Origin of the sequence: Gimesia maris, assembly GCF_008298035.1 — a bacterium.
Lineage (GTDB): Bacteria > Planctomycetota > Planctomycetia > Planctomycetales > Planctomycetaceae > Gimesia > Gimesia maris.
Genome location: NZ_CP042910.1, coordinates 3,050,072 through 3,107,742, shown reverse-complemented (window position 1 = coordinate 3,107,742; position 57,671 = coordinate 3,050,072). Strand labels below are relative to the sequence as shown.

Annotated in this window: 43 protein-coding genes and 1 tRNA gene (2 of these 44 running past the window's edge); 25 read left to right on the top strand and 19 right to left on the bottom strand. The window is 50.7% G+C overall.

All coding sequences use genetic code 11. The features are described 5' to 3' along the window. From GmarT_RS11605 to GmarT_RS29960, 3 genes are all read right to left on the bottom strand, one after another. Nucleotides 1–33, bottom strand: partial view of a polyprenol monophosphomannose synthase gene (locus GmarT_RS11605; protein WP_044239498.1) — the 5' portion only. Its footprint begins 729 nt before the window's first position; 33 of the gene's 762 nt are visible here — the first part of the coding sequence; it begins with the start codon at nucleotides 31–33; its stop codon lies off the left edge, out of view. 38 nt (nucleotides 34–71) lie between these two features. Continuing rightward, nucleotides 72–1,424, bottom strand: coding sequence for a tetratricopeptide repeat protein (locus GmarT_RS11600; protein WP_002648344.1), 1,353 nt, complete (start codon nucleotides 1,422–1,424; stop codon nucleotides 72–74). A 1,108-nt stretch (nucleotides 1,425–2,532) separates the two neighbouring features. Then, nucleotides 2,533–2,874: a hypothetical protein gene (locus GmarT_RS29960; protein WP_187782384.1), complete on the bottom strand. Its 342-nt coding sequence runs from the start codon at nucleotides 2,872–2,874 to the stop codon at nucleotides 2,533–2,535. Between the two features lie 70 nt (nucleotides 2,875–2,944). Between GmarT_RS29960 and GmarT_RS29955 the strand changes: the two genes are divergently transcribed. The 6 genes from GmarT_RS29955 to GmarT_RS11570 all read left to right on the top strand — a co-directional run bounded on the left by GmarT_RS29955 (nucleotide 2,945) and on the right by GmarT_RS11570 (nucleotide 10,355). Further along, a complete protein-coding gene (locus tag GmarT_RS29955) occupies nucleotides 2,945–3,454 on the top strand; it encodes a HEAT repeat domain-containing protein (RefSeq protein ID WP_232097397.1) in 510 nt (169 codons plus the stop codon). A gap of 472 nt (nucleotides 3,455–3,926) precedes the next feature. Next, nucleotides 3,927–4,445, top strand: coding sequence for a QcrA and Rieske domain-containing protein (locus GmarT_RS11590; RefSeq protein ID WP_002648347.1), 519 nt, complete (start codon nucleotides 3,927–3,929; stop codon nucleotides 4,443–4,445). Nucleotides 4,446–4,518: 73 nt separating this feature from the next. Then, entirely contained in the window at nucleotides 4,519–6,516 is a 1,998-nt protein-coding gene (locus GmarT_RS11585; RefSeq protein WP_002648348.1) for a cytochrome b N-terminal domain-containing protein, read from the top strand. A 326-nt stretch (nucleotides 6,517–6,842) separates the two neighbouring features. Further along, complete coding sequence (locus GmarT_RS11580) at nucleotides 6,843–7,289, top strand: BlaI/MecI/CopY family transcriptional regulator (protein ID WP_002648349.1); 447 nt, start codon at nucleotides 6,843–6,845, stop codon at nucleotides 7,287–7,289. Beyond that, nucleotides 7,286–8,359: a M56 family metallopeptidase gene (locus tag GmarT_RS11575; RefSeq protein ID WP_002648350.1), complete on the top strand. Its 1,074-nt coding sequence runs from the start codon at nucleotides 7,286–7,288 to the stop codon at nucleotides 8,357–8,359. Before GmarT_RS11580 ends, GmarT_RS11575 begins: the two co-directional genes overlap by 4 nt. Further along, a complete protein-coding gene (locus GmarT_RS11570) occupies nucleotides 8,352–10,355 on the top strand; it encodes a redoxin domain-containing protein (RefSeq protein ID WP_002648351.1) in 2,004 nt (667 codons plus the stop codon). The genes GmarT_RS11575 and GmarT_RS11570 overlap by 8 nt, the downstream gene beginning before the upstream one ends. Nucleotides 10,356–10,408: 53 nt before the next feature. Here the strand turns inward: GmarT_RS11570 and GmarT_RS11565 are convergent, their stop codons facing one another. From GmarT_RS11565 to GmarT_RS11550, 4 genes are all read right to left on the bottom strand, one after another. After that, entirely contained in the window at nucleotides 10,409–12,040 is a 1,632-nt protein-coding gene (locus GmarT_RS11565) for a S41 family peptidase (protein WP_002648352.1), read from the bottom strand. 80 nt (nucleotides 12,041–12,120) lie between these two features. Beyond that, nucleotides 12,121–15,174 carry a PVC-type heme-binding CxxCH protein gene (locus GmarT_RS11560; protein ID WP_149302727.1) on the bottom strand — a complete coding sequence of 1,018 codons (3,054 nt, stop codon included), beginning with the start codon at nucleotides 15,172–15,174 and terminating at the stop codon, nucleotides 12,121–12,123. A gap of 136 nt (nucleotides 15,175–15,310) precedes the next feature. After that, nucleotides 15,311–16,309, bottom strand: coding sequence for a DHH family phosphoesterase (locus GmarT_RS11555; protein ID WP_149302724.1), 999 nt, complete (start codon nucleotides 16,307–16,309; stop codon nucleotides 15,311–15,313). A gap of 75 nt (nucleotides 16,310–16,384) precedes the next feature. Next, nucleotides 16,385–17,317: a bifunctional riboflavin kinase/FAD synthetase gene (locus tag GmarT_RS11550; RefSeq protein ID WP_230682334.1), complete on the bottom strand. Its 933-nt coding sequence runs from the start codon at nucleotides 17,315–17,317 to the stop codon at nucleotides 16,385–16,387. Nucleotides 17,318–17,601: 284 nt separating this feature from the next. On the opposite strand from GmarT_RS11550, the gene GmarT_RS11545 reads away from it, so the two are divergent. The 5 genes from GmarT_RS11545 to GmarT_RS11520 all read left to right on the top strand — a co-directional run bounded on the left by GmarT_RS11545 (nucleotide 17,602) and on the right by GmarT_RS11520 (nucleotide 21,458). Further along, entirely contained in the window at nucleotides 17,602–19,098 is a 1,497-nt protein-coding gene (locus GmarT_RS11545) for a Gfo/Idh/MocA family oxidoreductase (RefSeq protein WP_002649789.1), read from the top strand. A gap of 113 nt (nucleotides 19,099–19,211) precedes the next feature. Beyond that, a complete protein-coding gene (locus GmarT_RS11540; RefSeq protein ID WP_002649790.1) occupies nucleotides 19,212–20,204 on the top strand; it encodes a DUF6807 family protein in 993 nt (330 codons plus the stop codon). A gap of 2 nt (nucleotides 20,205–20,206) precedes the next feature. After that, the gene (locus tag GmarT_RS11535; RefSeq protein WP_002649791.1) at nucleotides 20,207–20,590 is read left to right on the top strand and encodes a CoA-binding protein; all 384 of its coding nucleotides are present in this window, start codon (nucleotides 20,207–20,209) and stop codon (nucleotides 20,588–20,590) included. A gap of 117 nt (nucleotides 20,591–20,707) precedes the next feature. Beyond that, a complete protein-coding gene (locus GmarT_RS11530) occupies nucleotides 20,708–21,235 on the top strand; it encodes a UvrB/UvrC motif-containing protein (RefSeq protein WP_002649792.1) in 528 nt (175 codons plus the stop codon). 141 nt (nucleotides 21,236–21,376) lie between these two features. Then, nucleotides 21,377–21,458: transfer RNA gene (locus GmarT_RS11520), tRNA-Leu, on the top strand. Nucleotides 21,459–21,500: 42 nt separating this feature from the next. Here the strand turns inward: GmarT_RS11520 and GmarT_RS11515 are convergent. Next, nucleotides 21,501–23,552 (bottom strand): PEP/pyruvate-binding domain-containing protein, encoded by a 2,052-nt coding sequence (locus GmarT_RS11515; RefSeq protein ID WP_002649793.1) that lies wholly within the window; start codon nucleotides 23,550–23,552, stop codon nucleotides 21,501–21,503. Nucleotides 23,553–24,090: 538 nt separating this feature from the next. Here GmarT_RS11515 and GmarT_RS11510 point away from each other — a divergent pair. After that, a complete protein-coding gene (locus GmarT_RS11510; protein ID WP_149302719.1) occupies nucleotides 24,091–25,029 on the top strand; it encodes a DUF1559 domain-containing protein in 939 nt (312 codons plus the stop codon). Nucleotides 25,030–25,293: 264 nt separating this feature from the next. Then, the gene (locus GmarT_RS11505) at nucleotides 25,294–25,596 is read left to right on the top strand and encodes a carboxypeptidase-like regulatory domain-containing protein (RefSeq protein ID WP_002647891.1); all 303 of its coding nucleotides are present in this window, start codon (nucleotides 25,294–25,296) and stop codon (nucleotides 25,594–25,596) included. Nucleotides 25,597–25,598: 2 nt separating this feature from the next. Here GmarT_RS11505 and GmarT_RS11500 read toward each other — a convergent pair whose 3' ends face one another. From GmarT_RS11500 to GmarT_RS11485, 4 genes are all read right to left on the bottom strand, one after another. Beyond that, nucleotides 25,599–26,702, bottom strand: coding sequence for an acyltransferase family protein (locus tag GmarT_RS11500; RefSeq protein ID WP_002647892.1), 1,104 nt, complete (start codon nucleotides 26,700–26,702; stop codon nucleotides 25,599–25,601). A gap of 172 nt (nucleotides 26,703–26,874) precedes the next feature. Then, the gene (locus GmarT_RS11495; protein ID WP_002647893.1) at nucleotides 26,875–27,309 is read right to left on the bottom strand and encodes a hypothetical protein; all 435 of its coding nucleotides are present in this window, start codon (nucleotides 27,307–27,309) and stop codon (nucleotides 26,875–26,877) included. A 179-nt stretch (nucleotides 27,310–27,488) separates the two neighbouring features. Continuing rightward, complete coding sequence (locus GmarT_RS11490) at nucleotides 27,489–29,030, bottom strand: sulfatase family protein (protein ID WP_002647894.1); 1,542 nt, start codon at nucleotides 29,028–29,030, stop codon at nucleotides 27,489–27,491. Between the two features lie 97 nt (nucleotides 29,031–29,127). Continuing rightward, complete coding sequence (locus tag GmarT_RS11485) at nucleotides 29,128–29,514, bottom strand: hypothetical protein (protein WP_002647895.1); 387 nt, start codon at nucleotides 29,512–29,514, stop codon at nucleotides 29,128–29,130. A gap of 318 nt (nucleotides 29,515–29,832) precedes the next feature. Here GmarT_RS11485 and GmarT_RS11480 point away from each other — a divergent pair, with 318 nt between their 5' ends. After that, complete coding sequence (locus GmarT_RS11480) at nucleotides 29,833–31,464, top strand: phytoene desaturase family protein (protein ID WP_261337841.1); 1,632 nt, start codon at nucleotides 29,833–29,835, stop codon at nucleotides 31,462–31,464. A gap of 547 nt (nucleotides 31,465–32,011) precedes the next feature. After that, nucleotides 32,012–33,106: a linear amide C-N hydrolase gene (locus GmarT_RS11475; protein WP_002647897.1), complete on the top strand. Its 1,095-nt coding sequence runs from the start codon at nucleotides 32,012–32,014 to the stop codon at nucleotides 33,104–33,106. A gap of 7 nt (nucleotides 33,107–33,113) precedes the next feature. Here the strand turns inward: GmarT_RS11475 and GmarT_RS11470 are convergent, their stop codons facing one another. After that, nucleotides 33,114–34,184 carry a GntR family transcriptional regulator gene (locus GmarT_RS11470; protein ID WP_149302716.1) on the bottom strand — a complete coding sequence of 357 codons (1,071 nt, stop codon included), beginning with the start codon at nucleotides 34,182–34,184 and terminating at the stop codon, nucleotides 33,114–33,116. A 129-nt stretch (nucleotides 34,185–34,313) separates the two neighbouring features. On the opposite strand from GmarT_RS11470, the gene GmarT_RS11465 reads away from it, so the two are divergent. From GmarT_RS11465 to GmarT_RS11435, 7 genes are all read left to right on the top strand, one after another. Then, a complete protein-coding gene (locus GmarT_RS11465; RefSeq protein WP_002647900.1) occupies nucleotides 34,314–35,489 on the top strand; it encodes a sialidase family protein in 1,176 nt (391 codons plus the stop codon). A gap of 69 nt (nucleotides 35,490–35,558) precedes the next feature. Then, on the top strand, nucleotides 35,559–39,671 hold the full coding sequence (locus GmarT_RS11460; RefSeq protein WP_002647901.1) for an FAD-dependent oxidoreductase: 4,113 nt from the start codon (nucleotides 35,559–35,561) through the stop codon (nucleotides 39,669–39,671). 851 nt (nucleotides 39,672–40,522) lie between these two features. Beyond that, nucleotides 40,523–41,020 carry a hypothetical protein gene (locus tag GmarT_RS11455; protein ID WP_002647903.1) on the top strand — a complete coding sequence of 166 codons (498 nt, stop codon included), beginning with the start codon at nucleotides 40,523–40,525 and terminating at the stop codon, nucleotides 41,018–41,020. Between the two features lie 372 nt (nucleotides 41,021–41,392). Next, on the top strand, nucleotides 41,393–42,643 hold the full coding sequence (locus GmarT_RS11450; protein ID WP_002647904.1) for a hypothetical protein: 1,251 nt from the start codon (nucleotides 41,393–41,395) through the stop codon (nucleotides 42,641–42,643). An 11-nt stretch (nucleotides 42,644–42,654) separates the two neighbouring features. Beyond that, nucleotides 42,655–43,515: an HNH endonuclease gene (locus GmarT_RS11445; RefSeq protein ID WP_002647905.1), complete on the top strand. Its 861-nt coding sequence runs from the start codon at nucleotides 42,655–42,657 to the stop codon at nucleotides 43,513–43,515. A 54-nt stretch (nucleotides 43,516–43,569) separates the two neighbouring features. After that, a complete protein-coding gene (locus tag GmarT_RS11440) occupies nucleotides 43,570–44,304 on the top strand; it encodes an MBL fold metallo-hydrolase (RefSeq protein ID WP_002647906.1) in 735 nt (244 codons plus the stop codon). Nucleotides 44,305–44,978: 674 nt separating this feature from the next. Then, nucleotides 44,979–45,335, top strand: a complete 357-nt coding sequence (locus tag GmarT_RS11435) for a hypothetical protein (protein WP_002647908.1) — start codon at nucleotides 44,979–44,981, stop codon at nucleotides 45,333–45,335. 2 nt (nucleotides 45,336–45,337) lie between these two features. Here the strand turns inward: GmarT_RS11435 and GmarT_RS11430 are convergent, their stop codons facing one another. Next, nucleotides 45,338–46,411: an alpha/beta hydrolase gene (locus GmarT_RS11430; protein WP_002647909.1), complete on the bottom strand. Its 1,074-nt coding sequence runs from the start codon at nucleotides 46,409–46,411 to the stop codon at nucleotides 45,338–45,340. Between the two features lie 92 nt (nucleotides 46,412–46,503). Beyond that, nucleotides 46,504–47,226: a hypothetical protein gene (locus GmarT_RS11425; RefSeq protein ID WP_002647910.1), complete on the bottom strand. Its 723-nt coding sequence runs from the start codon at nucleotides 47,224–47,226 to the stop codon at nucleotides 46,504–46,506. Nucleotides 47,227–47,458: 232 nt separating this feature from the next. Between GmarT_RS11425 and GmarT_RS11420 the strand changes: the two genes are divergently transcribed. Beyond that, nucleotides 47,459–48,895: a DUF1598 domain-containing protein gene (locus tag GmarT_RS11420; RefSeq protein WP_002647911.1), complete on the top strand. Its 1,437-nt coding sequence runs from the start codon at nucleotides 47,459–47,461 to the stop codon at nucleotides 48,893–48,895. Nucleotides 48,896–49,033: 138 nt separating this feature from the next. Next, nucleotides 49,034–50,833, top strand: coding sequence for an arylsulfatase (locus GmarT_RS11415; protein ID WP_002647912.1), 1,800 nt, complete (start codon nucleotides 49,034–49,036; stop codon nucleotides 50,831–50,833). On the opposite strand, the gene hemG is transcribed toward GmarT_RS11415, so the two are convergent. From hemG to GmarT_RS11395, 4 genes are all read right to left on the bottom strand, one after another. Then, a complete protein-coding gene (gene hemG / locus GmarT_RS11410; protein WP_002647913.1) occupies nucleotides 50,817–52,277 on the bottom strand; it encodes a protoporphyrinogen oxidase in 1,461 nt (486 codons plus the stop codon). The genes GmarT_RS11415 and hemG overlap by 17 nt on opposite strands. Before the next feature lie 43 nt (nucleotides 52,278–52,320). Further along, nucleotides 52,321–53,379, bottom strand: coding sequence for a uroporphyrinogen decarboxylase (gene hemE, locus GmarT_RS11405; RefSeq protein WP_002647914.1), 1,059 nt, complete (start codon nucleotides 53,377–53,379; stop codon nucleotides 52,321–52,323). 125 nt (nucleotides 53,380–53,504) lie between these two features. Then, entirely contained in the window at nucleotides 53,505–54,335 is an 831-nt protein-coding gene (locus GmarT_RS11400; RefSeq protein ID WP_002647915.1) for a uroporphyrinogen-III synthase, read from the bottom strand. Nucleotides 54,336–54,465: 130 nt separating this feature from the next. Further along, entirely contained in the window at nucleotides 54,466–55,401 is a 936-nt protein-coding gene (locus tag GmarT_RS11395; RefSeq protein ID WP_149302713.1) for a hypothetical protein, read from the bottom strand. 454 nt (nucleotides 55,402–55,855) lie between these two features. On the opposite strand from GmarT_RS11395, the gene glgB reads away from it, so the two are divergent. Further along, nucleotides 55,856–57,671: the 5' portion of a 1,4-alpha-glucan branching protein GlgB gene (gene glgB, locus GmarT_RS11390; protein WP_081459563.1), read on the top strand. The gene runs 185 nt beyond the window's last position; only the first 1,816 of its 2,001 coding nucleotides appear in the window; the start codon lies at nucleotides 55,856–55,858; its stop codon lies off the right edge, out of view.

The following is a 57,671-nucleotide window of genomic DNA, read 5'->3' as shown; positions in this document are numbered from 1 at the left end:
CACTAAGAGTCGGGGTTGTGCAGAATCGGTCATCGGAAAAATCAGGCCCAGTCGATCAGGGATGGTTCAGCTCATTTTGGTGGAATCAACAACGGTGGTTGTTGACTTTTAACAGGCTCCGGCAGAGGAATCAACGGCTCACCTGGTGTATCTGCCTTTTGCGGCAGGGGAGGCAATCCTGAATCGTTGCCTGCAGGTTTTTGGGGGACTCTCTGGGGAGGGGGAGGCAGAGGTTTGGAAAGTGGCTGCGAACGAGCTGGTCCCAGAGGTTTCGCAGGTTCGGCTGGCGTCTGTCTGGATTCGAACGCCGGCGGTCTGGTTTTAGCAGGATCTACCACATATCCTTGCTGATTACCGCTTTTCTGTTTCACGGTCTGCTGATCGACGGGAACCGGTTGAGGATTCAGGAACGCCAGAAAATGATCACCGCGGCCAGCCAGACGGGCAGCAGTTTCTATTACGTCATGTGCCTCTTCAGTCTGACCGTTAAAATGCAGGACCACGCCAAACACAAACAATCGCTCAGGATCACGAATGTCTTTCTTTACCCATTCGGCAACCTGATGCACCATTGAATCCCTGGCAATCGCATGCTCTGCACCGAACAGTTCGTTCAGGCTTTCGCCAGTCGAAGGCCAGGTAGGATCCAGTTCCAGCCCCTGTTTAAACTCGAATGCTGCGCGATCATACTGTCCCAGGGCAACCAGCGAAAATCCTTTCCGGAAATGCGGCGTTGCCAGATCTTTCGTCAACGATGCAGCCAGTTTGTAACGCTCATAAGCCCGGCGGTAATCCAGTTTTTTAAAGTATTCATCTCCCTTGACCTGATTCCGCAGACTCAACTCCCGCGCATGTCGAGTCGAGGGGACAATGTATTTCTGTATCTTGCGAGAAGGTTCCGGCAGATAATTTTTGTCATCCCAGCGTTCCAGGTCATTCTGGAGTGCATTATTGAGGGGGATATTACTGGCAGCAGGAAAACCATTGCCTTGTGGTGAATTCGGGAGCGTAGGCAGAGTTCCGGGAACATTACTGTAAGGATAAACGGCTGGCGGAGAAAATCCCTGTCCCGGCAGAATCGGATAGAAACCGTTCAAAGAATATCCATTGGAAAACAAGACCGGATTTCCGGCAATGAATGCATCCGTACTGTAGTAACCAAACCGGTTATACATGTAAGGTCCCCAGGGATTGCCATAATAAGAACTTCCCGGAAATGAAAAGTTGAAACTGGTATTCCCGGAGAATCCACTGACAGACCAGCCTGGATTAGCCCAGGTCTTACCGTAATAGCGTGGATAAGACCTTCCATGATGGTGGGAGTGGTGCTGATGCCCGTGTGTAGAACGATGCCTTTGAGCAGGAACCTGCTCAGGAGATCCCACAAACAGAAAAACTGTGCTCACGATGAGAAGTGATCGCATTGGTACTCTCCTGTCTGGCCCAGTTCCTGATGAATAACGTTATTATGCAGGGACTGAGAAGGAAATGCAAGAACTGTTCAATCGCTACAACACAAAGCACTGCACACCAGCCACGATGGAAGTTAACGGTCACCAGTCACTCATCATGACTGGTGAATCAGGTATATCTCCAGTTTTTCGCACAATTCCCATTTCTAGAGCAGTCGAACCAGCAGGACTGTTGAAAAGAAATCGTGTGATCGTTTTGAACAGGTCTGATCGGTATAAATTAAATGGCTTTCTGACAGTCTGGCGAAAGTTTATGGCCACATATTGCACGTGACCGGAGAGATCAATGGTGCAAACCTTTCAACAATATTAACTCCCGGGAACGGGTCGCTCCTCACATTAGGAACAGCCGCGAAGCTCCCATCTATCTCACCTTGAGACATACATTCTACCCAGTCTTACACATTTTCTGGTCCCTCAGCAGGTTGATACAGAGGCAAATCTCTCCCAGTTTAACCAACCGTTACGACGCATATAATCATGACAAAAAATGACGTAACCTTTTTATCTGATAATGACTTGAGACATTCAAGCGACGATTACAGCACGCCGATAGATTGTACCAGTCGCAATGAGAATTCATATCTGAATGATCGAAGGAAACAATTCGGATGTGATTTCAGGTGATGCTCCCAGGGAGTATCAACCGCAATCGAAATTACTAGGAAGATTTTTGTAAGAGTGCTGTCGTAGGCAACACTCTGAGATTCAAGCCAGCGCGAGTTGATGATTTCAACTTGGACGAATTAAGCAGTCCCTAAAGGAACAAAACAAGATTCGCGCCGTAACCACTGTGATGTGACAAAAGAGGCACATCTATCTGTCTATGATGGTCAGAAAACGACCCAAGAAGGAGACGCTGTTCTATGAAATGGATTAGTCTGTTAAGTGCATTTGTTGTGGCATTGGGGATGAATGCCGTTGCACAAGCAGATCTTTTTGACCTTTCGCTTAATTGCGGGGCTGCAAAGAGCTGTGAATGTGCCTCGACCTGTCAACCTGAATGTTGTAAACCCACTATTACAAAACCGTGTGAGCCTAACGTTTATACCTATCAACGTCAGTGTTCATCAATTAAACCACCTTGCTGCTGCGAAGCTGCACCAGCATGCTGCAAACCTGCCCGTAAACTGCGTGGCTGGTTCAAGAAACGCTGCTGCTCAGATTCTGGCTGTGCCCAGGATAACTGCTGTGCTCCAGCTCCAAAGAATGACTGCTGCACCCCAGCTCCAAAAGCCTGCTGTGCTCCTGCTCCCAAAGCATGTGCCGCTCCAGCTCCTAAAGCTTGCTGTGCACCAGCCCCTAAAGCCTGCTGTGCTCCTGCTCCTAAAGCATGTGCCGCTCCAGCTCCTAAGGCCTGCTGTGCTCCTGCTCCCAAAGCTTGCTGTGCACCAGCCCCCAAGACCTGTGCTGCTCCTGCTGCAGACAGCTACTGCAACGAACAACCCTGCTGCAACGCAGATCCTTGCGAAATCGCTGAACTGATCTACCAGTCTCAGACTGCCTGCTACGCTAAACACCGTCGCAAAGCAATCCACAAACTGGGTGACAAGTTCAACTGCGAATGCAATCCTGAGATCATGTGTGCTTTCATCTACGCTCTAAACGACGCTGACGAACGCGTTCGTGCTAAAGCTGCTGATGAAATCGGCGACCAGCTTCGCAAGCACTGCTGTGGATGCTCTCCTGAGCTGACAGCTGCTCTGACTTGTGCTCTGGGCGATTGCGACAAGAAAGTTGTTCGTGAAGCAACTCAGGCTCTGGAACTGTGCGGATACGAAGTTGTTGAAGGATGCTGTGACACACCTTGCTGTCACACAAATGGATGTGCTCCTGCTGGATGCTCACCATCTGCAGCTCCTGCTGCTCCTGCTCCTGCTTCAGATCCTAAAGCTTACTTCCCCAGCCGTCTGCAGAACCAGAAGCAGACACGTCGTCTGAGCGGAAACAGCCTGTCAAATCTGTTCGGTCTGATTGACTAGTTCAATTAAGACTTCAGCTTGACTGAATCGAAGTATCGAAACGGCTCTCCTCAACGGGAGAGCCGTTTTTTTTTGGTTACAGCCAAACCAGGATTTCCGGTATTGAAGACCGCCTTTCTGGACACTACAATCCAATTTAATGAATTCTGTTGTCATAAAGATTTGAAAGCACTAGACTTAAAATAAAGATTCGTAAACACTGATTAGATCTGATAACATAACAGGCAATGATTGATACCGTCTTTGATGTTTTTTATATCAGGATACCAGTTACACGATTCCCTCCTCAAATGCGACTGTCCGAAACCAGTTGCAACCTGCCATTGAAAGCTCCACGAAATACTACTGGCCAAGATCGAACAAATTAAACCGTTACCCTTTAAGGCATCAATTGTTTGAATCAGAATGCACTCAGTTCATAGCGGACTGCTGTTTAAACGACTGGCGCTTTTCAGATTTAAAGGTTCTCACCATGCGACGTCGAAAATTTCTCAAACACTGCACCAGTATTCTGGGTTCGCTGTACGTCACAATCCTCGCGGTACCGGCTTTGGGCTTTTTGTTTTCGACTCTCAAAAGAGGCAGGCAGACAGAAAATACGTACCGCCTGGCGCGTCTGAACGACCTGGAACCGGGCGTTCCACAGCGTTTCACCATTAACGACCAGCGCGTAGATGCCTGGACCAAATATCCTTCGGGGCCCATCGGTTCAGTCTGGATCAGCAAATCTCAGGAGGGAGACATCACCGCGTTTTCTTCCACCTGCCCCCACCTGGGCTGCGTGGTTGATTATGTCGCTGGTGACGAAGAATATTTCTGCCCCTGCCATGCAGCGACCTTTCAGACAGACGGTTCGATGGTCAGTGGCCCGCAGCCACGGGGAATGGATGAGCTGAAAACGACTATCGAAACCATCCGGGGAGAACAGTGGGTTATGGTAGAATACCAGAAATTTGAGACAGGCATCTCTGAAAAAGTTCCCATCGGTTAAGATCCCCCGAAGTGCGACTCTCTGACAGACTACACAGACTCATCAATTTGATTTCCCATAGGGAGATACTTCAGTGCTGCCTAAAAAAACCCAACAGTGGATCGATGAACGAACCGGATACAAAAATTTCCTGCACGCGATCTTTCTGTTAAATTTCCCGACCAAAAGACGCTCCCGCTGGCAGTTTATCTGGGGAGGGGCACTCGTGTTGATGATGCTGGTGGAAATGGTGACCGGCGCACTGTTGATGACTGTTTACAGTCCTTCCGAAGCATCTGCCTGGGGCAGTGTGCATTATATCGAAACACAGGTCGATCTGGGCTGGTTCGTACGCGGCTTACATCATTACACCGCACATATGATGATTGTGGCAATCGTCGTGCACATTTTTCTGGTGATTATTTCAGCCGGATATCGCAAACCCAAAGAATTTATCTACTGGACCAGCCTCTTAATTGGAGGCGTGATTATTGGCCTGACTATCACTGGAAATCCACTCCCCTGGGATCAGAAAGGGTACTGGTCCTATCAGATTGAAACAGGGATTGCCGGAACCATGCCGGTCATTGGTTCCACTCTAAGATCCCTGGTCGTGGGGGGGAGTGAATTCGGTAACCTCACTTTGACCCGCCTGTATACGATTCATGTCATTGTACTGCCCCTCATCGCCATGCTGCTGTTTACCTTTCATATGGCGCTCATCCGACGCGAACGTCTGCGGACAGCAAAAATAAAAGAAGCAGCCGACGACCCGGCAGTCGATTTTCAACTGGACGAAGATGACCCGGTCAAAGATGAAATCACTCAACCTTACTGGCCTTACCAGACGACACGCACCCTGGTACTCGCGCTGGTTCTGATCGGCATCGTCATAATCCAGTTGATCGTATATCCCGCCCTCAAAAATCAGCATGTTACCGTCGGGCATGATGACTGGGTGGCCGACCTGCAGGCCAGCGAGATCAAACTGGAAGCACCCGCCGACAGTTCAATTCCTTACGTCGCACGCCCGGAATGGTTCGTCCGCTTTCTGTTTGAACTGCGACACATGGTTCCCAAAGAAATGGAAGTTCTGGTAACAGCCGTATTGCCAGGGGTTATCCTGGCGGTACTGTTCCTCGTCCCTTTTTATGAAAAAGTTCTGGGTGAGAAGTGGGGACAGAGGGTCGCTATTATTGTTTATGTGGGTGGGTTACTCATTATCTCCGGGATCAGTTGGTACGGCATCAAGATGGAACGCAGTGCGCCTGACTATGCGCTCAATCGTTCTCAGGAAATCGCATACGCAGCCCGGGCTTCCTGGCTGGCCAGCCAGAATGGCGTCCCCCCTGAAGGTCCCGCATCCCTGTTGAGAAACGACCCCAAATCAATGGGTCCCCTGATTTTTGCGAGACACTGCGGCATCTGTCATACCTGGAACGGGCATGATGGTACTGGGCATAACATCATGGAAATGAAAGATGGTAAAAAAGTCATCGCCACTCCCCGCGCATCCGATCTGGCAGGCTTCGCTACCACCAAATGGCTGACAGAATTTCTCATGGATCCCAAATCGCCGAAATTTTTCGGTCACCTGGGATCAACTAAAGGAGGGGATGCCATTCTGAATGGGGATATGAGCGACTGGGCTGACAGCTATGTCGGACCGGAAGGCATTCTCACGAAAGCAGATATTGAAGCAGTCGCGGCACTGGTGGCCCGCGAAGCCAACCACAGAGACTTTAAACCACTGAGCGAAGAGACCGTTAAACGCGGAGTTTCGGTTTTCAGCGGGATCGACTTCAAAGACAAGTCCGGCAAAGTGGCAGAATTCTACGGCTACTGTGCTCAATGTCACGCGATGAAAGCCGGCGATCCGGAAGAAGAAGGGGGCGGGGCGGCTCCCGATTTCAACGGTTATGGCTCAGAAAAATGGTTGACCGATTTTATCCGTAAACCAGGAGCAGAACGCTTCTATGGTGAGAAAAACATCATGCCTTCCTTTGAGGAATCAAAACTCTCCAAACACGATCTGAACCTGCTCGTCAAATGGATGCGCGGTGAATGGCAGCGGCCAGAAACGGAAAAATAAGAACAGGTTCCTGCTGAGTATTTCAGTTTCACTTCAGACACCCGCTCAGTTTTGACCTGATCACGCGTTCTTGTCCCCCTTTCGCTGATGTGTGTACTAGAACGCGTCACATTTAACCATAGCGTCTCCCGATCTATTATACTCGGTCAAAATGGTCTTGGAGGCGCTACAGTAAAACCGGACACAGCTTAGCCCGGAATTCCTAACGGCCCAGTATTCTCCAGTCGCAGAATTTTCAAATTCTCCAGGTTTCTGCTTGCACCATTACTACAACTGTGGTAACACTAATCCCAGAGATTACTACACCCGTAGTCACAGGAGCTGACATGAACCAGCGATCGGAATTACAAATTACGGATGCGGAATGGGAAGTGATGCTCAGTGTCTGGGAGGCAGAAGACCAGACTGCCGGTGAAATCATCGCCCGCACTGAAACGCTGCGAGACCGCAGTCATCGCACCATCAGAACCCTGCTGGCGCGCCTGGTAGAGAAAGGGGCCGTCGACGTGCATGTCGAGGGTTCTCGACACCTTTACCGTGCCGCTGTAACACGAAACGAATGTGTCCGCTCGGCTGCCCACTCTTTCTCTGAACGATTCTTCGCCGGAAATCTGCAATCGCTGCTGATGCATTTTGTCGAGAACGAAACGCTTTCCAGCGAGGAACTAGCAGAACTCAAACAAACCCTGGACGAACAACTTGCGAATCAGAGTCAACCCAACAAACCCCAGTCATCCGGGAAATCGGCTTCTCGACGGAGGAAAACACAATGAACTTCGCATCTGATCTGCCCTCGTTCTGGCAACTGATCTGGCGTGCAACCTGGCAGGCAGGAATACTGGCGTGCCTGGTATTCTGTGTTATCTTCCTGCTGCAGCGCTGGATTTCTCCCAAATGGCGTGCGCTGCTGTGGACGGTTCCCCTGGTTCGCCTCGTGCTGTTAATCGTTCCAGCCAGTGGATTGAGCCTGTTTCAGTTCTTCTCTATCGAACCCAATCGCATCCCCCAGGTTACAGATACCTTGATGACGGTGCCCACTGAGACAGTGATAAGCAGTTCGCCTGGTCCTCAACTCTCAACTTCTCACAACTCTGCACAAACCCACACGGCAGACGAACAGAATGTGAATCATGCAGCCACGATCCCCCCAGAGCCTGAATCGAATGTCCGTATTTCGATTTCCGATCTCATCACCGGTCTCTGGTTCCTGGGTTTTTGTGTTCTGCTGATCAGAGAAATCGGCTCACGCTGGATGCTGTCACGCCTCATCGCGAACAGTCAGCCGCTCCAGGACACAGAATTGCTTTTATTAATTGCCGCCAGACAACAACAGGGTTTTCTCAAATTCCCCGTTCGTTGTTGTGTGACGGATGCAGAGTTGGGTCCGTCCTCTTGTGGATTCTGGCGCCCCACTATCTTGCTGCCACGCCAGTTGTGGGATGACTTTGATCAGCAATCCCGACGCGCCATCGTCACTCATGAGCTGGAACACATTCGGCGTCATGATGCTTTGCTGCTGTTTCTCAGCAGGATTGCCATCGCTGTGCACTGGTTCAATCCACTCGTCTACCTGATCACGAGTCGGCTGCGCCGTGAAATCGAACTGGCCGTAGATGCAGCAACAGTAGCTGCTTTTGACGAACAGACCCGTCACCAATACGGTGAACTGTTAATCCAGCTTTCGCAGTATTCACAAAAACCGAGCGCGGCACTTCCCATGGCCGGCAAACGATCGGCACTGCGCACGAATCAGTCAGCTGACAAATCCGATCCGGGAGAGTCGCTGCCGATCCGCTCTTGCGATCTGTGTGTTGTTACTTTTCCTTGTTACAGGTTTGAGTGATGCAGCACAGAAGAAGGAACAGCCTGAGAAGAATCAAAAAAGTCCGGCGGTCTCCACCAGACCAGAACAGCATTCCGAGAGCAAACCAGCAGCACAATATTTCATCACAGGCACCGTTCGCGATGCACAGACAGGTGAACCGGTTTCGGACGCAGAGATCCGGTTGTTTGTCGCCTCCGAACCAGATGTAAACCAGAGAGAAAAAAAGGGGATTACAAATGACGCCGGTCAGTATCGCATTGAAGTCCCCATCGGAAATGTCCAACTCTGGTTCCCGACATTAAAACCGGGATACTGGCTACTGCCTGAAGAATGCACGCGAGCGTTAGTCACGACGGCTGAAAATCCCGTGCTGGTACACAATATCAAAGCTCAAACGGGCCCCACCTGGAATATTCACTGGAAAGGCAAGCTCAACGAGCATCAACTGAAGTTCCTGACCGCGCATCTCAAGGACCAGCCGATCCAATACAGGGTCTCCCTTCAGGAAGTGGAAGACGACGCGAAACGGGCCGCCTGGTTGAAGGGGGAACCAGTCTCGTTCCAGAAAGCGAATGCCAGTTCGATAAGCAATCTGGATCAGACAGGTCGCGGAAAACTGACGCAAGTGGGAACGAGCGGTAAAACTATTTTGACACTCGTCAATATGACTGCCGAACTGATTGTGGAATCTGGCTTCAACAATACACGGGTCATCTCGCTGAAACAGATTCCCGATACCGAAAAAACAGAGATGATCGACTCCTCGGGAAAGAAAGCCATCGTCAGCAAAGCAACCGTCACACTGAGCGACGGCGTTCCTTTACTGACCTTTCAGACCGAAGCTGCGAAACCGACTGGCTATCAGAGGCTGAGCGGTCGTGTCGTCGACAAAGCGGGCAATCCACTCGCTGATGTGCGGGTCGGCGTGATCGAAGGCTTAAAGGGGGGAGGTAGTGGCGAAACGGGCGAAGAAACCCAGACCACTGATGATGGAACATTCTCTGTAAAACTGCCGATATATGATAACCAGGTATTTCAAAATCAGCAGTATTCAGTCACGCTGACAAAAGACGGATTTGCCGGTACGGATTCAGAAATCGTAGAAGCTAATAAGGACTTTGCCCCTATCAACTTTAAAAACCTTACACTTCAGCCGGGACACACCATTCCAGTCCTTGTTCTCGATGAACAGAAACAGCCCCTGCCGGGAGCAATCCTGGAACCCGTTAACGATTACGCTTTGAGACGTCAGATCACCCGAACCGATGCCACAGGAAAAGCCGTCTTAAAAAACCTGCCGAGTGGTGTGATTCGACTCTCTGTCCGCTGGGGTACGAAAATCAAAGAGACCAACCTGGTGATCAGTAAAAACCCGTCTAAAAATAGAGAAGTGACAATTCATGTTAATGAGTTCGTCCCCTCATCTACATCCATGGTAGAAAAACAGAAACCACTGGCGGTTGGCCAGCAGGCTCCGGAATGGGAGATCGTGGCATGGTCTGATGGACGAACCCGCAAACTCTCCGACCTTCGCGGTCAGGTGGTGGTACTTGATTTCTGGGGTCTCCGTTGCAGTGGTTGCGTCGCTTCCATTCCCGCGCAGAAACGACTTGCCAGGAAATACAAAGAGCAGGGTGTCGTCTTCCTGGGAATCCATACTGCAGATGGAGAAATGAGCCAGATCAAAAAGCTGCTCCAGAGCGAGCAGTGGACGACGCCCACGGGAATCGATCGGGGCACTTCCATTCTGGATAATGCGACAGGCAAGAAATATGGAATCCAGGGATATCCGGCACTAATTGTCATTAACCCGGAAGGCCAGATCACATTTCGCAGCGATGTCAATCCCCCGGGGGATCGCGGAGTTTTTATGAAAACCCTGGCAGAAGCAAGTGACGTGAAATGGCCGCCCGCCGAGAATGCAACTCAAACTGAGATGATAGAAATCATGAATCAGCTTCAATTCACATTGATCAGTCGGGAAATTGAACATGTGCTGAATGCGAAACAATAAGAGTGTCTCTGATTGCGGATAGTATGTGCGTTTTTCACATTCCACTTTGAATTTCACTTGCGCGGAATCAGTGTTTCTTCAGAGCCACCCGGCTGATTTTCAGTTGGATTTCTCAGTCTTTGTAATGCAGCGGACAGGACTGGGTCACTGGATTTCGTAAAGTCCGGAGGAGTGGTCTTCACTCTGATATCCGGTTGAACTCCCACGGTATCAAAAGGTTTTCCAGCCGCGTCATAAGCGATCCAGCGGGGAAGATTGACAATGATCCCTGCTCCCGCATCAATCCTCCGTGGATTACCGCTGGATCCTGCAGTCCGGTCTCCCATCGTTGTCACAGTGGGGCATTCTGCCAGCATCAATGCAAATGCTTCTGCAGAACTCATTGTTTTTTCCCCCTGTAACACAATCACCGGTCCCCGGTAATACCAGTCCTGACTGGGAATCAGACGACGCTTTTGCATAGAACCCAGATCATCGTGTTTTGGTCCACTGCGATATTGATGCGTCGCATAAAGACAGGGCTGATCTAAAAAGTATCCTGCCATTTTCTGCCCCAGCGGTTCGGCTCCTCCACCATTCGCACGAATATCCAGAACCAGGCCGCGTGTACCCTGCATCTGTTTCAGAGCAGATTCAAACTGATTCAGAAGAGTCTCTTTCGAGAGGCTGTCGACAGCGATATAACCGATATCATCTTCCGTGCGCCCCCAGCGCATGCCTTTGACCTGGTTGATCTTCCCGATCAGATGTGCTGCCGCAGCCGGGCTGGCATTAAACTGTCGCTCGCGATTGAACCCTTTCACATATGTCCCATCGACCTGGACATACACATGCAGATCCTTCAAGTGAGCGAGCATCTCACTAAGAACGTTTGCCAGTTCACGATTGTTTTTTGCGAGGACCGCCTGGGGGCGAAACTGGTCGCGCAACTTCTGCCAGTCCACTTCCGGTTTAATGACAAACATCGCATATTCGCGATCAAAGGCATTCCACACTTTGTCAAAGATTTCAGCTCCAACACCAGTCTTAAACGGGACTGCGACAGCCAGTGCCCTCTGTCGAAATGCATCGACATACTTCACGGTCTGCTGGCGGGTATCGATTGCGTAAAACCGTCGGAAACCTGCTTTCGTTTCAAGATCGAAAATGAGGGACTCTCGAAGTGGCACCATCGGCTTCCCTCCCTGATGCCAGCTTGATCGCATTTTATGCCGAGCCAGAGCAACAGCTTGTTCGATCCATTTTGAATCTCCCTGCTTTGTCACAGTGCTGGCACGAAACAGTTCCCCCACGCGTGCCGGATGCAATCGTAACCAGATGCTGGAGACATGTTCCCCTTTGCCTGCATCGGCTGTCACAATTTCTCCTGGTGTTTCAGGAAAAACGGCCGCCCAGAGTACGTTTCTGCCATGACGGCCTAAAACAACCTGTGAGGGTCCAAGCTGGATCTCGAACTTGTCTGTCAGTTTGAATTCGAATGAATTCAGGCTCCAGACATCTTCTTTTGTCGTCGTGGAATCGTATCCGCGAGGCTGCTTCGAATATTCCAGACTGGCAGGATATTTCCGCCCCAGATCTTCAGCAGACGCCATCTTCGATGTCTGCAATAATGAAATCAACGCAGCACATAAGCAGAATACTCTGCCAGTCTGATACATCAGACGAATAATAACACGTCCTGTCATCACGGTCTCCTTCTACCTGGTAGAAAAAGGGGGCGAGATTTTTACAGTGTGCCTGCGCTTTCAATCTATAGCAACTCTCTTTAAGGGCCTGTTGTCGCGGATGCCACCGGCGGTTTCACCTGGGTATTACCCGCGAGGTAGGCAATCAGATCCGCAAGCTGCTCTTCGCTCAGTTGATCAAGTTGACCTTCCGGCATCAGGGACAGTTTGGAAGCAGTCATATCGTCGATCTGCTGACGATCGAGCACGAGCAATTCATTCTGAGTCTGCAAGGTCAACTGCTTGTCAGTCTTTCTGACCACGTTTCCGTTCAGGACACGACCATCGGTGAGCGCGACCACCACCATTTCATAGCCTTTGGGAATGAGAGCAGAGGGGTCTACCATATTCTCCAGCAGATAATCCATATTAGCCCGATTCGCTCCCGTCAGATCAGGGCCGATCTGACCTCCACTTCCAAACAGTCGATGACATTTCGCACAGGTTTTTTCATACAGAACCCGTCCGTGCACACGATCGGCTTTTGCCAGTCGTTCTGCCGTCAGTAACGCCTTATAGCTCTCGATCTGGGCTCGTTTCTTTTCAGGGGTTTCCCGTGTCTGCCCCCAGACCTGATTCAGTTTCTCAACCACTTCCTTGTCCCGGAAATTTCGGAGCTGACGCACATGAAATGCGGAAACATCTTCCTGGGGAACCTGTTTTTTATCGATGGCATTCAGCAGCAGTAGAACATATTCCTTACGACTGCTGACGGTATCAAGCAGCACCTGTCGTCCTTCATGCTTGATACTGCGGTAGCGCCCCAGCATGCGCTGGATTGTCTGGGGATCGTAAAACCGTGCTAACCCTCGAAATGCCAGTGGCTGAAGTTCCGTCGTATATACCGATTTCTGAATAACAGATAACAGGTCTTTGTCCTGAGAACTGTTTAATAATGTTTCGAATGCCTGGTAACGGCTTTTCATAGGCTGCTCAGAATCCAAAGCAATTTTCTTGAGCGCATCCATCGTCTGCCCATCACCAAACACAACAGATAATTCTGTAATTTGCTTCTGCAAATCTTTGGAATCAGTCCTGGCTGTTGCCTGCTTAAATGCCTGCCAGTTTTCTGGTGCCTCTGCTTTTAAGCGGCCCTGTAAGGCAGCCTGAATCCCTGCTAACAGATCCTGCTGTTTCGCAGTGTCTTTTGTATCAATCGCCTGCTGGATCAGCTGTACCACATACTCTGGATGCTGATCAATGTCCTCTGTCAGGCGTCGTGCCGCCAGTTGGCGCACCAGTGGTCTTGTTGCCTGACTGAGAAACTTTAATGCGGATTGACTGTCCCCCATGACTGCTGGCTCAATTCCATACCAGAGCATCAGTGTGAAATTTCGGTCTTCAGTATCCTGTGGGTTCTGATCAAGGGCAGCGGCAATTTCCCAGCAGTCCTGGGGAGCCAGCGACTGCATTGCCGATGCCAGATAGAGTCGTACGAGTCCGGAAGTTTCGGTGCGTGCTAACCTGGCAAACTGCTTTACCGCCTCTGCAGGAACTTGACCGTCATCAACCAGATAGCGAATCGCCCAGATGCGAACGTGCTCACTGGGATCATTCAACTGTTTCGTCAACCAAGCATCGTTCACTTGATTCGTACAATAAAGTGTCCACAGAGCACGCAGCCGACGCGAAACCTCTTTCGAAGTATTATAGATTTTTAACAAGTCCGCTTTCGCCTGGCTCCAGTTCTTGGCAGTTCCCGCACGTTCTGTCAGAATCCGGCGGGCATGACGGACATACCAGTCATTGGGATGCAACTGCAGCTTCACAAGTTCACTGTCTGACAACTGATTCAGATTCAGCTTTTCAGGTTGTGGCACATCCCCATAGGCAATTTTGTAGATTCGACCACTGGTACGATGCACGCCATCGTGATCATGACATTCTCCCAGATCCGCCCAGTCGGTGAGATAGACACTGCCATCGGGTCCATATTTTAATTCGGTGCCTCGAAACCAGTCTGAACCGGTCAACAGAAAATCAGGGCGATGAGTTCCGACATATCCGGAACCTTCTCGCTCCAGCGCATCATTATTCACACGATGTCCGTGCGTGTTACACAGGAACAGGGAGTTGCGGTATTTCTGTGGCCAGTTGTCGCCCAGGTAAATCATGCCGCCACAATGACTGTGTCCCCCTCCCAGTTTGCCATGAATGCCGGAGGTATCCCGGGAATCAGTCCATTTTCCTGATGAGCTGTCCCAGTGATCGTGGTCCGCGCACTTCGTCATCAATTCGTAAACATAAGGGTTGGGATCGCTGCCGTGCCCTGACATGCGAATGTAGTGAGAACCGGGAATCATATGCCAGAGATGACCATTCACATTATTCGTGAAAAACATCTGGCCATACTCGTCATAGTCAAAGCCCCAGGGATTGGTCGTACCAGAGCTGACTTCTTCCACTTTATGGCTGACTGGGTGATAGCGCCAGATACCACAATGAATCGTAGTGCGATCTGCAGGTACTGTTTCAGGAGTACCAACGAGTGAGGAGTCCGTGATTCCATGACGCCCGTACAACCAGCCATCAGGCCCCCAGGTAAGACCACTCACAATGTTGTGTCGGACGGTTTTATAGTTCCAGCCTTCCAGCAGCACCTGCGGTTTACCATCGGGAACATCATCGTGGTTTTTATCTTCGTAATAGCGTAATTCGCCGCGGCACAAAGCCCAGACACCATTCGAACCGACGGTCACACTGGTTAAAGGTCCTGGTCCCTGCCAGAAGATTTTCCGTTTGTCCATTTTGCCGTCGCCATTGGAATCTTCCAGAATAACAATCCGGTCTTGATACTGATCATCAAAGGTCCCGCGTTCATAGCTGAAACATTCGGCAACCCAGAGTCGACCACGATCGTCAATCTCAAAACCGATTGGTTGGTGCACGTCAGGTTCGCTGGCAAACACGGTCACTTTGAACCCTTCGGGAACCGTCATGTTTTTCACAGTCTGTTCCGGCGAGGTGGCAATATCTTTGGGATCTTGTGTGTTGCGAATCGGGCTCTCTGCCAGAGAGAAATCGCCCGGTAAACTCAGCATTGAGTAGGAGGCGAGGAGACAGATAAAAAACCGGAGTTGATCGTGTAAGCGCATCAATTACCCTCTGAGTCTAATAAAATGGACAGCCGGATATTAATAGATATCACTTATGCTATAGCAGGTTTAGACCAAGAGCAATCAAATCAGGAAAATAGTTTCTACAAAACAGGACAAAGCGCTGAGGGCTTTTTTACTTTTCGAGAGTGTCAAACATCTCACGAAATTTCCCTAGAACTTTTGTCACAGCGGAAGAAAGGGGACCGTTTAACATCGCACCGGAGGCCTGTCGGTGTCCCCCCCCTCCAAATGATTCTGCTACTTTAGAAACATCCCACGCAGTGCGGCTGCGAAAACTGATTTTCACCTGTCGACTGCGCTGTTCAACCGCAATAAACGCTGCCTGGGTTCCCGCAAGTGTAAGACAGTAATTAACAAGTCCTTCCGTATCAACGGGCGTGGTCCCTGTCGCACTGAAGTCTTCGCAACTGACGATCGTGTACGCCAGCAACCCATCGAAGTCTGTCTGCACCTGCCCCAGTACTCGCCCCATCAGTCTGAGCTGGGGTAAGTTGTTCTGTTCATACAGCAACTCATAGATCTGATGTGGTTCAGCCCCCGCTTTGATCAGTTCACTGATAATCTGCATGGTATAGGCGGTGGTGGAAGGAAATCGAAACCAACCTGTGTCTGTAGCTATTGCAGCATACAGCAGGGTGGCGATCTCAGGATTCAGACTGCAGTTGAGAGCACGTCCCAGATCGTACACCAGACAGCCAGTGGCAGGGGAGGTCACATCTTTGAATTCTTCCGCCCCCAGAGAATCTGAGCTGACATGGTGATCGATGATCACTTTTTTTGAATCCGTTTTTCGATAGAAATTAGCCAGTCCAGGCAGTTGAGACCAGGCACTGGTATCGAGCACAATGTGCACCTCCGCCCATTCAAACTCAGCCGTTGATACTCCATCTCCTACATAACGGACTTCATGTTCCTGAACCAGAAATTCCATGCTTTTGGGATGAGCAGAAGGATTGATGACCCGGACATCTTTCCCCAGTTCCCGGAGAAAACAGGCCAGTGCCAGTTCAGAACCAAGTGCATCAGCGTCCGGCCGGACATGACAGGAAAGCAGAAACTTCTGATGTGCATGAATAAGTTCACAGAGGGGGGCCCAGTTAATCGTACTCATTCATTTTTCCTGCTCTGCGAATTCCGGCTGCATCCAGTGAGTGGTTTCACTTTGTTAACTGGCCATCTTAGCGCATTATTGGAGATCTATCCATTGACTGGCCAGCTTTTTTGCTGATTCGACATCAATCAGAAGTTGCGTTTTAAGCGATTCAGCATCGGCAAATGTTTGAGTTCCCCGCAATTGATCCAGAAACTGAACCTGCAGCTTCTGCCCGTAAATATCTCCAGAGAAACCAATCAAATGTACTTCGACCTTGGTCTCATCAGACTGAAATGTGGGATTCCCCCCTATATGAATGGCAGCCGGGTACTGTCGACCTGCGATCTCCCCGACTCCACAATACACACCATCTGCGGGAATCAGCGTTTTAATATCGGTAAGATTCGCGGTCGGGAAGCCCAGCATACGCCCCCGCTCGGCACCATGGCCAACCGTTCCCGAGATCTGATAGAGGCGTCCCAGCATTCTGGTCGCCTCTCCGATTTCTCCCGCTTGAATGGATTTACGAACCTCAGACGAAGAGATCATGCGCGAACCACAAACGGTTGGTTCAACCACTTTAAAAAACATTCCCGCCTGCTCACACAAATGACCTAATAAAGCAACGTCTCCAGCACGGTTTTTGCCAAAGTAAAAATTGGGGCCTTCCACCATGCCTTTGGCCTGCAGTTGGTCACACAGGACCTGTTGAAAGAATTCTTCCGCGGTCAGATTCAATAACGCACGATCGGTGGGATAAGCAATCACACAGTCCACGCCCAGTCCTTGCAGAACCTCCGCGCGTTGTTCAATTGTCATTAACTCTGGGGGAGCATGTTCGGGCCGCAATAGATGAATTGGGTGAGGATCAAAGGTAAAAACAATGGCGGGAATTTTTTGTGTCCGAGCATGCTGAACTAATGTCAGAATCATCAACTGATGCCCTCGATGCACTCCATCGAAGTTACCAATTGAGACCATGCCTCCCTGACAGCCGTCAAAACCTGCTAGTCCTCGTATTAACACCACTTAACCCAACAATTTATTGACTTTATTTAGAAAAACACTCTGGCCGGTACTCAGTTCGGGCTGTATCAGTTGAATCGGCAACAATCCAGAAAATGTAGAGTGATAAGTACCATTAGGCCCACAATATTGCTACTATTAAGCGTAGGGAAAGCAGTTTCCTTCTCCTTCCCCCATAAGCGCTTGAAGGTACGCGCCTGCGAACCTGAAACGCACTTGGTATCACCGACCATTGATGCCATCCAGTAACAGTCACACTTTATTATATCACTGGAGATAACGAAATGGATCAAAGCCCCATCAATCGAAGAGATTTCCTGAAAACCTCAGGAACCACGGCGGTCGCCGCCAGCACGATCGCCGGACTGGCTTCCGCCCCCGCATTGGGAGCCGGCAATAGTAATGAAGCAATTCGCATCGCATTTATCGGCCCTGGTGGTCGTGGATTTGGTGCCCATGTCAAAAAGCTGGTGCAGCTGAAAAAAGATGGCATGAACATCGATCTGATTGCCGTCGCTGATGTGTATTCAGAGCATCGAGACCGCACTGCCAATTATATCAAAAAAGAGCTGGGGAATGACGTCACTTCCTACGTCGATTACCGCGACATGCTCGAAAAAGAAAAACTGGATGCCGTCTGTATCGGAACTCCCGACCACTGGCATGCCAAGCAGACCATCGACTCCATGAATGCCGGTCTGCATGTCTACTGCGAAAAGCCAATGACCAAGAAAGTCGAAGAGGCTCTGGAAGTCGTCGAAACCTGGAAAAAAACCGGTAAAATCATGCAGGTCGGTGTGCAGTCCACCAGCCTTCCAGTCTGGGATGATGTGCGGGCCCGTCTGCAGGATGGACAACTGGGGAAAGTACTCCAGTTCCAGACCGAATACTTCCGCAACTCTTCCATGGGTCAGTGGCGGTACTATGCTCTGAAAAAAGAGATGAACCCACAGAACATCGACTGGAACCTCTGGCTCGGAACCAAAGAAGGTCTGGCCGAATACCAGCCTTTCGACCGCGCCGTCTACGCACAGTGGCGTCGATTCTGGCCCTTCGGTTCCGGCATGTTTACTGACCTGTTTGTCCACAGAACCACCGCCATGCTCAAAGCAACCGGTCTGCGTTATCCTGGTCGCGTTGTCGGAGCAGGGGGTCTGTACCTGGAATACGATGGTCGCGACGTTCCCGATGTGGCAACGGTTGCTGCTGACTTCAATGAAGGGGTCCAGGGACTGGTCAATGCCACCATGTGTAACCAGGAAACCCGCATCAAACAGATTATCCGCGGGCATAATGGTTCGTTTGTCTTTGGTAACGGCGAAGGGTTCGACGGGTATGATTTCATCCCTGAACGACCACAGGTCACCCGAGACAGTTCTCTGAAACAGCAGCGGATTGATGTCACTCCGATCAAAGACACAACCTATGCTCACTTCAAGAACTGGGTCGAAGCGATGCAGGCCAATGATCAGAGCAAGTGTAACAACCCACCTGATCTGGGTGCGGCAGCGATCGCCGTCGTCAACATGGGATCAAACAGCTATCGCAATGGTAAGGTCTACCACTTCGATGCTGATTCCCATGCCATTACCGAAGGCGACGGCAGCTGGTCGAAAAAATGGGAAGCCATGTCAGAAGCACGGCAGAAACCCAAACACATTCCAGGCTGGAAAGCCGGCGACAAAGGAAGTGTGCTGGAAGAACCCAGCTACATGACTCTCGCGGGCCCCTGGGTTGACGGGAAACCCCCGAAAAACAACCCTGACACCAACGCTGGTTAACCCCTGATTCGGACTCTTCCAATCCCGTATTCCTGCCTGGAATACGGGATTTTTTACGAATCATACATCCGGAATCAAAACTTCACCCCTCTTTTACATTCACGGAAGCTGCTATGAATCGTCTTATCGCAACCACCCTCGTTCTGCTGGCATATTTAACTGTTTCAGCAGGCATTCAAGCCAGTGAAAAATCGGGATTCACCTGGAAGGATCAGCCGGAAAAAAAAGTGGCCGATCTGTACTTTAACGGAAATCCTGTCCTGCAGTATGTCTATCCCTATGACGACTCATCGAAAGAGAGTTTTCACGATACCTACAAGGTTTTTCACCACGTTTACGGCCCAGGCAGCAAAAAAGTCATCACCAAAGGACCAGGCGGAAAATACACACACCACCGTGGCTTGTATGTCGGCTGGAATAAAACCAAATTTGAAGGCACAGAACTCGATTTCTGGCACTGCAAAAATGGCGCACATCTGCGTCATGAGAAAATGCTGGAAATGAAAGGGGGCCCCAAACAGGGCACGATGACTTCCGAAATTCACTGGGAAGATGCCAAGGGAAAACCTGTGATCATTGAAACTCGCAAAGTCACAGTCACCCCTGTTGAAGTCGCCAACTCAAAACTCCCTGCCTGGCAGATCGACTGGCAGACGCAACTGGAAAGCAAACGAGGCGAAATTGTTCTGGACGGAGACCGTCAGCACGCCGGATTCCAGTACCGGGCAGCCCAGGACGTCGCAGAATCCAACAATGCCACGTATGTACGTCCCGCTGGATTCCCACAGCAGCCGGCCCCCTTCCAGGTCTCTGACAAAACCGACCCCAATGGTCACACGAATCTGGGCTGGTTTGCCATGTCTTACGAAATTGACGGAAAACGCTATAACGTGGAATATCTGGAAGACCCCAGCGTCCCTGAACCATCACGTTATTCCGAACGTCCCTACGGTCGCTTTGGTGCCTTTTTTGACACAAAGTTTGATGAAAGCAAACCATTGGAAATGAAGTACCGGGTGATTGTCAGCGAAGGAAAAACTCCGACGCAGGCAGAGGTCCAGAAACATTACGACGAATTTGTCTCTACTTTGAAAAAACAGGACTAAGCATGCCAAAGCAGACAGTCGCCATTATTGGAGCCAGTGCGGACCGACAAAAATACGGAAACAAGTCGGTCCGTGCACATCTGAAACAGGGTTACGAAGTCTTCCCGATTCATCCGACCGAAACGAGCCTTGAAGGTCTAACCGTCTACCCCAGCCTGTCAGAGGTGCCAGTTGCTCACCTGGATCGGATCAGCGTGTATGTTCCACCGCAGATCGGGATCAGTTTACTGGAAGAAATCCAGGCGAAAGGCGCCGACGAAGTCTGGTTTAATCCGGGCAGCGAAAGTCCTGAGTTACTTAGGCGGGCCAGCGAACTGGGGCTGGACATCATTCGGGCCTGCAGCATCGTTGACATCGGCGAATCGCCGTCTGCTCATCCGGATTGAAATCAAATTGGGAATCGCGATTGAGCCCCGCTACCGGTTCGTATAGAATCAGAGTAGAGGTGGCATGTTTCCTGTTCAGGAAAACCTTATCAGTCCATTATCCAAAAAGTTTCAACCATGAAAAAATGTAGAGTCTGTAATAAACCCGCTGTCTACCACCTGACCGAAATTCAAAACGGGGAGGCACAGGCGCTTCATTTCTGTGAAGAACATTTTCAGGAATACATCAGTGGCCAGGCTCCCTCCGATGAATGGGAACCCCAGGACGAGGCAACTCTGATCGAACTCAACTCACAGGACCTGGATCTGGACGAGGAACTGGAGTGTCCGAATTGCGGGATCACATTCCAGGAATTTCGCAGTGAAGGGCGTCTGGGCTGTCCACATGATTACATTGCGTTCCGCGAGCCCCTGATACAGCTTCTGGAAAATATTCATGGTGCGTGTGAACATATCGGTAAATTTCCCAAGCGGGCACCCACTTCCAGTCAGCAGCAGTACAATTTGATTAAGCTCCGCAGGGAGTTGACGGCTGCGGTAGCGGAAGAAAATTACGAAGCCGCCGCTTCCCTCCGCGACCAGATTTCCAAACTTGAGCAGGAAGAAGAAAACGAGTCATCTGAGACGGATTCTCCAACTGAATAACGCGTACAGTCTGTCTCAGAATTTCGGGGAGCGAACGAAGAAATCTTCGAGAATCCCGCTGAAAGTCAGACTTTTTTCTCATCTGCGATTTGTATCAACTACCGGAAATCGTTAGTATTCCCACTGAAAGTAACTCCATCCGGGGATGTGGTGGAATTGGCAGACACGCTAGATTTAGGATCTAGTGCCGCAAGGCGTGCAGGTTCAAGTCCTGTCATCCCCATTCGAATAGCACTGATGCCTGCCTGGTATCAGTGCTTTTTTATTAAGACTGCTTCTTCTCCAGAATTCGCACGACCTGGGCGTAAGTGTCTATTTCGATCAAGTCGCCGGTCTGGATTTTTATCGTTGCTTCTCTCGTGCCAATTAAGGTCGGTTTTTTCAATTCCCGCGCCAGTATCGCAGCGTGACAGGCAATACCGCCATCATCAGTTACAATCGCACCACACTGCTGCAGTAAAGGCATCAATGCCGGATTGGACTGGATCGAAACCAGAACCTCATCAGGCGAAAGTGTCAGTCCCAGCGCATCCAGGCTGAGAACCACCCGTGCCCGCCCCTGAAAAATTCCCGGCCACGCGACTTGTCCTGTCAGCTCGTTTTCGTTGGTGCGGACCTGAAGGTTACGCTGCTTCGCCAATCGAGTCAGTAAATATCCGGTCTGAGAAACCAGGTGAAATGTTTCCTCACCATCAATGACCTGAAAAATGAACCGTTTGCCCTCCCTGATTGCTTCGTATCGGGATTCCAGCAGTTCGCGCGTTACGGTTCCTGATTTCAACTCACTCCACAATATCAATTCGCAGGCGCAATCCGGCTCAGCAAAACCGAGTTGCTCTGCGGTCTGAGAGGCCAGAGGCTGCAGGATATTTCGTTCAATCACCGGATACAGAGAATGGGAACGAATCTGCTCTGCCAGAGACCGCACTTCAGGGTCATCAATCTGACAGGCTTCAATATAGATGAGAACCCAGGCAGGAAATACCGTCGTATGCTGGGCGATGTCAGCAAACAGGTCTTCGAGTTCTGCCAGGTTCTCAAATCCACTCAACCCCTGTTCGATGACAGGTGGTGCCTGTGCATAAATTCCAAGCCCATACCTTAAGATGCGGAGAAGTTGCTCACGATCATTCTGAAACAGATCACTGATGCGCTCGAGAAAGGCTTCACTGGAACTTTGAGTATAAAACATATTCATCATCCCGGTTTCATCCTGAATCAGCAACGCTTCATTCAGATGTGCGCCCAGCGTATTGTCCGCGTGTTTCGCATCCATCCAGTAAGGGAGCAGGGAGGCAGCCAGCAGGAAAAAAGGACGACGAACGCAGAATTGCCATCCCTGCGAATCATCAAACAGCCGCTTATTGTATTCCGGCGCCAGGGTCGTGATCGGTCGCGCCTGTAAAACCTGAAAGTCCCCATCCTGTATTGCCCATTCTGTATCAATGGGATGACCGTAGTGCTCGTGTAACTGGTTCAACAGGGCGGAATACTCGGAAACCTGTTCTTGCGTGATTTTCGGTTGTCTGCCTCGACCATCGAGTTCCTGCCAGACTGGTTTCGAGTTCCCCTCAGCGATCCACAATGCTTCTTTCTGATCTCCGGTAATTGATTCCAGAATCTGACGGGAACCCCGCTCGACAACAAACTGATCCGGAGTGATACGCCCGGAAACGATCGCTTCCCCCAGCCCCAGGCAGGCTTCAATTAATTGAATTTCAGGTTCCTGGGTAACAGGGTGAACCGAAAACCCGATACCGGAGATCTCACTCTGCACCATCTGTTGCACAACCACAGCCACAGAAATTTCTCCCGTGGAAAATCCATGACACCCGCCATAAGACAACGCTGACTCGCTAAACAGAGACAGCCAGCAGTTCCGGATTTTATCAATAATTTCTTCGGGAGTGACATCCAGAAAGGTCTCCAGTTGTCCCGCCCAGGCACTGGTGGCACTGTCTTCACACGTCGCACTGGATCGGACCGAAACACGTGGCGCTGCTAATTTCTCTGCTGCGATCAGCACCGCTTCACAGATTTCAACAGGCACCTCAACGGCTTCAACACAGGATCGAATGCGCTGATGAGCCTGTGAATAATCGATCTCATTGGATTTCGATGCCTGCATAATTTCAAGCATCGGCCGCTGGAGTTCCGTTGCAGAAAAATAATGTCGGAAGGCAGCGCTTGTTACAACAAAACCAGGGGGAACCGGCGCCCGTGCCCGCATCAATTCTCCCAGGGAAGCTCCTTTCCCTCCCGCTTCAGCTACCAGCGAGGAGTCCAGCTCTGAGAGTTGATAAATAAGACGGTCCATTTTTTCTCCTGATTAAATCAATGGAAGCCAGTTTCAGGATCACTTACACAGAATCAGTAAAGAAGTAACGAATTTAATTCCCAATGTTAACTCATCCCCGAGTTTTCACGTATCTGATTGCACTTCGAAAATAAACGACTTTGATCACTTCCCCTCATCAGCGAATAAGGACACACAAGTATCCTCTGTCTCATGCGATTTCTGTTGAAACGTTAAGAAAATACCGTTTCCAATGATAGAATCGATTAGTCTGCGGGATGGGCGAACTCTAAACCGTTAGTATACATTATCTTACCAATGAATGTTTTGATTATTCAAAATTCTTAAATAAAAACGCCGCATTTAATTATAATTCTTAACAAATGAGGTTGCGTGAGCTTCACACCAGTCACATAATTAGTTGGCACTGTTAAGTAATATTTACAAACAGTAGCAAAACTGATTTCGCCAGTTGCGCGCTCCCATCAACGAAACACCAGTCACGTCCATTCTTCTGAGTTCTATTTCTTTCTTCTCATTCTATGAAAAAGGCACTTTCATGCGCACACAAAAGTCACGGAAACACGGTTTCACCCTGATTGAACTTCTAGTGGTGATTGCGATCATCGCCATTTTAATCGCACTGCTGTTACCTGCAGTACAACAGGCCCGCGAAGCAGCCCGCCGCAGCACCTGTAAAAACAATCTGAAACAGATGGGTCTGGCACTTCATAACTACCACGATACACATCGCGTATTCCCACCAGCTACTATTAATGCTGGTCTGACGGGTTGCGCTAGTGTCCAAGGCTCATCTCCAATCCTGAATCATACCTGTTATCAGATGATTCTACCGTACATTGACCAGGCAAATCTTTATAACCAGTATAACTTCAGCCTCCCAAGTGGACGCGGAGTTCACTCAGGTTGCACTACAGCTGCTCCCACTACAGATCAAACATCCATTGTTACATCGCCGGTCCCTGTATTTCTCTGTCCCTCGGATCCCGGGAATCCATCACAATCTGTTACATCAGGTACTTACCATGCGACTCCCGGCTGGCGGACCAGCTATGGTGTAGCTACTTATCAATACGGCGCCAGTATGGGTAGCTGGGAAAGTAATACCAGCATCGAAAAAGGGGTATTGGGGCGTAACGGCGCTGCCAGATTCCGCGATATCACGGACGGCACCAGTAACACCATGATTTTTGTAGAAACCCCGTTGAATAAAACGTCAACCAGCTATGGTCCCTTCTGGAATGCAGCGGCCCATACGTTTTTCATTACACCAGCAAAATTGAACTATACGCTAAACTTCAACTATGATGGAAACAACAAACAATATGCCTGGGGCGCAGGTAGTCACCATGTAGGTGGTGGTCATATCCTTTTGGCTGATGGGGCCGTCCGATTCCTGAGTGAAAATGTCGACCGTGTCGGTGTTGTAGCCGCTTTAATTTCGGTCAGAGGTGGAGAAATCCTTCCTGAATTTTAAAGGAATGCTCTTTTAGTCATTCTTTGTATCGTCTGAAATACCGCGATGGAAACTTTCCATCGCGGTATTTCTCTCAACGAAAGCCTGCAGATAGTTTCAGCCTCTCATACTTCTTTAAAATAAGATTTCTATATCATGCTCAATGTTTGCGTACCACAACGAGTAAACTCTATCCTCTTTACTATTTTGATCTTTTCGGTTTCAGGCTGCGGCAGTGGAGGAGAACCTATCCCCGAACTCGCTCAAGTCACAGGCGTCATAACCATGGATGGTGCGCCCCTCGAAGGCGCAAAAGTTATTTTTGAACCACAGCAGGCCACTGACAAAGCCAGACGCCGTGCATCAAGTGCAACCACGGAAAGCGATGGCTCTTACACGCTCCAATATAATTCGGATGCCTCCGGGGCGACACCAGGAAGCCACAAAGTTTTGATTAGCAAGATGCCAGATGACCCGGAGCAAGCAGGGGAACAACTGATACCTGCTAAGTATAACAACAAAACGGAGCTGACAGCTGAGGTCAAAGAAGGCGACAACAGTTTCGACTTCGATTTGAAATCAAAATAAAATTACTCGGCTGACAGGCTGGCTGGTTGCGGGACCGTCAGCTCATCTGCCGGCGTTTCGACCGCGGCAACATAATGACTGCTGCGTAACAGGAAGCGTTTCTCAACCAGATTCCACATCAGGAACGCCCCCACCGCAGTCAGGCCGATGGTTGTCAGCAGAAACAGCCACGGGCGTTCTGCAAACCAGCCGGAGTTCAACAGTAGCTGTAGAATCGGGAAATGCAGGATGTAAACGCCGTAGGAAAAGTCACCATATTTTCCGAAGTTTCCCGCATACAGAAACAATCCGAAAAAGATAACCAGCGTCGCCAGCGCAGCCGGTTGCAGCCAGGGCAAAGGAACGACAACCCCATCAACCATCAGAATGACAGCAGCCACTATCGCAAACCATTTGACATTTCGTTCAAAAAAGTTCAAATAGTAAAACAACGTCGCCCCCGCCATAAAGAAACACATCTGTCCCGGCAGCTGTCGTGCCAGTCGCGCGTAGAACTCTACGCCCGTCCTCGCAGAAGCAGTCAGCAGAAGTTCGCTGTAGCCAATTGAAAGCAGGTAAATCAGGAACAGGATCGGCAGCCTGGGGAATCGTCGAAAGAAATAGACCAGTACAGGCACTGCAATGTAAAACATCGCTTCCACTTTGAGAGTCCATAACGCGCCGTTCACAGCTGCATATTTATTGGCTTCAAAAACACCCGGCAGAGAGGGGTGCAGAAAATTCAGAAACGTGAGGTTAGCAGCCAGGTACTGTAACCAGGCGTATGAGAAATACTCTTGCACCAGCTTCTGACTGACCAGAACCAGAAAAACGGCTGACAATATCACCACTGTGAAATAGGCCGGATATATTCGCCGAAGCCGTTTGCTGGCATAAGATTTCAGCGAAGAAGACCGTTCATAACTCATGACGATCAGAAAACCGCTGACAACAAAAAACCCCTGCACGGCCACTTTAGATGACAGAACTCCTGCCAGAATAGCCAGTTGCCCGAAATCGGAAACATCATATGCGTGCACCACGCAGACCATCGAGGCAAACAGTAACCGAAGGAGATCGAAGTTATTTTTTTTCAGGCGAGGATGATCGAGGGGCAGCGAATCCATTTTCTGTCCCGGAGTAGAACTATAATAACAGTCATCATACTCCTCAGACTGTCGCTGAACTCACCCGTTCTGTCAAGATAAATAATCGGCTCTCAATTAGCTGCGCAAGGTGAACCTCTTCGACAAACCGGAATATCGAATCAAATCAGCAGTCATTATACACAGAAATCAATTAGTCCCGGTGCTGTCGATGCCTGCTGTCTCTCCTGCATTCGATCACAGCATTTCGATCTGGTGGCTCGTTGAAGCGAACCTCAGAATGGGAACGTTTCTTGTGAAACAGGCTTGTGGCATAATCACGATCCTGTTCCGCCAGACGAAACTCATGGTCATGGGTTGGCTTTTCTGAATATCGATCCGCAGAAGTAACAAAGACGCCGGCCAGACTGACCACGATGTTCAAAATCAGCATGACCACAATGCTGCCGGTTGAATCGCTTTCGACAACGCTGCAAAGGAGCGATGATTCCAGTTCTGATTCCTGCGCTTCAGCAGTCAGCTTGCAGTCACAAAATCGACACTGTTCTGTATCCAGTTCGATATCCGCCTGACAATCTGGACATTTCTGATACTGGATGCGTTGCTCCCTGAAATAAGACTCCTTCATTTCCGTTCCCCCTTATTCTGGTACATCAAACTGAAAACACAGATACCAGGACGAATGGGCCCACAATCTCCTGAGGGTTATTTTAAATCACGGAAACGAAGCTGACAATCTTTTTTTGAGAGTGACATCAATATGGAAGCAATTATTCATGGAATATAAATACAGTGTTTTGTAATGCCTTAGTTCTTCGCATCCTTCTCCCGCATCAGTTTGTCGTTGAAATCAGCAGGCTTCGATCCGCTTTTGAGACGCAGGTTGGCCCCCATGCGACGCTTGTGACTGAAGGGGACCCGGTCGGCGTCCGCTTTCTCCAGGATCGCATGCAGGTCTGCACGCATTTTCTGAATGCGTTTCTGCTGGTCCTTGTCAAAGATCAGATTATGCTCTTCGTGGGGATCTTTCTCCATATCGTAGAGTTCGTCAATATCCCAGATGCCGTGATATTGGATGAATTTATACCGCGGAGTTCGCAGCGCAAAAGTGGTTGGCGTCTGTGGGAAATTATATTCCCAATAGTATTCATAGAGAATATTCTGTCGCCAGTCTTTCGCAGGCAGCTTTCCAGCAGCCAGTTGCAGAAAACTTTGACCATCCATCTGAGCTGGCGTCTTCAAACCGGCGGCAGCCAGGATGGTCGGGCCTATATCGATATTCGCAACGACTTCATTAATGACCGTTCCCGGTTTCCACAGACCGGGACAGACCCCGACCAGGGGCACACGCATGGAAGCCTCGTAGGCAGTCCGTTTGTCGATCAGACCATGTTCGCCCCACTGGAAGCCGTTGTCACCCATATACATGACCAGCGTATTCTCTGCCAGGCCGTTGTCTTTCAACCATTTCCGCACACGGGCAATCGATTCGTCGACACTCAGCAACGCTTCACAATACAGGCGGTAATGTTCTTCAATGTCTGTATCCTGGTGATACGCGAAGTCGACGCCATGCCAGCTGTTCCGTTGATTCTTGAGCCACATCGGCTTATTGAAATAATTCTCCGAGGTGTTTTCCATCGTCTTGGGGATCGGCATCGACTTGTCTTTATAGCGCCCGGCATGTCGTTCCGCCGGATGAAACATCCCATGCACGCCTTTATGCGACAAATAAACGAAGAACGGTTTGCCACTCGGTTTTACCGTATCATCCAGCCACTCAATGGCGTAATCCGTCAGTTCATCCGTGATATAGCCTTTTTGAGGTACCGATTTCCCATCGATATTCAACGACCATTTTTTCAGGTGCCTGGGAGGATAATAATGTCCTTGTCCGCGAAAGGAGATCCATTTATCAAAACCAGGCCGCGGATCATCCGAATGCCCTCCCATATGCCATTTCCCGAAGAACCCGGTCTTGTAGCCTGCCTGTTGCAGATACTGTGGAAAGAAAATCGTGCCTGGTTTCGCTGACACGTTGTTATCCACGACACCATGATTGTGCATATACTGACCAGTCAAGATCGATGCACGACTGGGCGAACACAGCGAAGTCGTTACCATCGCATTCTTGAAGTACACACCGTCTTTGGCCATCGCATCCATCGCCGGGGTCTCCACCCATGGGTGCCCCAGAAAACCCATCACATCGTAACGATGGTCATCGGCAAGAATAAAAACCACATTCCTGGGTTTGGCCCCTTCGATCTTTTCCAGTTCCAGGTCGGCCGCGCAAACCGGAGAGAGCAGGACACAAAACAGTAAGCACATCAGAGAAATCAGTCGCATGAGTTCACCCGTTGTCAGAAAATGTTAGTCGTTTCTGTAATATGATCAAAAGTACGTTCGTCTGGCTGAAAGAAGTAATCACTATCAACGTCTTCAATTATCGCGCTGTCGCAGTATCTGTTTGTTTCTCGTCGGATTCCACCTTTTCCAGTTCCACTTCTTCTTTACCTTCCTCTGGATCCTCTTTCAGAATCGTACCCCCATAGGTCGATTTCAAATGGCCGTCCGGGGATTCGAAGAGAACATATTCTTTCGCACTGGCGTTTTTTTCTTTCAACACCATACTATCAATGCCCCAGGTTACCTTGTAGTTCAAATCTTTTATTTTCCTGATCGCATCCAGAGCATCCTGACGCGCAGGATTCTGTAAACTGGATGCATAATTTTCGAGATCTCCCCAGTTCTGAGGTACTTTTTTCTTTACGTCCGCGCTGATTTTGTAAATGGCGGTTACGATATCAAGTGCGTTTTCTTCAGGACTCATTGGGGCCACTGCCTTCGGCGGAGAAGCTGATCGACCGCAACCGGCAATTAAGAATACGCACATCAGTAATATGACCGTCCACCCAGTTTGATTCGTTCCCATCCTGTATCATTCCGAAAAAAGCTCATGAGTTTCATTGTGAGTAAAATACAAACAAAATCATAACGGGCTCTGGAATGACTGTACACACTCCCTCTGTTTCCGAACTCTTTTTTTAAAACATAACCACAGCGTACAGGATTGATCCTCTCTCACACTGGTACATCGTCCTTTTTATTTCATAATACAACCTGTTTCGAAAATTGATTCTTTACTCACCTGGAAACAACCTTAATGTATGACTGTGTGATTATCGGAGCAGGGCATAATGGCCTGGTGTGTGCCCATCAACTGGCAAAACAGGGGTGGAAGGTTCTGGTTCTCGAACGCCGCGATCTGGTTGGCGGCGCCTGTGTGACCGAGGAACTCTGGCCCGGCTTTAAAGTCTCTACCGCTTCCTATCTGGTCAGTCTGCTTCTTCCTGAAATTGAAGAAGAAATGCAACTGGCCCGTCACGGCTACCGCGTTCTGCCGCGCAATCCCAGTTCTTTCACCCCCGGAACCGATGGCAGATCTCTGTTGCTCGGTCCCGATCTGAAACAGAATCAGCAACAGATTTCGCAGTTCAGCACACGCGATGCGGAACAGTTTCCCCGCTATGAAGCGATGCTGCAAAAAATCGCCGAGTGCCTGGAACCCGCTCTGATGCAGACACCCCCCGATCTGCTGCCACTTCCTGCCAGCTGGCGGTCCGTCGGCTTCAGGAAGAAATTTCGCGATACAAAAACCGCCTACCATTTACATCAGTCACTTAAACATCTGGGGGAAACGATCCCCGAAGCAATTGAGCTGCTCACCGGCCCCGCACTCCCCATTCTGAACCGCTGGTTCGAATCGGATATCCTCAAAGCAACACTGGCCACCGATGCGATTATTGGTACTTTTCAACCGCCGTCTGCACCGGGGACGGCCTATGTGCTACTGCACCATGTGATGGGTTCCGCTGGCGGCGCACGAGGCGTCTGGGGCTATGTGGAAGGGGGCATGGGAGCTTTGGGCCAGGCAATGGCGGCCTCTGCGAAAGCAGCAGGTGTTGAGATTCGTACCGGTATCACTGTTGAAGAAATCCTTATCTCGGGTCAGCAGATCTCAGGGGTTCGTTTATCCACAGGCGAAACCATCGCGACCCGTTCCGTCGCTTCGAACGCCGACGCGCATGTCACATTCGAAAAGCTGATCCCCGCGGGTACACTCCCCGAAACGTTCGAGAAAGCGGTCAGCCGCATTGACTACAGCAGCGCCAGCATGAAAATCAACGTTGCCGTCAGCGAACTCCCCGATTTCACCTGTCAACCCGGCAGTCAGGAACCGCAGCCACAGCACCGGGGGACCATTCATATCGGCGCCACCTGTGAAGAGATCGAACGAGCCTACGACGATGCCAAATATGGTAAACCGTCTCAAAAACCGATCATCGAAATGACAATCCCCTCGGCCGTCGATACGACTCTGGCTCCCCCCGGCCAGCATATCCTATCCCTGTTTGTGCAATATGCTCCCTACCAGCTGGCCAGCGGAAACTGGGACGAGATCAAAGAAGACTTCGCAGATCGTTGTATTAATCGTATTGCCGAATTTGCGCCGAATGTACCTGCTTCAGTGCTGCATCGTCAGGTTCTCTCACCACTCGATCTGGAACGAATCTTCAGTCTGACGGGCGGCAACATTTTCCAGGGAGCCATGCCCACCCATCAGTTATACAACATGCGTCCGGTCCCCGGCTGGAGCGATTACCGCACCCCCATCAAAGGGCTCTATCTGTGTGGTAGTGCCGCTCATCCGGGAGGGGGAGTCATGGGAGCCTGCGGTCGCAATGCGGCCAGAGAGATGCTGCGGGATGGAAGACCTTAGACGGTATCCATTTTTTTACTGTAGCGTCTGCAGGACCATTGGGTCGAGTAGCATAAAATTGACAGACGCTATAGTTGAATGCGATACGAATGAGCCTGGTTTCCTGGTTTCCAATTGTGAAATAAACTCTGATCGAAAACATTTTTTCAGGTACACACACCGATTTCTCCCCTCAGTGCTAATAAATCTGTACAGACCATTTTTCAGAAATCCCTCCCTGCTGATGAGGGTTTCCATCGTGTCGTCGGCGCTACAGTTGCATAAACCGGTTTGACCCGTCTACCCGCATCAATGCGGGAGCACTTCAGTTTCGGTGTATGCGTTCCAGCCGGTTTAAAATGATTTGTCGCTATGCTCTCTCTCATTTCTAGAGATTTTGTCACTGACTTTCTCCTTTTTTTAATTTTCGTAGTCAGACAGTCGAAGCATGTATTACCTGCGATCTGGTTCTTACAAAAACAGGATGACTCTTAGAATAGAACCTTTCACACACATTTACGATATCTCACGATAAACTGCTGCAAATACAAGAAACACGGAGAATTAATTGAAACGCTTCATTCATTCCATTGCCATAGCGGGACTGATCTCACTCACTTCATTCGCGCCTGTTACCAGTCGGGCTTGTACAGGAATTACCGTCAATCCGAAAGATGGGTCAGTGATTTTCGGGCGCACACTCGAATTCGCCCAGGACCTGCAGTCGAATATCATTATTGTCCCTCGCAATCATGCTTTCGTGGGGACGGCTCCCGGCAATAGACAGGGACTTCAGTGGAATACAAAGTATGGCATGGTCGGAATGAATGCGTTTGGTCTGCCCGTGATTGCTGACGGAATTAACGAAAAAGGTTTGCATGTCGGCATCTTTTACTTTCCCGATTATGCCGGATTTCAGGACGTCTCGGAACAGGAGATCTCCAGAACGATCAGTCCGGTTGAAGTTCCCCTTTATCTGCTCGGCAATTGTGCGACCGTCGCAGAAGTGGCGGAAAATATCAAACAGATCAAAGTCGGAAAGACAGTCATGGAGGAACTGGGGGGAATCCCACCATTCCATTACATCGCCACCGATGCCAGCGGAAATTCGATCGTCCTGGAATACGTCGACGGGAAACTGAATCAATTTCCGAACCCGCTGGGCGTATTTACAAACTCACCCACTTTTGACTGGCATATGACCAACCTGGGGAATTATGTCAATCTGCTGACAAACAATGTTTCAAAAATTGAAATCAAAAAACAGACCATCAAAGGACTCGGGCAAGGGAGCGGCATGCTCGGACTTCCTGGCGACTTCACGCCACCTTCCCGGTTTGTCCGAGCCGTCGCCTTTTCAGCAAGTGCCTTCCCGGTACCAACAGCCAGAGCTGGGGTATTGCAGGTATTTCATATTCTGAATCAGTTCGATATTCCCAAAGGAGCTGCCCGCGGGGACGAGAACGGTAAAGTCACCGCAGACTACACGCTGTGGACCGCCGTTTCCGATCTGAAGAATTTACATTACTACTTTCGGACCTACGATGACAGCACGATCAAAATGATCAATCTGAACTGTATCGATCTGAATGCAGCCGGAATCAAAACCATTTCCATCCAGGGCGATCAACCGATCCTCGATCTCTCAGGCTGTGCGAGATAAACCGGAATTAGCTTGGAGTCGCTTTGATCGGTTGAACCAGTTCCACTTCGACGCGCGTCTCCATTGAAAGAGCGTCTTCGCCGTTGACCTGTCGCAGCAGCATTCTGCCGATCTCCTGTCCATATGCGACGGGAGAAAGGCAGGCGCGGATGTAAGGAAACGGGCAGTCTGACTGATCGCGGGCGAACCGGTCTGCTACAACCAGCACCGGACGCCTGCTCTTAGGCAGTGGCTCTCCGAATACACATTCTCCAATCGCCCGCGCTGCCGGTTCCGAGCGACACAGTACTCCCAGTTTGCCTGTTGACTGCTGGAGCACTTCCAAAGCAGCCGCCTGAATCGCACGGTCATCTGCGGGCAGACAGCGAATACAGAGTTGATCCAGACCAAAACCCGCTACTTTCAGCTCCCGCTGAATCGTATCCAGCAACTGATGATCTCCCGCCGTCACCTGATCTCGCAGTACAACCAGAAATCGCGTGCACTTCTTTCGCAGCAGTTCCTGAATCAGCAGCCGACCAATCTGCTCCTGGTCGCGGTCAATCTGCGCCAGTCCGCTGATGGAAGGCTGCAATAATCCATTCACAACAGCAGGAAGACCACTCTCTTCCAGAATCCGCTGTACGCCTACCTGGGCCCGCTGCAGGACGAAGCCTTCCGGCTCACTCGACTTCAGGGCACGGTTGACGATCTCCTGCACATACACTTCTTCCTCTCGGTGAGGCAGAAAATTGAACTGCAGCTCAGCGTCAGGCATTTCCCGCTGAATGCCAATCACGATCCCATCAGCCAGTAATCCTTCACGCTCCAGAAACTTCTGATGTACCACCAGATGGACGCACTTCAGACCGTATGACTGTTTCTTACCCGGTTCGGCGATGAAGGTTCCCGCGCGTTGTTTGCGAACCAGTACACGACGCTGTGTCAATAGCTGCAAAGCCCGGTTCGCGGTAGTACCACTCACTTGAAAAGAGCGGGCCGTCTCACTGGTTGTAAAATAGGGATCGCCCGGTTTCAGCTTACGCGCCTGAATGTCAGTCTGAATCCGCTCGGCCAGATCCACAATTGCCGGTTTCATAGAGGTGTCTCATTCATTTGAAAAAACTCGTTTTATGCTTTCAATTCTGTCCGCTCTTCTATAATATTACAGAAGAGATAATAATATCGCAACAATAATATTATTAACCTTAGACGGGAAATCGGTAAAATGACACACCTTCCACTGCGCTCCATGTTGTTTTTCTCCCTCTCACTGTTCGTGATTCTTTCGCCGCTGCAACACAGTCAGGCCGACGATCTGCAGAAGACCGTGTTATTCGAAGCACGTGACGGTCTATATCATCACTACCGCATCCCCGGCATCATCACCACGAAGCAGGGCACACTGCTGGCTTACTGTGAAGCTCGTAAAGCAGCCGGCGACTGGGCCAACATCGATATTCTCATGCGCCGCAGCACTGATGGCGGCAAGACCTGGCTGGCCCCCCAGACCATTCATGATGCGAAAGAAAACACCGTCAACAACGTAGTCGCTTTCGCGGATACTCAGACAGAACAGGTTCATCTCCTGTATTGTGAGAATTACGGCCGCTGCTTTTATATCGACAGTAAAGACGACGGCAAGACCTTCAGTAAACCCGTTGAAATCACCAGTGTCTTCGAACAGTTCCGTAAGGAATACGACTGGAATGTCATCGCTACCGGTCCCGGTCATGGCATTCAACTGCAGAACGGACGTCTGCTCGTTCCTGTCTGGTTATCAACCGGTGGTAAAAAACATCGTCCCTCCAGCGTCGCTACCATCTTCAGTGACGATCATGGCAAAACCTGGCAGCGCGGTGACATCATTGTCAAGCAGGGAGATATTGTCGCCGGTGAAACGGTTGTGAATCCCAGTGAAACCGTCGCCGTCCAGTTGTTTGACAATCAGGTCCTGGTCAATATCCGCACGGAATCCAATCCGCATCGACGCCTGGTTGCCGTAAGCGACAACGGCGCGACGAACTGGACCAGCAAACATTTTGACGATCAACTCCGCGAACCGGTCTGCATGGCCAGCATCCTGCGTCTCCCGGCCAGTAAGTCACAACCCAGGAATGCGATTGTCTTCGCGAACCCGGACAATCTGGAAAACAAAACCAAACGTAGAAAGCCCAATCGCGATCGCAAAAACCTGACGCTGCAGGTCAGCTTCGATGACTGTCAGACCTGGGCCAGCAAGCAGGTGCTCGAACCGGGGATCAGCGGTTACAGCGATTTAGCAGCGTTGCCCGATGGAACGATCTTCTGTTTCTACGAAGATGGCGGCTTCAAAAATAACGGTTACGACACAACCGCCTTGACAATCGCCCGATTTCCATTGAAATGGATCTTACAGGACTGATCCGAACACGGAAGTCATCATCAACTCTGAAACCCGGTATCGCTCCCCGAGAAAGATTGAGTTCCTGCCATGCCTCGCAACTGCCTCATTGTTTTCATACTCGTCTGCTGCTGTCTGTTTCCTCTCCAGTCTGTCTCCGCTGACAAACCCGATCACAGTGTCGACATCTGCATCTATGGCGGAACTTCCGGTGGCGTTGTCGCTGCCGTCAAAGCGGCCCGGCTCGGAAAACAGGCGATACTCATTGAGCCCGGACAGCATCTGGGTGGCATGAGTTCCGGCGGTCTCAGCTTTTCCGACATGGGAAAAGCCGCCACAGTCGCCGGCATGGCACGCGAATTTTATCAACGCATCGGCAGGAGATACAATAAACCTCTCGAAACACAGCTCGAACCCCATGTCGCCGAACAGGTGTTCGACGAGATGATCACAGAAGTCGGCGTGACCGTTCTTAAAGGAGAGCCGCTCAAAAAAGTCATCAAGCAGGGGCCGCGCATTCAGACTTTAATCACAGAAAAGGGGACCCGCATTGATGCGAAGATGTTTATCGACACCACCTATGAAGGAGACCTGCTGGCTGCCGCCGGTGTCTCTTATTCGCTGACCCGCGAAGCCAATTCACAATACAACGAAACGTTGAACGGCATTCAGTACCACGAAATCCCACAGGTTAAGTTTGGGAAAGTCAATGCCATCGGTCGCCGTAAAGATCGCCGCGGTTTATGGGATCGCTCCATCCCACTCGATCCTTATCGCATTCCCGGCAAACCGGACAGCGGTCTGTTACCGTTAATCGAAGAGGGTGAACTCGGCACTCCCGGTGAAGCAGCTCCCGGAGTACAGGCCTACTGTTTCCGACTCTGCGTTACCGACCAACCCGAGAACCGCATCCCCATTGAACCTCCCGCCAACTACGATCCTGCCCGCTATGAAATCGTCGCCCGCTACATCCAGGCCTGTCAGAAGGCCGGCGATGACATGGACCTCCGCTGGTTCACCAAACACGATGCACTCCCCAACGGCAAATTCGATTTCAACACAGCCTACTTCGGTTTGAATTACGTCGGCGGAAACAAAGGCTACACCGAAGCCAGCCACGCAGAGCGTCAGAAAATCATTAAAGAACACGAGAACTACGCCCGCGGCCTCTATCATTTTTTGAAGACGGACCCGCGTGTTCCTGCAAAAGTCCGGCAGCAGATCAATCAGTACGGTCTCTGCAAAGATGAATTTCTCGACAACGGAGGCTGGCCGCATCAACTTTATATTCGCGAGTCACGGCGGATGATCTCCGACCTGGTCATGACCGAACATCATTGTCGACACACAGAAGTCGCCCCCCAATCTGTAGGACTGGCCTCTTATGGAGTCGACATCCACGAAACCCGTCGGATTGCTCATGACGGTATGATGATCCGCGAAGGCAAACTGCTCGGTCACACCGGCACCCGCGGTCCTTATCCCATCGGCTTGGCAGCGATCGTCCCCAAAGCCTCCGAATGCAATAACCTGCTGGTCACCTTTGCGATCTCCGCCAGTCATGTCGCCTTTGGTTCCACCCGCATGGAACCCGTTCTCATGATTCTCAGCCAGTCCGCTGCCACCGCCGCCAGCCAGGCCATCGACGCCGATTCCCCGATCCAGGAAATCAACTACCAGCGACTCCGTACCCAACTCCTCGCCGACGGTCAACTGCTCGACTGGCCTTCGCCCGTCAAACGCGGTCAACCACAGGCGCGTGTCATCACAATGACTGAAAAACTGCCCGGAATTGTCCTCGATGACTCCGCAGCCGAATACACCGGAGGCTGGAGTGAAAGCAATCGCCAGCCTTCGCCTCTCGGACCGACTTACACTCACGACAACAACAAAGAACGCGGTAAGAAAACCGCCCGCTTCTCGCCGAAGATTAAACAGACCGGCGACTACGAAGTCCGCCTGCTCTATACCTGGCATGAGAACCGTTCCACAAAAGTCCCGGTCACCATCCAAAGTGCAGACGGAGAAAAAACGGTCTTCATCAATCAGCGACAGCCCGCTCTCATCAATCGTATCCCGGTTTCTCTGGGGGAATTTCATTTCGAAGCCGGGCAACCGGCGCACATCACCATTTCCAATACCGGCGCCGATGGCTACGTGGTCGTCGATGGCCTGCAGTTGTTGCCTGTAGAAATCGCTGCTGACGAACGTGCCGGTACAAAAGCCTCCGGATTTCCCGAAATCAGCATGGCGGATAAACCGATCGCGAAACCGCTTCCCAATCCAGAGGCCACCCGCGTCGCCGTCTCCCCCCTCGCTGATAAAACCGAACCCCGCACACCCGGTGAAAGTACCCGACATTCCGACGAACCCGTCACCCTCGCCAAACAGACGCCCGCGGCAGAAGTTGACGGCAAAACATACGATGTTGTCGTCATCGGTGGAACGGGCGGCGGTGTCGCCTGTGCCGTGCGTGCGGCCCGGGAAGGTTGTTCCGTGCTGCTCGTGCAGCATAACGGTCACCTCGGCGGCATGATGACCAACGGCCTGATGCAGTGGGATGCCCTCTACGGCGGCCCCCGATCGCCCCTCTTCAGCGAACTGCTGGAAAACATCGAGAACTATTACATCAACACTTTCGGTCGCGACTCCCGCGATCACCAGACCATCCGCTACACACACGAAAAATATCCCATCGGCTGGGCAGAACCGCATGTCGCGGAACGCGAATACAATCGGCTCGTCGCACAGGAAAACAACATCACACTCCTGTTGAAACATTACCCGACGAACGTCGATCGCCAGAACGCTCTCATCAAAAGCGTCACCCTCTGCCGCTTCGGTACTTCCCAAACAATCCAGGTAAATGGCACCACCTTTGTCGATGCGACCTATGAAGGCGATCTGTTCGCGCTGGCTGATGTCCCGTATCGCGTCGGTCGAGAAGCCCGCGAGGAATTCAACGAACCGCACGCCGGTAAAGTATTCGTTAATATTGATGGCCATCGCCCCGAAAGCATCGTCAAAGAGGGTCTCAACATTCGCGTCTACGGAGCAAGGCAGGGCAGTCTGGACCCTACCAGTCCGTTCACCGCAGATGGCGCTGTCCAGGCTTACAATTATCGTTTCTGCGTCACCTCCGACCCCGCGAATCGGCTGCCCATTCCCAAACCCGACAGCTACAATCGTGAGGATTATCTTAACTTTCACCGCCGGTATATCCCTGCCAGTCGTGGCCCCAATCACAAGTCGCACGTCAACAGTCCGATCATGCCGGGACAGAATCACGCATACCCGGAAGCCGACTGGTCCACCCGCGAACAGATCATTCAGCAGCATCTCGATTTCGGTCTGGGGCTGATGTGGTTTCTGCAGCATGATGAATCGATCCCCGCGGCGCAGCGGAAGAAGTACCTCGAGTGGGGGCTTCCCAAAGATGAATACGCCGACCACGATCACGTTCCCTATGAAATGTATGTCCGCGAAGCCCGCCGCATTGTGGGACGTCATGTCTTCAATGAAAATGATGGCATGCTGATTGAAGACTACCGCCGGACTCCCATCCACCCGGACAGCATCGCCGTCACCGACTGGTACATGGACTCGCATTCCTGCACCACGGACAGTCGCCCCGGATTCAAATACGACGGCAAACTGATCCTCACCGAAGAATCCCGTCCGTCGCAGATTCCCTATCGCGCACTGCTGCCACAAGGCGTCGACAACCTGCTGGTCCCCGTCTGTCTCTCTGCGACCCATATTGCCTGGGGCGCCATCCGTCTGGAACCCGTCTTCCTGCAGACCGGTGAAGCCGCCGGGTATGCAGCCGCACTCGCGAAACAGCAGTCGACCACTGCCGCCAATCTCGACCCCGAACTCCTGCTGCAAACGCTCGTGCGTTATCGTCAGCTGGTCAGCTTCTTCAACGACATCAAAATCACCGATTCCGACCCGGCGATACCGGCTGCCCTCTATTTCGCGACAAAAGGCTTCTTCAACGACTACAATGCCCGGCTCAACGAACCACTGACGCAATCTGCAAAGGCTGCCTGGGAACAGGGACTGCACCAACTCAAGCAGGGCACTCTCGATCCGCGTCAGCTGGCGAAACAGGTACAACAGGCAGAAGAACAAAAGTCGCCGGCCACGAAAGTCAAACGAGGCAACTTTCTGCTCAACGCCTGGGATCGTATGCAAAACTGATTTAAGTGACGTCATCCTGTTCACTTTCTGCTGAAGAAATTCGACTTGACTCCTGCTTTTCGCGCGGCAAAATCAGCATTTATACGTGTGTCGCGCGCGATCCACTACTGGTTCAGGTGAATTTCACGACTACGGAAAATATTCGCACTATAAAACCCACTGGTCTTAACGCGATTTGCCCAAACACCTGCATAAAATTAATCAGCCTGTCGCCACACCATCGCCACACTTTGGCGCACTTCTCGCGTCCGGTTCGCCCTGCTGTCAACTCCTGTCGACACGTATCGCCACGGTGTTTGTTGATCTCCACTTGTCTCCTCCGAGCCATTATCGATAATCCTGAGAGTCGGCCACAGACTTCAACCACTGTCTGCTGCATGTGAAATACCTCGCTTTGAAACAATAAAATGACATTAACGCTCCCTGAATCCACAGGGAAAGTTTGCGGAGATCCAAACACCACCGGGTGCCATCTGCCGGCTTGCCCGGCAGTGCGCAAGTGCCTTCCCACAGGAAACAGAGATTTGCAGTCCCATTCTACCCGATCTCTCCAGGCTCCACTCAGATGAACAAGGCGCAGTAAACCTTAGATTCCTCGTGAGAAATCAGCAGGCCTGCTTTAGGATAGACGAAATGAAGCAGTCCTTTGACAGGCAGGATTTCAAACCCATGTCCGTTCGCCGGGTGCCATCTGCCGGCTTGCCCGGAAGTGCGCAAGTGCCTTCCCACAGGAAACAGAGATTTGCAGTCCCATTCTACCCGATCTCTCCGGGCTCCACTCAGATGAACAAGGCACAGTAAACCTTAGATTCCTCGTGACAAATCAGCAGGCCTGCTTTAGGATAGACGAAATGAAGCAGTCCTTTGGCAGCCAGGATTTCAAACCCATGTCCGTTCGCGTGAAACGCTACCTGAAAATAATTCTCACGGTACTTGGCTGTCTGCTTTTAATGACGGTCGGCATCTACTTCAAGTACGCGCCCCGCCATCAGGTCAGTGAACTGGAATCCATCACCGCCCGCATCCCCCTGGGAATTTCTACAGCACAAGCAGACGCACACCTGGGCACGCCCCCCGACGCTGTTTCCCAAACCCGAGGCACACTCCTGAATTCCACCATGCTGGTAACCGCAGACAACCCACTCTCAGCAGAACAGGGGGACGTGCAACTCTATTCCCTGCGCACCTGGCGTCGCGGCGACACACACGCCACCATCGCCGTCGATGAGTCCGGCAAAGTCGCCGGCCGCTGGTCCTGGTCCGACCATCCCCCCCGACGCACGATGCACCTCAATCTGAATGAAATCACCAACCGCGCCAACGCCCTCTGGCAATCCCTCTTCGGCTGATCGATAAGACAGCCCCCGTCTTCAATCTCCCCATCGGGAATCTCGCAGTTTCTTGACACCCACGCAGCCTTGAATCAGCAGGTAACACAGACTGATGCCGCACCAGCAACACCTGATCCCCTTCATTCAACAAAACCCCTCAAACCGATTTGCACTTTTCCATGAGATTGTCTGTTTTCGTGGATAGAGAACTATAAGAGCTGAATTTTGAACCAATATAATTCATTTCGTGTCAAAACATCTGGCAACAAATAAGCCCAAACAATTAAATGCTTTAACAATCAATTTATCTTTCCTATATTTGATCGTATGAATGAAGTGGAAGATAAATAGTCTATCCGAGTCCTACTAAGTACGCTTAGGAAGTTTACAATGAAAGTTGATACTGAATCACTTAAAGAAATGATGATACTCATAAATGAAGCTTCTGGTGGCAAAGTCCAATTTGAAGATATTTCTAAAATTGAAAATGGAGATGAGTTAGATTTCTATGGGATAGAAGATTTAGTTTCTGCTGATGAAATCCTCAAATGTATTATTGATAATGATAAAGTCAGTATACTCTTTCCTGGTGAAGACGATTATTTCAGCTTTAGAGTTGCGGAATTTATCTCTCAGTCAGCAGAATGTAAGAACATATACATCGATAACAATTCTATCATCCACACGTCAAACCTAGCGATTCAGTTGGTTGACCCTGTGAGTGAAATGGCACATCTGGCTTGCTATCGCTGGGAACAACTTTGTATCACGACAGATTCTGGTATCAAACTCCAACTTAAATATTACTCACTTCCTGTCGCAGTTTATGCCTCAGTAAAAAACACTTATGAAGCTAGAGAGTTAGGTCCCCTAACCTCATTGACATTAATAGAAGCAGATTTTTCAAAGTGCAAAGGACAAAAAAATGAGCAGGCAGCGTTAGATCTCGTGTCATCCTATTTATTTGAGCTTGCTTCTTCACATGATATCGTTTTTAGCAAGACCAGTTTTATCCATGAAGAAGATGAAATCCATCCTGAAAAATCTAATAAAAGTCTTGACCTAAAATTTAAGCAACTTGAAGTATGCAATGATGGAATACACCTATATCTTGCAGCTTCACAAGTTAATGATCCTTCCTTACGCTTTTTCAGCTTTTATAAAGTACTCGAATACTTTGCTCCTATAGTACTCAATCTCGAAGTGCATGATGAACTTAGAAAAAAACTCGATTCACACCATTCACTTAAACCAAATGGTCAATTTATTAATGAGATTCTTCAAATCTCCAAAAGTTTTGATGTAAGAAGAAATGATCGAGACCAAATAAAGTCTTTACTTTTAACATGCGTTGACTTGATAGGATTGAATCAAGAACTACCTAATTCCCTTCAAAAACTCCTTAGTTACGATACAGATAAAAAACAAAAAGATCGATATGCTCGTGATTTAGCAGAATGTATCTGTTCCACCAGAAATCAAGTAGCACATGCAAAAGCAAATTACCAAACCACCGGTACAGAATGCCCTTCAAATGAGCTCGAAAAGCTAACACATTTTATTGAGATGGCGGCATCGGAAACGATCAGGTGGTATAATCGCCTACCAGATCATCAAAGAGTATCAATGCCAATTACTTAGACAGTAAATATATGATCCAGATCAATATACCTTTTGCATTGAAATTACATGCTTATGGGCTAATGCGCTTACAGGACCCAAACTGGACAAGCCTTGATCTCTTTGATTTTTTCAAACGCTATGCTCGTAAAAGAGAATCCCCATTTTTCTTTCACAACTTTGAGGAAAGAGGGGTGCTTTATCATCTAGGTTTGTTGATCTACGATGAGTTTGTAATTTGCGACAACAGATTTGACCTGCAGGACTGCGAGGATTTGTCCTGGTACCTCGAAACTTTGATAGATTTTTTGATAGCAGGTGAAGTAAGTCCTGCCGACAAATGGATAAGTCGTGCTAAAAATATTACGGAATCCATTGACTCGCTTTTCAACAAGTCAGAGGAAAAGGAATACTATCGAAGAATTGATAAAACTCGGTACACCTTACGTCGGGTTCATAATGAAATAACAGATTGCTACTCTGATAAAATCAAAGAGCTTGGATCAGTGTACGCAGCTAATTACTCAGATCGTGTACTACATGATAGACAACTTTGCGCATTTATTGCTCAATTACTTGTCATGATAGGCTTCGATGGAAATGAAGATCTAAAAGGGAATCCCCAACAATGGGTTGTACGGAAAAATATCCCAGCCTGGGCAAAGAAAACTATTTATTCACGTGACCGAGGTAAATGTGCGATTTGTAATACTGATATTATACTCGAACTTTCCGAGAATGATCATATCGATCATATAATTCCTCTTGCCCGTGGGGGTTGTAATGATGTTGTTAACCTTCAACTTCTTTGTCAAAAATGTAATCTCAAAAAAAGTGATACATTACTAGATATAACCAGTTCGATACCTCCATATATTACACGTAGATTATGAAATCATTTCTTTTGCCTAGCCCTTAATTGTTATGAATATCTAGGAACCACACCCATGTTCGACTTCGCGACTCCCACGATCAACGAAATTGCGTCGGATGTGTTTCGGATTGGCTGTTATGCTCAGGGGCTGGATCTGCAGTTTAATTATTTTCTGGTCCGTGATGACGCGCCGCTGCTGTTTACGACCGGGTATAAATCCAGCTTTCCGCTGCTACACAAAGCGGTCGCGCAGGTGATGGATCCGGCGGACCTGCGGTATATCGCCTTCAGTCATTTTGAGTCGGATGAATGCGGGGCGCTCAACCAGTGGCTGGAAGTCGCCCCCGACGCAGAGCCGGTCTGCAGCCTGGTCTCGGCGATGGTCAATATCAACGACTTCGCGATTCGGCCGCCCAAAGGCATGGTCGACGGCGAACTGCTCAACACAGGCAGACATCAATACCGCTTTTGCTCGACCGCGCAACTGCCGCACGGCTGGGATGCGGGGCTCCTGTATGAAGAGACGCAAGGCACGCTGTTCTGTTCCGACCTGTTTCACCAGGGAGGCAATCCGGACGCCCTCACCGAAAGCGATCTGTCAGAACAGGTGCTGGCGGCAATGCAGCAGATGCAGGCGGGACCGCTGGCTGACTACATCCCCTACACAAAACAGACCGAACGGATTCTCAACCGCCTGGCAGACCTCAAACCCAAAACGCTCGCCGTCATGCACGGCTCCAGTTTCACCGGCAACGGCGAACAGGCCTTCCGGGATCTGTCGACCGCGATGAAAACGGTTTTCGATTGAGACAGCACAAACGAATTTTGCTACCACGAAAAACACCTGTAAGAAAGTATTGATTTTTTGACATCTTTCCCTGAAGGATCCTGCAGACAATGAATGTGGTCGCTAATGACATGGAGTTTGATAAATCAGTGTTTCAGAATATTTTTAGGGAACTGGATCATCTGATCACAGATCCTCAAGCCAGCCCCTCTTTCGATGGCATGTCAGGAGCCTTCAAATTTGCAGATGAATTCTCGAAACATCTGATTTATGATGAGGATCATCCAGAGTCTCTTCTGTTACCTTGTATCAGCCTCTTTCGCTCATTGTGGGGATACCGCCAGTCGCTGATTCTTGGAATACCCCGTTCTGAACTCGAGAATGTTTGGAACGCAACAATAACATATGCTCCGAACTGGCCCGGTTTTCAACCAAAACGATGCTCACCTGAAATGCGTGAAACAGCGTTGCGATGTGTCACTGAGTCTGAAATTTTCTCAACTGCATTAGATGATCTGAATGAACGTATCTCCCAACTTTCCAGACAGAAACGCAAATCATGAAAGGCACTGACCCCGAGTTTCTGGAGGCAGCCCGACTGATTCGCAAATTCTTCCCTGAATCAAAAGGTTGGATTACAGATGAAGTGGGCCTGGACTGGGACGCCTTTCTCAGTGCGATGCAAACAGCTGACTATGCCGCTGATTATTCCTGCGATCTTTTTCGTCATCCTGATGATCCTGACTATGGTTTATCCGAACAAGGGGGGACTGGCAGGGAATGCAACCGAGATTTACAAACGATTACTCACCCATACCAGCCTGAATCCCAGTGGTCGCGCCGTCGTGGTTCCCGATGCCTTGGGACATACTGCATGGTCAATTGAAGAATACCCTCCATTTGTCTGTTCAACAAACACCATCTGCGAACGACTTAACGGAATCACTTTCTTTGGCCAGTCACAGGATTCCATATTCGTCTACGAATCGGGTGAAGCCCTGCTGATCGACCATCATAGCCGTGTGCACTGGTCTCGTTCGCAAAGAAATTAACCCTACTTCACCTTCGCGAACTGCTTTTGAAAGAACTCCAGCATTGCCTGGGGGGAGGCGCCGCTTTTGTTGTCGCCGGTGTAGACGAAGACGTTTTCGATACCCAGCTCGTTCATCTTCTTGACCAGGTCTCGGCCGAAGTTGGGGTGATGAATACCCTGGCCGGGCCGCGCATTGGCGGGCAGGGGGCCGTCGGCTTCGCTGTAGATCATGTACAATGCCGGATCGTCTTTGGTCAGATGCGTGATCGCAGACGACTCATCGTAGCGTTTCTGCTGTTCCGCCGTCGGGTTCAATGCTTCTTCGGCAGTCGTCACGCCGTACGCTTTGAAGATGGAAGGATGTTCCCAGGCCCGTCCACCCACCAGCGCTTTGATTTTAATCGGATCATAGGTGCTCTGACCGCCGATCGTGCCGATGGCCTGGATGCGGGTGGACTCGCGTTCGACAGGGTCCTGACTGTCCGGTTCTGCCAGATCATCGTGAAAACCAATCCACATCGAAATCCCCGCGCCGGCGGAACCCCCATAACAGGCAACACGTTTCGGGTCGATATTCCACTCTTTCGTATTGCTCCGCAGGAACTGCACGGCCCGGGCTCCGTCACGCTGAGGCTCGGGGAGCAGGATATCTTCGCCGTCAATAAAGCGATAGTGAATCGCAGCCACACTCATCCCCGCATTATGATAATTCTGGACCAGCCGCGGATTCATTTTTTTGCTGCCGCCTACGAAACCGCCACCATGAATGTAAATCACGAGTGGGGTCGGCGTATCTGACTCCGCCTGATAAAAGTCCAGTACGTTCCGTTCGTGTTTACCATACTTCACATTTGCATGTGTCGGCTCTGCACTTGCGTCCCGGGGTCTCTGACGCTTCTGGCGAAATTCCTGCACCTCTTCCCGCGTCAGTTTACCGTCTTTATTTTTGTCGGCGTCGGGAAAACGTTTCAACAGTTTCTGCAGCCGTTCATCCGCTGAAGGCTTTTCATCGGCCCACCCGGGACAGGTAACCGCGATCACAGTACTCAACACAAGCAGACGAATACCAGCATGTTTCAGGGAGATACGTGTCATTGTATTGCTCTTTTTCCAGATTGATTTCAGAGTTGAAAATAACCGCCCGTTGAATTCACACTTTGATCAAATCGGCGTCATCCACCATTTAATCAGAAGAGAGGCAGCCCCGCTACCAGTTTTTCGCGAATGGGTTCAAATTTTGGATGTCCCAATAATCCTGAAAAACCGCCACATTCCAGAATTGATGTCCGCAGATATCCTAATAGATCCAGTGGAAAAGCAGGGGCACTCTCCGGAACCCGCTTTCCGGACCAGGAAAAAAAGACCACCTCTGCCAGCCAGCCTTCTCCCCGCAGACCATAGGGATCGCCTCCGGAAATATCGTCTTTGTGATATCCATCAGGGGCAAACGAATAGAGGAATTCCGAAACAGTATTGTCTGACTGACAGGCTTCGAAATCTTCCACGGTATAATCCAGCCACTCCTGACTACAGGCATCGACATAGACACCGTCACAGAATCCGTGTGCTCCTTCGATTCCCAGTCGGCCCCAGAATTCACAATGCGAGTAGTCGTCCACATCAATGAAAGAGATCCCTCCCAGGGTTCGCCACAATTGTTTGAGGACGGCCGGAACCTCGCGCTGCGTTATTGTTTCGATGTGTGAGATACGCGATTCCTGTTCTGCTTCAGGCTGCAGAATCAAAGAGGCCACCGGATAGCCGAGTTCTGCCAGGCGCTCTTCCAGCATCACCAGTGCCTGACGGCATTGCTCGAAAGAATGATTGACCAGTTGAGCCAATTGAGCTGCATCCTCCCGGGCAGCCACATACTGCTGATGCCAGAGTCTGATTTCAGTAACCAATGCCATATCATTTCTCAATTTAATTCAGCAAGTAAATAAAACACAGTATACGCTACTACATTAACCATCGTTTCTGAACCCAGCGAGTCACAGAGGCTATCGGAATCTACTGGAAACTGATTCAGAATACCGGAAAAGTCCTGCCTCCCGCCTGCTTGCCCTGCTAGAATGGCAGATGTCATCTTTAATCTGCGGGCCGCATTTTCTGACAGCCTCTCGGGGCGGAAAGCGTTGATTGATGAAAGGCCTCTCTCTCATCCCCCATCGAAACAACATCGTGCGCACGATAGCAAGCCTCTGTCTGCTGTTCTCTTTCTGCGCAGCTGGTCTGGCACAGACCAACAATGGGGGCAACAACAACGGCGGAAATAACCAGAACGGCAACAATAACAATAACCAGAATGCGGGCGGCATCACCATTGATGCGGACGGCGTAATCGCCGCGCCGTTTCGGGTGACGCAGAACAGCAGCCAGTTAAATCAACGGCGACTGCAGGCACTCGCCGCGGAAGCACTGCCCGCCGACGTGAATCGCAAGTCGGAATTTCGCAAGATCTCACTGGTCCAACTGGAAAAGGTCTGTCAGGAATACCAAACGAAAAACGAACCGCTGCCTCCCGAGGTTTTGTATCTGGCGGGACTGACGCGGATTGATTATCTGTTCGTTGATCGCGAGCACAATGACCTGATCATCGCCGGTCCCGCGGAAGGCTTCGCCGCCAATGCGCAGAACCGGGTGGTCGGCGTCGATACAGGGCGGCCCCCCATTCGACTGGATGACCTGGTCGTCGCGTTTCAGTCACAGGATCGCGGGCTGATCACCGGTTGTTCATTCGATGCGAAGCCCGACAACCTGGCGAAGATGAATGAATATATTCGGCGTACGAATAACGCATCTTCCGCTGCCACCGCCGCCATTCGCTTCAAAACCATGGCACAGATCCTGGGCATGCAGGATGTCTCGGTCACCGGGGTGCCTGCCGGCTCGCATTACGCCCGCATCCTTGTCGAGGCCGACTATATGCTCAAACGGATTTCCATCGGCCTCGAACCCTCGGGAATCCGTGAAATCAAAAGTCATCTGTCAACGCTCCGAGGCGGCGGAAACAGCACGCAGCGCTGGTGGTTCACACCTCTGTACGATGCTTTCACAACGACAGCCGACAGGGATGCGTTTCAGTTCGCCGGACAGCGACTGCAGATGATGTCGCAGGAAGAATTCGTGAATTCTGCTGGTCAACGCACCGATGCCGCCCAGACCAGGGTTTCGACTACAAAGTATGCCCAGCAGTTTACGAAGAATTTTGCGAAGCTGGCCGACCTGCATCCCACGTTCGCCGAACTGCAGTCGATTACCGACCTGACGGTTCTGGCGGCGCTGATCCATCGGGAACGCCTGGACAAACAGATCGACTGGCGACACTCACTGTTTTCATCCGCATCAAGCGAACTGGTCCCCGAAGGAAATATTCCCAAACAGGTCCCCACGGCGATGAATTACAAGAAGGCAGGGCGGTTGATGATCTGCCTGGTAGGCGGGGGAGTCACCATCAATGCCCGCTCGGTTTTGAACCAGACCGCGTTCCAGGTGAGCCGCGATATGTCACTGGAAGAAAAACAGTCCTCTGTCAGTAAACGGGACCAGCAGCAACCCGCTCGCTGGTGGTGGGATTGACTGTGCATTGCCGATTCGGTCTACTGGAATGAATCCGGTTGAATTCTAAGCTGAAGTCTGCCCTGTTTTTTCACTGTCGGGCAAGCCGACAGTGCCACCCGACGCTCTAATCTGATCATTGAGGACATTGATTTCATCATGAGACGCACGCTCCTTCTGAATTTGGCCCTGCTATTTGTATTAACACTGATCTTGAGTCGTGGTTCGTTCCTGCAGGCGGCGGAACGTCCCAACGTGCTGTTGATCATGACCGACGACCAGGGCTGGGGGGATGTCCGCTCGCATGACAATCCACTGATCGAAACGCCTCAACAGGATCTGCTGGCATCACAGGGCGCACGGTTCGAACGGTTCTATGTCTCACCCGTCTGTGCCCCCACACGATCGTCATTGCTGACAGGTCGCTACAGTCTGCGAACCGGCGTGCATGGCGTGACGCGTGGCTTTGAAAACATGCGAGCCGAAGAGACCACGATCGCCGAAATGTTCAAAGCGGCCGGCTACAAAACCGGGGCCTTCGGCAAGTGGCATAATGGTCGGCATTACCCCATGCATCCCAACGGACAGGGCTTCGACGAATTCTTCGGTTTCTGTGGCGGTCACTGGAACCGTTATTTCGATACCAATCTGGAACACAACAAACAGCCGGTCAAGACGGAAGGTTACATCACCGATGTGCTGACCGACCGCGCGATTGATTTCATCAAACAGAACAAGGACCAGCCATTCTTCTGCTACGTCCCTTATAACGCACCGCATTCTCCCTGGATCGTTCCCGAAAAGTACTGGGACAAGTACGCAAATAAAGGACTGGATGACAAGGCCCGCTGCGCGTATGCGATGGTCGAATGTGTGGACGACAATCTGGGACGGTTGATGCAGACACTCGATGATCTGAAACTGAGCGACAACACGATCGTCCTGTTTCTGACCGACAACGGGCCCAACAGTAATCGCTATAACGGCAACATGCGAGGGAGAAAAGGATCGATCCACGAAGGCGGAATCCGGGTCCCCCTGTTTGTCCGCTATCCGGGTAAAATCAAAGCGGGAACCGTCGTGAAACCAATCGCCGCACACATTGATATTCTGCCGACACTGTTGGAATTATGCAGTGTTGAAAATACCGCTGATCAACCTTTGGATGGTAAAAGCCTGGTACCGCTGCTGACAAATAAATCGAACAAAGACTGGCCGCAGCGTATGCTGTTTTCGGATCGACTGTTTCGCAATTCAATTCCGGACGATGAACTGCCCAACGGTTCGGTGCGTACCGATCGCTGGCGGGCCGCTTACGAACGGGGCAAATGGAGTCTGTATGACATGCAGGCCGATCCGTCACAAAAACAGAACGTCATAGAAGCACATCCCGCTGTCATCAAAGATCTGAGTGCCGCTTACAGAGACTGGTTCAAAGATGTCTCACAGGCAGGCTTCGAACCGATACCGATTCCCGCAGGTCACCCCAAAGAACAATTCACATCACTGCCGGCGAATGAATCGTTCCTGTTTCCTGAAGCAGGCCAGGGGATCAACTACAGCGGCAATGGACACAACGGTTATGCCAACAGCTGGATTGAAGACTGGACCGACTCCAATGCGTCCGTCGTCTGGCACCTGGATGTGCTGCAGCCGGGCACCTATGAGGCCACACTCAAATATACCTGCCGCGCAGAGGATGTCGGTTGTGAAGTGCAGGCTCGTGTGCATGATCAAACACTGAACGCAACGATTTCAGAACCACACGATCCACCAAAAATCGGCAACCAGGATCGCGTCGAACAATCGGACAACTACATGAGTAAGGACTGGGCCAAGATCAAACTGGGAACATTCACTCTCAAAAAAGGAAACTGCAACCTCACGCTGACTGGAGTCAAAAAGCCCGGTTCTGAACTACTGGACGTGAAGGGTTTCGAACTTAAACGCGTGCAGTAAGGTCCACCAGCAAGCGTTCGGCCGCCTGTTCGGCACTGTGAATGCAGTCCGGAATACCGACGCCACGATACGCGTTGCCTGCCAGTTCCAGTCCCGCTAAAGTCGCGGCTGACTGTTCAATCCGTTCGACCAACTGCAGATGCCCCAGATGGTATTGCGGCATCGACTGGTTGTGACGAAGCAGCTTTGAAAAGATCGGTTCGCCGGATACGCCGAGAATGTCGGCCAGTTCCTGATTCACAATCGCGTTCAATTCGTCATCCGAGTGCTCCAGCAGTTCAGGCTGCATCGCACCACCAACAAAGGTCCGCAACTGCACACAACCTTCCGGTGCCCGCCCGGGAAATTTGCGGCTGGCGAACGCAACCGCGAATATTTTCCGCTGCTCGGCTGCAGGGATCACCAGACCAAAGGCGTGCAGAGGATGTTTAATATTCTCCTGGCGATACACGCTGACCTGAATCGCAGTCGAAGCGTATTCGATCTGTTTCAGCAGTCCTGACAGCACGGGAGCGTATGCCTCAAGCATCTGCCCCGCCTGTGGTGCCGCCGTGGTGAGAAGAACCGCGTCAAAATGCTGCGTCTGCGTTTCAACGGTAGATTCAATCGTCAGATCATAGCCCGAATCTGCGGCAGCGACATGCGTCACGCGATGTTCGTAGAGTATCGTCCCTGTGGAGGAAACCCGATCGGCGAGCGTGCGAATCAACGTCTGCATTCCCTCTTTGAAAGCGGCAAACAATCCGTATCGCGCGCCCGTGGCGTCGGCAGATTTGGTCTGTTTCTTCTGCTTGCGAATTGCCTTGATCAGACTGCGATGATCGCGTTCCATATCAAGAAAACGAGGTAACGTCGCCCGCAGACTCAGCTTCTCCGGATCGGAAGTATAAATGCCGGCAACCAGTGGCTGAATCAGCCGCGTCAACGCTTCCCTGCCGAAGCGACGGGTAACAAACTGTGCGAGACTTTCGTCGTCTGCGTCTAAACCTGACTCACTCGTGCGACGGGGGAGAAAGTATTCGAGCCCCATCCGCAGTTTTCCGATCGGGCTAAGCAGGGGAGTCTTCAACATGGGAAGAATCCGGGAAGGCGTCATCAGTTCAAAACCCAGAGGCACGGGAACCGGTGTGCCGTCTTTGAGAATCAGAGCGCCGCGATACTGTTGATTGGTGGAAATCAGCTGATCTTCGAGACCGAGTCGCTGGCAGAGTTCAATCGCCGCGGGTTTGTTCGTAATAAACATATCCGCGCCGGTGTCGATCCGGTAGCCATCCTGACTGATTGTGCCAATCCAGCCGCCGGCTTCCGGTTGTGATTCGAACAGCGTGACTTCAACAGGCTGATTCTTTTCCTGCGCCAGCTCCTGCAGATGGAATGCCGCAGACAGGCCGGTAATTCCGCCGCCAACCACTGCGATTCGTTTTGCGGGTGCAGACTGATTCATAACGGACTCGATCTGAATAGACAGGGTTCACAGGGCAGGCAGGTTATCGGGTTCCCAGTTCGTGGACCATTTCTACAAGGGCTTTGACATGATCGGGATTCATGTCGGGCATGACACCATGTCCCAGATTGAAAATGTGACCATTGCGGCCCGCGGCGGCATCCAGAACGGCTTTCGCTTTCTGTTTGAGAACCGGTAATTCGGCGTAGAGGACAATCGGGTCCATATTCCCCTGAATGGCGACATCGGATCCGAAGATCTCCCAGGCATCAGACAGATTGATGCGCCAGTCCACGCCGAACACCTGACCGCCGGCCTGACGCTGCAAGCCGAGCAACGCAGGATTACCGGTCAGAAAATTGATGACGGGGGCATGATCCTGTACTCCTGCGACGAGTTTCGCTGTGTAAGGTTGCACATACTGCTGATAGTCTTCGGGAGACAGACAACCTGCCCAGCTGTCGAAGATCTGCACAGCCTGACATCCGGCGGCGATCTGACGCTGCAGGTAGACGATCAGGTTATCCACAAAACGATTCATCAACGCGTTCCAGGCGGAGGGGTCGTTATACATCATCTGTTTGGTGCGGCGGTAGTTTTTGGAACTGCCCCCTTCGATGGCATAACTGGCCAGTGTGAAGGGACAGCCGGCAAAGCCGAGCAGGGGAATGTCAGCGGGCAGATCGGCGCGAATCAGTTTGACCGCCTGGAAGACGAAGTCGAGGCAGTCCATGTCGGCAATATCGGTCAGCCGGTCGACCTGGGATGCATCCTGGATCGGATTATGTATGACCGGGCCTTCCCCTTTCAGGTATTCCAGGTCGAGCCCCATTGGTTCAAGGATCGGCAGGAGATCGGCAAACAGGATCGCGGCGTCAACGCCGAGCACGCGCTGTGCGGTGAGTGTGACTTCGGCAGCCAGTGCAGGTGTTTTACAGAGCTCAATGAAAGTCACCTTGTTACGAACTTCCATGTATTCGGGTAGATAACGACCCGCCTGACGCATGATCCAGATGGGTGTCGTATCAACGGGTTCGCGGCGGACCGCTTTCATGAATCGACTGTTCTGATAGCGGGCGGTCTCGGCCATGGGGGCATCCATGTTTCTTCTTTCGGTTACTAATATTGGGTATTCTGCGATGTGAGGTGATTCTAACAGGATTCCCCGCGAACTGAAATTCAGCGCCGCGGAGTTTCCCGGAAACAGAGGAAAGCCAGGTGAGTCAATCAGCCTTTTCGAGAGAGAATTTCGGGAGCCGCCTGCAGCGCATCTTTCACAAGCGGCCCCATTTTGGGTGGGCTCGATTCAAAATCGACAGGCAATCCCACTTCCTGCAATGCTTCCGTACAGGCGGGACCTACCGAAGCAATCATCGTTTTGGACGCCGCCAGTAACCAGTCTTCCTTGACCTGTTCTTCTTCGGCAATCTGCAGGACGTGTGTAATCTGCTGCGCGCTGGTAAACATCAGCACGTTGTAATCACCACGAATGGTCGCATGAATGGCATTGCGGAGCCCGCTGGTATCATCGGGTAAGGCCCAGCGGTAGACGGCAATCGGCAAAACCTGGGCACCACGGTTCCGCAGTGCTTTATAAAATTCTTCAACCGGTTTCCCGTATTCCTGAACGGCGATATGTTTGCCGGTGACAGAAAACTTTTTATCGTCTAATACGGAAATGATCTCATGCCAGGTATTGGGCTCCGGAGCTGAGTAATGGATGGGAACTTCCCAGTTCCGCAGTACAACCGTTGGTTTCGGACCACGCACCACGACAATAATTTTACGGAACGCAGCCAGAACCTGCTCACGCGGGAAGTAAAGCTCTGCCGCATTCAGCAAGGCGGTCGCTCCCACACCGGTCATGAAAACAATCACATCAATCTCGCCTCGAAACAGTTTCTCGCAGAACGACTTCACCTGCGCGTTGTCTTCCAGCGGAATTTCATCCATGGAATGCACGAGCGTCGGGTTCCCCTGGTTACGCTCAATCAGGGAGGTCATGGCGTCGCTTTTGCGACTTTCGAAACTGCAGACGTTTAAGGCGGATGGATTCATAGCGAACGCTCACAGGTGATTAGAGGATCTTCAGAGACAACCATTCCATTATAGACGGACAGGGGAGCACAGAAAACAGCCTCACATCGCTTTCTTCGCCAGAAGCCGGTTTTCGCAGCGGGACGTACTGTTATCTGGACGTATCTGCCGGCGTCTTTAGCTGGCGAAATCCGGTGAGCCAGAGGCGGAAGTCTTCATCAATATCGGACAGATCGTTGATATTCAGGAGTTGCCTTAAGGTCTGCCCGCCGGTGTCATCGTATTCCTGACTGGTTCTCAACTTGCGATAAAAGGGCGAGAGGAGCCGTTTCTGTTGCAGGTACAGGCAGAAGTAACGAGCATAAGCATAGGTTAATGCTTCGCGTCGGGTGTCGATTCTGACCTGCTCTACCAGCGTAGACAGGGGGGGCAGCTGATTGCGGTCGAGCGCAGAAAGCAGGAGCTGCCCGCGCCAGTTGGAAATGCCGATCAACTGTGTCTGCTCGTCAGAAAATTCGCATTGCTCATGCAGCGACGCCAGTCCTTCATCAAACCATTCCGGCATGGCAGGATAGTCGATTTCCGCCAGTGCGTGGGTCAACTCGTGTCCAAGAGTTCCACCACCTGTAGAGAGATTGAGGACGATCCGCATGTCGTTCGACTGAAAATATCCGTAGTAGGAACCAGTTTTTCTCTGGTCGAGATCCATGGCCACCTGCTGATAATGCTCCTGGGAAGAGAGTGCGACAATTGTAATGGGACGATCGGGGGGCGTATCAAAGTATGAAACATTCAACGCATACTCAGTGGGAGAGATCGCTTTCTGATAAAGCGCTTCCAGGGTTGAGACTTCATAATCTCCGACAATCACATACGGTGTTTGAATCAGCACATTGACGGGAATGCTGATACGGGTTCTGAGCCAGGCTGCTTTGGTTTCGCAGGCGGTCTGCAGCCGCGGTTTCGGCGCGCGAGATTTGATTTCCGGTGGTGCTTTGAAAGGCTCGGGGGGGCTGAGGCGCACCGCATTCGCAGAGGCTCTTCCTTCCTGAGCTCCGGAGAAGATCAGAAAATAAAAGCCCGTCATCAGGACAAATGGTCCTGCGATCAGTAATGCATTCCGATGCACAGACAAGCGATACTCACATTCAGTCAGATCTGGTGAAATCCACCAAGCCAGCTCTTTAAAGCGATTCAGGTTAAATCGATGTATGCTTAATTATAGTTTGCTGCAGGTCGTACCACTTGAGCAAAGACTGCGGGAATCTGGAAATAGTCACAGGTTGACGATCCCGCGTCCGCATTATTCGACTTGATCACCGTAAATTACCCAGACATCACAATCAGCAGGGGATTGACAGACTGACGCATCTCTGTCTGACATCCTGACGCAAAAGAGAAGAGCTGAACGTCATTTAACGCCAAAAGCATATTAAGGCAGAGTAACAATCTGGTCGAAATCTTGTTATAATGGGTTTACTGATTATGATGGTTTCAAGGCTCGCGTCTATTACAACTCTGCTGATGAAATTTGCACTCTAATGAGTCAACCTTCTCATTTTGAATCGAACTCCAGCCGCTCCACGACGCCGAGGCGATCACAAAGCCAGCAGTCACCATCTCAGACCAGGCGGCCTTTATTTACATCTGCGGAACTTCATGCACTAAAGACAGGAATGCACTGTACCATGTATCAATCTATGGGGGCTCACCCGGACGAAGTTGACGGAATCTCAGGAACTCGTTTTGCAGTCTGGGCTCCGAATGCACAGGAAGTCTGTATTGTCTGCGATAAAAATCACTGGAAACATGGTGAATTCTATCTGAACTCCAGCGATGCAGGAGTCTGGTCCGGTTTTATGCCTGGCGTTTCGAATGGAGACGCTTATAAATACAGCCTGCGTGGTCAGAACGGCGAGTATTTCGAAAAAAGTGATCCGTATGCATTCTACTCGGAGCTGCGTCCCAAGACCGCCTCAATTGTTTACGACCTGGAGAATTTTCCCTGGCAGGATGATCAATGGATTCAGAAACGGGCCGAAACCAACTGGCATGAACAGCCGATTACGATCTATGAAGTCCATCTTGGTTCGTGGAAACGCCCCAAGGATGGCCGCCAGTTTTTTACCTACCGCGAACTGGCCAAGCAGCTGGTCGAATATGTCCAGCAGATGGGTTACACCCACATTCAGTTAATGCCGATCACGGAACACCCGTTTGATGGCTCCTGGGGTTATCAGACCACCGGTTACTTTGCGCCGACCAGCCGCTTCGGTAGCCCCCATGATCTGATGTACTTCGTCGATTACTGCCATCAGGCTGGCATCGGAGTTTTATTCGACTGGGTTCCCGGCCATTTTCCCACTGATGGTCACTCTCTGGGTCGCTTTGACGGAACGTGTCTGTACGAACACGCGGACCCCCGTAAAGGGTTCCATCCGGACTGGGGAACCTACATCTTTAATTACGGCCGAAATGAAATCCGCGACTTCCTGCTCTCCAGTGCGCATTTCTGGATTGATAAATATCACTTTGACGGCCTTCGCGTGGATGCTGTGGCTTCGATGCTTTACCTGGATTATTCACGTAAAGAAGGGGAATGGGTGCCCAACCCGAGTGGCGGACGCGAAAACCTGGAAGCCATCCAGTTCCTGAAAGATGCCAATATCAGTCTGCACGGAGAATATCCAGGCATCCTGACAATCGCTGAGGAATCCACTTCCTGGGGCGGTGTGTCTCACCCGGTTTATAATGGCGGGCTGGGGTTCAATATGAAATGGGATATGGGCTGGATGAATGATACGCTCCGCTATATGCATTTCGACCCGATCTACCGCTCGCACCATCAGGGCGAACTCTCTTTCCGCATGATCTATGCGTTTACGGAAAACTTCGTACTGCCGCTCTCGCATGATGAAGTGGTGCACGGCAAACGTGCGTTAATTTCCCAAATGCCCGGCGACCTGTGGCAGCAGTTTGCCAATCTGCGACTGTTATACGGCTATCAATATACGATGCCAGGCAAGAAACTGCTGTTTATGGGAGGCGAACTGGCCCAGTGGGTCGAATGGAATCACGATCAGGAACTGGACTGGAAACTCATCGGCCACGAAAAACACGATGGAATCCGTCGCCTGATCGGGGATCTGAATCATTTATACCGCTCAGAAAAAGCGCTGTATGAAACCGATTTTACACAGGAAGGATTTGCCTGGATTCAGTGTGATGACTCCAAAAACAGCGTCTTTGCTTTCCAGCGTATCGCCACGGACACGGAAGAGCATGTGATTGTAGTCGCGAATTTTACTCCCGTTCCCCGCGATGGATACAGAATTGGTGTCCCCAAACCAGGCTTTT

Bases quoted from the DNA above. Each gene is read 5' to 3' on its own strand.
- GmarT_RS11495 (WP_002647893.1), bottom strand. From the start codon at position 27,309: ATGAAGGAGTCTTATTTCAGGGAGCAACGCATCCAGTATCAGAAATGT.
- GmarT_RS11395 (WP_149302713.1), bottom strand. From the start codon at position 55,401: ATGACGGGCTTTTATTTTCTGATCTTCTCCGGAGCTCAGGAAGGAAGA.
- GmarT_RS11460 (WP_002647901.1), top strand. From the start codon at position 35,559: ATGCCTCGCAACTGCCTCATTGTTTTCATACTCGTCTGCTGCTGTCTG.
- GmarT_RS11500 (WP_002647892.1), bottom strand. From the start codon at position 26,702: ATGGATTCGCTGCCCCTCGATCATCCTCGCCTGAAAAAAAATAACTTC.
- GmarT_RS11425 (WP_002647910.1), bottom strand. From the start codon at position 47,226: ATGGCATTGGTTACTGAAATCAGACTCTGGCATCAGCAGTATGTGGCT.
- GmarT_RS11540 (WP_002649790.1), top strand. From the start codon at position 19,212: ATGAATCGTCTTATCGCAACCACCCTCGTTCTGCTGGCATATTTAACT.
- GmarT_RS11415 (WP_002647912.1), top strand. From the start codon at position 49,034: ATGAGACGCACGCTCCTTCTGAATTTGGCCCTGCTATTTGTATTAACA.
- hemG (WP_002647913.1), bottom strand. From the start codon at position 52,277: ATGAATCAGTCTGCACCCGCAAAACGAATCGCAGTGGTTGGCGGCGGA.
- GmarT_RS11515 (WP_002649793.1), bottom strand. From the start codon at position 23,552: ATGGACCGTCTTATTTATCAACTCTCAGAGCTGGACTCCTCGCTGGTA.
- GmarT_RS11420 (WP_002647911.1), top strand. From the start codon at position 47,459: ATGAAAGGCCTCTCTCTCATCCCCCATCGAAACAACATCGTGCGCACG.
- GmarT_RS11490 (WP_002647894.1), bottom strand. From the start codon at position 29,030: ATGCGACTGATTTCTCTGATGTGCTTACTGTTTTGTGTCCTGCTCTCT.
- GmarT_RS11505 (WP_002647891.1), top strand. From the start codon at position 25,294: ATGGATGGTGCGCCCCTCGAAGGCGCAAAAGTTATTTTTGAACCACAG.
- GmarT_RS11400 (WP_002647915.1), bottom strand. From the start codon at position 54,335: ATGAATCCATCCGCCTTAAACGTCTGCAGTTTCGAAAGTCGCAAAAGC.
- hemE (WP_002647914.1), bottom strand. From the start codon at position 53,379: ATGGATGCCCCCATGGCCGAGACCGCCCGCTATCAGAACAGTCGATTC.
- GmarT_RS11455 (WP_002647903.1), top strand. From the start codon at position 40,523: ATGAAGCAGTCCTTTGGCAGCCAGGATTTCAAACCCATGTCCGTTCGC.
- GmarT_RS11445 (WP_002647905.1), top strand. From the start codon at position 42,655: ATGATCCAGATCAATATACCTTTTGCATTGAAATTACATGCTTATGGG.
- GmarT_RS11440 (WP_002647906.1), top strand. From the start codon at position 43,570: ATGTTCGACTTCGCGACTCCCACGATCAACGAAATTGCGTCGGATGTG.
- GmarT_RS11590 (WP_002648347.1), top strand. From the start codon at position 3,927: ATGCGACGTCGAAAATTTCTCAAACACTGCACCAGTATTCTGGGTTCG.
- GmarT_RS11430 (WP_002647909.1), bottom strand. From the start codon at position 46,411: ATGACACGTATCTCCCTGAAACATGCTGGTATTCGTCTGCTTGTGTTG.
- GmarT_RS11435 (WP_002647908.1), top strand. From the start codon at position 44,979: ATGCCGCTGATTATTCCTGCGATCTTTTTCGTCATCCTGATGATCCTG.
- GmarT_RS11580 (WP_002648349.1), top strand. From the start codon at position 6,843: ATGAACCAGCGATCGGAATTACAAATTACGGATGCGGAATGGGAAGTG.
- GmarT_RS11560 (WP_149302727.1), bottom strand. From the start codon at position 15,174: ATGCGCTTACACGATCAACTCCGGTTTTTTATCTGTCTCCTCGCCTCC.
- GmarT_RS11470 (WP_149302716.1), bottom strand. From the start codon at position 34,184: ATGAAACCGGCAATTGTGGATCTGGCCGAGCGGATTCAGACTGACATT.
- GmarT_RS11485 (WP_002647895.1), bottom strand. From the start codon at position 29,514: ATGAGTCCTGAAGAAAACGCACTTGATATCGTAACCGCCATTTACAAA.
- GmarT_RS11545 (WP_002649789.1), top strand. From the start codon at position 17,602: ATGGATCAAAGCCCCATCAATCGAAGAGATTTCCTGAAAACCTCAGGA.
- GmarT_RS11465 (WP_002647900.1), top strand. From the start codon at position 34,314: ATGACACACCTTCCACTGCGCTCCATGTTGTTTTTCTCCCTCTCACTG.
- GmarT_RS11530 (WP_002649792.1), top strand. From the start codon at position 20,708: ATGAAAAAATGTAGAGTCTGTAATAAACCCGCTGTCTACCACCTGACC.
- GmarT_RS11600 (WP_002648344.1), bottom strand. From the start codon at position 1,424: ATGCGATCACTTCTCATCGTGAGCACAGTTTTTCTGTTTGTGGGATCT.
- GmarT_RS11555 (WP_149302724.1), bottom strand. From the start codon at position 16,309: ATGAGTACGATTAACTGGGCCCCCCTCTGTGAACTTATTCATGCACAT.
- GmarT_RS11510 (WP_149302719.1), top strand. From the start codon at position 24,091: ATGCGCACACAAAAGTCACGGAAACACGGTTTCACCCTGATTGAACTT.
- GmarT_RS11535 (WP_002649791.1), top strand. From the start codon at position 20,207: ATGCCAAAGCAGACAGTCGCCATTATTGGAGCCAGTGCGGACCGACAA.
- GmarT_RS11450 (WP_002647904.1), top strand. From the start codon at position 41,393: ATGAAAGTTGATACTGAATCACTTAAAGAAATGATGATACTCATAAAT.
- GmarT_RS11575 (WP_002648350.1), top strand. From the start codon at position 7,286: ATGAACTTCGCATCTGATCTGCCCTCGTTCTGGCAACTGATCTGGCGT.
- GmarT_RS11565 (WP_002648352.1), bottom strand. From the start codon at position 12,040: ATGACAGGACGTGTTATTATTCGTCTGATGTATCAGACTGGCAGAGTA.